Below are 56377 nucleotides of genomic sequence, written 5' to 3' on the forward strand. Positions count from 1 at the left end.
TCCACACCTACCATACCGAGGGGGCCGGCGGCGGCCACGCGCCGGACATCATCAAGGCCTGCGGCTTCGCCAACGTGCTGCCCAGCTCGACCAACCCGACGCGGCCCTTCACCCGCAACACCATCGACGAGCACCTGGACATGCTCATGGTCTGCCATCACCTGGACCCGAGCATCGCCGAGGACGTGGCCTTCGCCGAGTCGCGCATCCGCCGCGAAACCATCGCCGCCGAGGACATCCTCCACGACCTCGGCGCCTTCAGCATGATCAGCTCCGACAGCCAGGCCATGGGCCGCGTCGGCGAGGTGATCACGCGCACCTGGCAGACCGCCGACAAGATGAAGCAACAGCGCGGCGCACTGGCCGGCGACGGCACGCGCAACGACAACTTCCGCGCCAAGCGCTACATCGCCAAGTACACCATCAACCCGGCCATCACCCATGGCGTGGCCCATGAAGTGGGCAGCATCGAAGTGGGCAAGCTGGCCGACCTGGTGCTCTGGCGCCCGGCCTTCTTCGGCGTGAAGCCGAGCCTGATCCTCAAGGGCGGCGCCATCGCCGCAAGCCTGATGGGCGATGCCAACGCGTCGATCCCAACGCCGCAACCGGTGCACTACCGGCCGATGTTCGCCAGCTACGCCGGCAGCCGCCACGCCACCAGCCTGACCTTCATCAGCCAGGCCGCGTTCGACCTCGGCGTGCATCACGAACTGGGCCTGCGCAAGGCCATCGGCGTGGTGAGGGGCTGCCGCAGCGTGCAGAAGACCGACCTGATCCATAACGCCTACCTGCCGCACATCGAGGTCGATGCGCAGAACTACCAGGTGCGCGCGGACGGGCAACTGCTGTGGTGCGAGCCGGCCCAGGTGCTGCCGATGGCGCAGCGCTACTTCCTGTTCTGACATGCGAGGCGAACCTGACGAAGAACGGCGCCCGAAGGCGCCGTTCTCATATTTCTCCACAGCGCTTCAGCGCAGCTGACTGTCCTTGCTCCCCCGCCGGTTGTAGCCGGCGTAAGCCGCCTGCTCCTTGTCGTGCTCGGCCTGGCAGTTCACGCACAGGTGCACGCCGGGAATTGCCTTGCGCCGCGCCTCGGGGATGGGCGCATCGCATTCCTCGCAATGGGTCAGGCTCTCGCCCTTGGGCAGCTGGCTACGCGCCCGTGCGATGGCATCCTCGATGGTACTGTCGATCTGTTCCTGAACCGCGCCGTCGTTTGCCCAGCCACTGGCCATGGCGACCTCCGTCGTTCGTCTGTCATACCGCTAGGTATGCCGGCGACGGCCACGGATTGCAAGGGCGCGGCGATGCCGCGCGCCCGGCGGCTTACTCTTTTACTTCCATGTATTCCCGCGCCCAGATCTGATATTCCTCGGGCAGCGTGTACTTCTTCGCCAGCTCCGACGCGGTCAGGTCGGAGGCGTCCACGCCGCGCTGCTCGCGCAGGCAGTCGTAGGTGGCCTTGATCGCAGCGAAGTAGGCGGCGTGACCGTCCACCACGACGCGCACGCCCAGGCGCGCCAGGCGTTGGTCGTCGCGCAGCGCCGGGTTGCCGTAGGACACCAGCATCAGCGGCACGGAGAGGTGGCGGGCGATCGCCTCCAGGTGGTCGAAGTCGCGGATACCGACCATGCAGATGCCGTCGGCGCCGGCGGCCTGGTAGGCCAGGGTGCGGCGGATCACGTCGTCCACTTCCAGCACTTCGGCATTGGTGCGGGCGATGATCGCCATGTCTTCGTCGATGCGCGCCTCGATGGCCGCGCGGATCTTGCCCACCCCCTCTTCCACACTGATCAGGTCGGTGGACTTGCGGCCGAACTGCGCCGGCAGCAGGGTATCCTCGATGGTCAGCGCGGCCACGCCGGCGCGCTCCAGTTCAACCACGGTGCGCATGGTGTTCAGCGCGTTGCCATAGCCGTGGTCGGCGTCGGCGATCACCGGCAGGCGGGCGACACGGCCGATGCGGGTGGCCTGCTCGACGAACTCGCTAAGGGTGATCAGCGCGAAGTCCGGTGCTGCCAGAACTTGTAGTGAAGCTACAGAACCGCCCAGGATGCCGACCTCGAACCCCAGATCCGCGGCGATGCGCGCCGACATCGGATCGAACACCGAAGCGGTGTGGTAGCAGGAGGAAGAAGTCAGTAAGGCGCGGAATTCCTTGCGCAATTCGTGGAAGGAGGCTCTGTGCATGGTGGGGTCCAACTGCTTATACGGGGTGGGAAAGAAAAATCAGTGGGCAAAAACTCTTGTAGGAAAACTACAGGATCACAATGTAGCAAAACTACAAGCTACTCCCCAAGCCCCTTGGCCACCATTGTTTCCCGACAGATACCCCACGGTCGATTGAGATTTCGGCCCGTCCCTTCGGGTTGCGCGTCAAATCACGCCATGCGTCGTTGCGGGACTTGCCAAGGGAATGCCAATGCCTGCGTCCCGCGTCCAGCCTGGCGTGATTTGACGCGGCAACGCGGTTCGTCCGAAATCTCAGTCGATCCTGTTTTTCCGCCTGCGCTCGCGTAAACTGCGCGGCCGTTTTTTCTCCGGACACCCGCGCACCATGTTCCAGACCACTGCGGCCCGCGCCCTGGGCATCGACTTCGGCACCTCCAATTCCACCGTCGGCTGGTGGCGCCCGGACACCGAACCGCTGATCGCCCTGGAAGACGACAAGATCACCCTGCCCTCGGTGATCTTCTTCAATGTCGAGGAGCGCCGTCCGGTGTTCGGCCGCCTGGCCCTGCACGAATACCTGGAAGGCTACGAAGGCCGCCTGATGCGCTCGCTGAAAAGCCTGCTGGGCTCCTCGCTGCTGAAAAGCGAGACCACCGTGCTGGGCAGCGCCATGCCGTTCAAGGACCTGCTGGGCCTGTTCATCGGCGAACTGAAGAAGCGCGCCGAAAACGTGGCGGAGCGCGAGTTCGACTCCGTGGTGCTGGGCCGTCCGGTGTTCTTCGTCGATGACGATCCCAAGGCCGACCAGGAAGCCCAGGACACCCTGGTGGCGGTCGCCCGGAAGCTCGGCTTCAAGGACGTCTCCTTCCAGTACGAACCGCTGGCCGCGGCCTTCGACTACGAGCGCAGCATCCAGCGCGAGGAGCTGGTGCTGATCGTCGACATCGGCGGCGGTACCTCCGACTTCTCGCTGGTGCGCCTGGCGCCGGAGCGCCGCGAAGTGGCCGACCGCCACGGCGACATCCTCGCCACCGGCGGCGTGCACATCGGCGGTACCGATTTCGACAAGCAACTGAGCATCCAGGGCGTGATGCCGCTGTTCGGCTACGGCAGCCGGATGAAGAGCGACGCCTTCATGCCCACCAGCTACCACCTGAACCTCGCCACCTGGCACACCATCAACGCGGTGTACGCGCAGAAGTCTCAGCTGGCGCTGCAGAACATGCGCTACGACATCGTCGACGCCACCGGCATCGACCGCCTGTTCAAACTGATCGAGCAGCGCGCTGGCCACTGGCTGGCGATGCAGGTTGAGGCCAGCAAGATCGAACTCTCCGACAGCCAGCAGCGCGACATCGACCTCGCGCGCATCGAGCCGGGCCTGATCGCCGAGCTCAGCCGCGAGTTGTTCGAAGGCGCCATCGGCCCGCTGCTGGAGCGTGTGCGCGGCAGCATCACTGAGCTGCTCAACTCCGCCGATGTCGATCCGGCGCGGGTCGACACCGTGTTCTTCACCGGCGGCTCGTCCGGCGTGCCGGCGCTGCGCCAGAGCGTGGCGGCGATGCTGCCCAACGCCCGCCACGTCGACGGCGACCGCTTCGGCGGCATCGGCAGCGGCCTGGCCATCGAAGCGATGAAGCGTTACGGCTGAATTGCGCCCCTGCGGCCCCTCGTCCATCAGTGACAGGGGCCATCGACAAGCGCGGATTGCGCCAGGGCGCACTGACGCACGCGCCAGCTTGCGCTAGCGTTGAGGATTATCACCTCACGCTGGAAGCCACCATGTCACTCCTCCGCCTCGCCGCCCTCACCGGCCTGTCCTGCGCACTGACCGCCTGTGGCCTGGGCGAAACGGCCGCGACGGCCACCACCGCCGCCAGCCTTCAGGCCCAGCAGGCGCAACAGGCCCAGCAGCAGATGCAGCAGCTCAAACAGCAGATCGACCAGGCCAATGTGCAGAACCAGCAACGCCTGGACGATGCGCTGAAAGACGCGCAGTAGGGCAGTTGCCTCGAACGCCCGCTGGCGCTGCCACTCCAAGTCGTGCAAGTGCGATGCTCGATCCAAGCCGTTTCAAAACCAAGGAGAGCACCATGGATAAACGATCACTGCTGGCCCTGCTCGTATTGGCGTCGTTGGCGGGATGCGCCTCCAACACCAAGGTGCAGAACCCAGTCAACTTCATCACCTTCCGCAACGAGCCGCTGGTGCGTGACGTCGACAAGGGCATGACCAAGGAGCAAGTGCTGCGCATCGGCGGGCCGCCGTCGTCCACGCAGAGGCGCGCGAATGGCCTTGGCAACTGCAACAGCTACATTCTCGCCAAGGACGGCCAGCAGCAGGCCTTCTACGTCAGCTTCGACAGCAGCGGCAAGGTCGACGGCTCGGGCTTCATGACCTGCTCCGAGCTGGAGCGCCGCGAAAGCGACTGACCCCGCCGGCCCTCATCCCCGAAGGATGAGGGCCGATGGTTCAGCGCAGGGCCTCGATCAGCTCATCCTTGCGCATGCGCCAGCGCCCACTGATGCCCTTGCGCTTCGCGCGCTCGAGCAACTGCTCGCGGGTCAGCGCCTCCAGCGGAGCCAGGCTCCGCCCACCGGGTTTGGTTGACGCACCCTGTCGGCTCTTTGCCGCGCGCCGCGCCGAGGCACTGCGGGCCATCGCCTTGGCCCCTTCGCTCTTGCGCTGGCCGGCACCGCCCTTGCGCTCACCGCCGCCGGACTGGCGATTGACCGTGGCCCAGGCCAGCGCCTCGGCCTCCTCGCGGCTCATTCCCAGGTGCCGGTAGCTCTCTTCGATGTGCGCCGCCTTGCGTTTCTGGCTGGCGCTGTACAGGCTCTTGTCTCCACGCGACATGACGATCTCCTTGTTCGAAGGTCTACCGAGAGTGGACCGGCCCTGCGCGGAAATATTCACTGCGATGCGCCGCCGTCTATCATGCGAACACTCAGCAAGGAGCCGCACACCATGAAACACAGGATCATCGAGCTGCCCGCCTTCACCGTGGTGGGCATGGACTATCGGGGCAGCGCCCCCGGTGACAGCATCGGCCAGCTCTGGCAGCGCTTCCTGCCGCGCGAGCATGAGATCCGCGCCAACCCGCAGGACAGCAACGCCTATGGCGTCTGCACCCAGCTGCCGGGCGGCGAGTTCCACTACATCGCGGCGCTGCCGGTGGAAGCCGACGCGGCGGTGCCCGAGGGCATGCTGAAGTTCGAGGTGCCGGCGCAGAAGTACGCGGTGTTCACCCACATCGGCCCGGTGCAGGGGATCGCCGACAGCTTCCAGGCCATCTATTCCAGCCTGCTCGTCCAGCTGGGCCTCGAACCGCGCAAGGGCATCGACCTGGAACGCTACACCGAACGCTTCCTCGGCCCGGAGAACCCGGCCTCGGAAACCGACCTGTACATTCCGATCTACTGACGCTTGCCGGGCGCCGGTGCCTTCGCCGGCTGCTTCATCTGCTGCAGCAGCGGACCGCACTGGTTGTCGTCCTTCTGGCTGGGCGCCACCAGCGCCAGCAGCGCGGCCGCTGGCGTCAGCGCCACGCCCAGCGCGACCATGCCCGCGCCGCGCAGCACCAGCGGACCGCTATGCACCCCGGCGCGGGGATTCTTGAAGGTGCCCTGGACGTAGAGCGGTGAGCGCAACGAGAAGATGCGCAGGCCCTTGCTCTCGGGGATCACGTCCAGGTCCAGTTGCTCATTGGCGAAGTTGGCGGTGCCCTGCACGTTGATGATGGCGTTCTCGGTGTCGAACACGAACACCCGCGGCTCCGCCACGCCCTTGGTGATGCCGACGTCAGCGGCGGCGCAATTGATCTTCACCTCGTCGTCGCCGAACAGCTTGGCAACCACGTAGTTGCCGACGTTGAGGCCGGCGATCTCCATCAGCCCCTTGCTGATTCGCCCGTCATTCATCAGCAGCTTCATCTGCCCGTTGGCGCCGCCGAGGATGCTCGCCACGGAATTGCCGGTGCCGCTGAGCGCGGCGTCGCCATTGAGCTCGCCGAAGCTGGTCTGCATCGGCGCGAAACTGGGGAACAGTTGCTTGAGCTTGAAGCTGCGCGCCTTGAGTTCGACACGGCTCTGCATGGGCGTCTTGCCGCCGTCCAGGCGTATCTGCGAATCCAGCGTGCCGCCGGCTACGCCGAAGCGCAGCGGCTCCAGGGTGAGCAGGCCGTCGTTGAGCACCAGGTGGGTGTAGAGATCGCTGAGCGGCAGCTTGTCGCTGTGCGCGATGCGCTTGCCGGTGAACTCCACGTCGGCGTCCATCGCGCGCCAGCGCTCGGTACGGAACTCTTCCACCGGCAGCACCTTGTCCGCCGGCTGGCGGGTGGCCTGACCGCGCGCCTGCTTGTCCTTGTTCGAGTCGACGCCGATCAGCGGGCCCAGGTCGACCATCCGCAGTTGCTCGGAATGCAGCTTGCCGGAGAGCTTCGGGCGCGGCTGGCGATTGACGAACAGCAGACTGCCATGGAGATCGCTGCCGCCGACCTTGCCGTTGAAATCGTCATAGTGGAAGGTCGCGCCGTCGGGGTCCTTCAGTTGCGCCGTGAGGCGGCCGTCGGTTTCATAGGCCGGGGTGTCGGGCAGGGTCACGCCGGTGAGCGGGAACAGGTTGGCCATGCTAGTGCCGGCCAGCTTCAGGCGCAGGTCAAGCGCCCCCAGGTTCAGCGGATCGGTCAGCCGGCCGACCACGCTGGCGCGGGTGCTGCCGGCGGCGATGTCCGCCTGCACCGGGAAGGGCTTGGCGACGTCCTGCAGGGCCAGCATGCCGCCCACCTTGCCGGAGCCGCTCAGCGGCAGCCCCTTGTACTCGCCCTTGAGCTTCCAGCCGAACACGTAGTCCTGGGTCTGCGCCGCGTCCGTCCCGGCCAGCGCCTTGCCGGCCAACTGGCCGAAGGGCACCGGCTTGCCGAGCGGATCCACCAGCAGTTCCAGGCGAGTCTTGAGGCTCCGGTCATCGAGGGTGATGCGCCCCTTGTCGAAGCCTATCTCACCGATATCCAGCTTCCACGGCGACGGCTCGGGATTGGCCTCCTCGTCCTTCTTCGGCAGTTCGAAGGTCCAGGTGGCGCGGCCATCGGCCAGGCGCAACAGGTCGGCGCTGGGGCGGGTGAGGATGATCTGCGGGATGCTCACGGTCTGCCAGAGCAGCGGCAGCGGCGCCAGGCGGAACTCCACCTTCTCCAGGCGGGCGAATTGCGGAGTCTTGCCGGCGGCCCAGTCGGGATTGCCCAGGGTGATGTCGGCGGCACTGAAGTGCGGCCAGGGCACCAGGGCACGCCAGCCGCCCTCCTCCGGCTCGGTGCGCCAGAGCACCTGCAGGTCGCCGTTGATGGCGAAGGGGCGCCCCAGTTCGGCGGTCACCTTCTCGTTGATCATCGGCTTCACCCGATTCCAGTCGAAGGTGGCGATGAACACCAGCGCTGCCGCGAAGAGGGCGACGAAGCCGGTGAAGGTCCAAAGGCAGATTCGCTGGCCGCGCGTCATACATGAACTCCCTGGTTGCCGCGTCGGTGAAAGGCCTGACATCCCCGCGCCAGACCCGCTGCATCGATTGCAATGAAAGCACGACCGCCGGAGCTCGCCGCGCCGGCATTCTCCCTTGGTCCGTGAGTTTGGACCACCGGTGACGAGGGAAATCTCCCGCAATCGGCGACGCAATGGCCTGTATCAGGCGAATAGAACCGCCCTGCATGGGGACGGAAGCGTGAGCGTGCCGAGCTCTTCGCCAAACATCGCTGAGGCCACGAAAGTGGCGTTCCAGAGCGGTTCCCGGGAAATTCATCGCCAATTAATCCATTAATTAGATATTAATGATTACGCCAATAACCTCCATCAAGGCTATCGATAGAAGCCAAATAATCATACTAACTATTTGTTTTTTAACAGATAAATAAACAATCATCGGCATCGATACAGACTATCTCCCGGCATCGTTTTTAAATCGATAATCCAGAACGGATACTGAGCCCGTGTCCAAAGAACTCCCCCACTCTTTCTGGAGCCGAATCATGAAACGCACCCTCGTACTTGGCTTTGCCCTCTCCGTACTTGCTGCCAATGCCGCTTTCGCCGGCGCCCAGCAGGAATCCCCGGCCGTGAACGCCAGCCACGTTCAACTGCTGGTCCAGGACGGCGCCGAACGCACCCTGGATCAACAACAGAAGCAACTGGACGCGGCCAAGGCCCGCATCGCCGAGAACGGTTCGAGCCAGTCGGTTGACCGTCTGCACCAAGCGATGAGCGTTGCCGAAAACGGTTCCAGCCAGACTGTCGACCGCCTGCACAAGCAACTGGGTGTCGCCGAGAACGGTTCGAGCCAAACCGTTGACCGTCTGCACCAGGAGATGAGCGTTGCCGAAAACGGCTCCAGCCAGACCATCGACCGCCTGCACAAGCAACTGGGTGTCGCCGAGAACGGTTCGAGCCAATCGGTTGACCGTCTGCACCAGGAGATGAGCGTTGCCGAAAACGGCTCCAGCCAGACCATCGACCGCCTGCACAAGCAACTGGGTGTCGCCGAGAACGGTTCGAGCCAGACCGTTGACCGTCTGCACCAGGAGATGAGCGTTGCCGAAAACGGCTCCAGCCAGACCATCGACCGCCTGCACAGCAACATGGTCGCCGAGTCCGGTGGCGACATCGTCTTCGACGCCCACCTCAAGGCCTGATCCACGCCGTACGCCGCAAGGCGCCAGAAAAGCCCGGCACTGCCGGGCTTTCTCATGCCGTTCCGATCCCCGCAGCAGCTCCATCGATGCCAGGCCAGTACGGCTTTGTAACGGCATCCTACTCAAAACACCGCTCAAACCACCCGAAAGCGCCGACCTAGAGCGCTTTTCGTCGTTACATCATTTGCAGCGATAGTAGAAATTAGCCGCCTAAATAATCGACAACGTTGATCCACTCTATCAAGTGGCATCGTTTTTAAATCGATTAATCCGAAGGGAAAATGAACCCGTAGCCAAGAACTTCCTCCCCCTTTGGAGCCACCTAAAATGAAACGCCAGATCGCCCTCAGCCTTGCACTCACTTCCCTGATGACCGCCAGCGCCGCCTTCGCCGCACCGGCCATCCTGAACAACGGCCCGCGCGCCACCCACCAGCACGAGCACCAGCTTCAGCAGCAGAAAGTTGAAGATCACGTTGCCGCCAACGGCACCGAACGCACCATCGACCGTCTGCACAAGCAAATGGGAGATGAAGCCCGTGTGGCCGACAACGGGTCCGAGCGCACCATAGACCGCCTGCACCAGCAGATGGGTGATGAAGCCCGTGTGGCCGACAACGGGTCCGAGCGCACCATCGATCGCCTGCACAAGCAGATGGGTGATGAAGCCCGTGTGGCCGACAACGGTTCCGAGCGCACCATCGATCGCCTGCACAAGCAGATGGGTGATGAAGCTCGCGTAGCTGACAACGGTTCCGAGCACACCATCGACCGCCTGCACAAGCAGATGAGTGATGAAGCCCGCGTGGCCGAGAATGGCTCCGAGCGCACCATCGATCGCCTGCACAGCAACATGGTTGCCGAGTCCGGTGGCGATATCGTCTTCGACGCCCACCTGAAAGCCTGATCCCGCTGTACGCCGCAAGGCGCCAGAAAAGCCCGGCCTCCGCCGGGCTTTCTTATTTCCGCCGGTCGCCGAACGGGACGTCAGGCCCCGGTTTCGGGCTTGTCCGGCGCACCGTCTGAACGGCCGATGGTCGGCGGCGCTTCCACCACCAGTTCCTCCGGCACTTCCTCGACGCGCGGGTCGAGGGCCGCAGCCATAGGGCTGACGGTATCGGGCATCGGTACATGGTGCAGCGGCGCCTCGTCGACGCGGTGCATACCCGAAACGCGCTTGGGCTGGACCCAGAAGATCAGCAGCAGCGCATAGGCCGACACCAGCATGTAGAACATGCCCGGGCCGAAGTGCCGCATCATCGCGCCGGCGAACAACGGGCCGATGCAGGCGCCGACGCCGTAGGTGGTCAGCAGCATCGCCGAGAGCGCCACGCGGCGCGGCTGTTCGACGTGGTCGTTGGCCAGCGCCACCGCCAGCGGATAGAGGGTGAACAGCAGCATGCCGGTGACGAAACCGTTGGCCAGCAGCAGTTGATACGGCAGCTGGACCAGTCCCCACATCGGCACCGAAGCCACGCACAGCAACAGCGCATTGCCACGGATCAGCCAGCTGCGGTTCATCCGGTCCGACAACCAGCCCAGCGGCCATTGCGCGCAGAAGCCGGCGATGATGCAGATACCGACGAACAGGCTCGACTGCGCGGTATCCAGGCCATTGCGCGCCGCGTACACCGGCGCCAGGCCGTAGAAGGCACCGACCATCAGACCGGCGACGAAAATGGTGCCCAGCGACTGCGGCACGCGCTTCCAGAAGAAACCGATCTCCAGCGGCGCCGCCACCAGCTTGGCCGGGTGCACCCGGCGGGTCAGCGCCAGCGGGATCAGGCAGGAAGAGAAGCAGATGGCGACCAGCAGCAGCGGCTTGTAATCCAGCGCCGGGCTCAGCGCCAGCAGGCCCTGGCCGACCACCAGCCCGGCATCCACCGCCACCATGTAGCCGGCGAATACCTTGCCGCGCTGGCGCGATTCGGCCTGCTCGTTGAGCCAGCTTTCGATCACCATGTACTGGTTCATCATCACCGCGCCCATCACGAAGCGCAGCAGCACCCACACCTCCAGCTGCGAGACCAGCGCGTGGATCAGCACGATCACCGTCGCCAGGCCCGCGCAGGCCACGTAGGAACGGATGTGGCCGAAGCCGGCGATCAGCTTGTGGCCGAACTTGCCGCCGCAGACTAGGCCGAAGTAGTAGGCGGCCATCAGGCCACCGACCCACAGGTCGCTTACCCCTTCCTGGGTCAGGCGCAGGCCCATGTAGGTGGTGAACAGGCCGGAGCCGGCGAGCATCAGCAGCGTGGCGGTATAGAGCGCGGGAAAGGTGACGAGCGGGCTGAACATGGCGAGTCCGGCAGGCGATTCGAGGATGGGTGAAGGTTAGCAAGGCGCCGGCGGCGAAACCGGCCAGCGCCCGATATCGGACAGCCCCGGCGCGGCAAAGATCACATCGCGGACGCCCCGGGCATTATCACCGGCGCCCGGCGTCGCCGCCATCAGGGTGAAACCATTGGTCGCCCGACCTCTCCAAATGAGAAGGCTCCAAATGGGAAAGCGCCTGGAGATTCGCCATGACACCCGCCGACCTCAAGTCCTTCCTGCTCTACTGCACCCTGATCAACTACGCAGTCCTGCTGATCTGGTTCGCCGCCTTCAGCTTCGCCCACGACCCGCTGCATCGCCTGCACTCGCGCTGGTTCAGGATATCCGTCGAACGTTTCGATGCCCTGCACTATGGCGGCATGGCGGTCTACAAGATCGGCGTACTGTTGCTGAACCTGGTGCCGCTGATCGCCCTGTGCCTGCTGTACTGACACCGCGCCCTGCGACGAAGTGACCATCCATCCAATAGCTAAGTACTGAAATTTATTGGAAATATTCGTGTCGTAGGGTGCACGCAGTTTGAAGGAGATCCCCGTGCACCACTCTACTCGCAGCCTGCGAAAAACCCTCGACTCCGTTGCCGCCAACAACGAAGCCACGGCGCTGGAAATCATGCGGGCCGTCGATCAGGTCCAGGACGACCTGTTGCGGCAGAAGTTGCTCAAAGCCATTCATCAGCTCAACCAGGACGCCACCGACCTGCGCGCCCTGCGCGAGGAAATCAACGCGCCGCAGAGCCGGCGCGCCTGATCCGCGTCAGGCGCTGGCGACGGCATTGGGCAGGCGGTAGATCCAGATCCGCCTGATGACCGTGGCGAATTGCGCGGACAGCCTGCCGCTGTTGTAGGTCTGTCCGTAGCGCGCGGCGATCTCGCGCACCTGGCGCGACAGCTCGGCGTAACGGCGCGCCGGCAGGTCGGGGAACAGGTGATGCTCGATCTGGTGGCTGAGGTTGCCGGTTAGAATGTGGAACAGCCGCCCACCCTCCAGGTTGCTCGACCCGCGCAACTGGCGCAGGTACCAGTGGCCGCGCGTCTCGTTCTCCAGCACCTGCGGCGGGAACACCGCGGCCTTCTCGGTGAAATGACCGCAGAAGATCACCGTGAAGGTCCACAGGTTGCGCATCAGGTTGGCGATCACGTTGCCCAGCAGCACCGCGCCGAACGCCCCGGTGAACAGCCCCAGCAGCGGGAACACCGCGTAATCCTTGAGCCACTGGCGCAGCACCTTGGCGTTGAACTGGCGCAGCAGCGGGCGCAGCTCGTCCCGGCTCATGCGGCCTTTCAGGTACTTGTCCAGGCGCAGGTGCTGGATGGCCACGGCGTACTGGAACAGCAGCGCCTGGATCGCCACCCACAGCGGCTGCCAGCGGTAGAAGGGCTTCCACTTCTGCTCGGGGAACAGGCGCACCACGCCGTAGCCGACGTCGTCGTCCTTGCCCAGCACGTTGGTGTAGGTGTGGTGGATGTGGTTGTGCGTGTGCCGCCAGAAGTCCGCAGGCCCGACGATGTCCCACTCATAGGCGCGTCCGGCGAATTCCGGGTCGTTCATCCAGTCGTACTGGCCATGCATGACGTTATGGCCCAGCTCCATGTTCTCCAGGATCTTGCCCAGCCCGAGCAGGAACGTGCCGAGCAGCCAGGTGGGCGGGAACCAGCCGGCCATCAGCAATGCACGGCCGCTCCAGCAACAGAAGCGCACCGTCGCGCGGATGCGGCGGATATAGCGGGCGTCGCTCTCACCCAGGTCGTGCAGGGTGCGCTGGCGCAGGGCGTCCAGTTCGGCACCGAAGGCCGCCAGCTCAGCGGCGGACAGTTCGCGGTCGTCGCGCATGGGGATTTTCCGGAAGAAAGGCTGGATCAGAGGTCGACGGTCAGGTCGCCCTGGGGCGCGCTGACGCAGATACGAATGGGCTGGCCCGGTTCGCTGAACAGCTCGCCGCTGCGCAGGTCACGCACGCAGCCGCTGACCAGGGTGCAGGTGCAGCTGGCGCAGACGCCCTGCCGGCAGCCATGGGCCGGACGCAGACCGCTGGCCTCGGCCTGCTCCAGCAGGCTGCGGCGGCTGTCGCCGGTAACCTCCAGTGCGCTGCGGGCAAAATGCAGGTTCACCGACCGCGCCGGCTCGCCCTCGTCCCAGCTCGGCGGGCTGAAGCTTTCCACCTGAAGACTGCGGCTACTCGCGCCGAGCGCCTGGCGCACGCTGTCGACGAAGCCACCGGGGCCGCAGGCCAAAACGTGGCGGTCGCCCAACCCCTCGACATGCTCGGGATGGAAACGCCCGCGCAGCTCGCCATCAACCGGCGCATCGCCACTCAGGGCCCAGCGCAGTTCGAGATTCGGATGCTGCCGTGCCAGCGCCTCCAGGGCGACGACGAACGCACGCTGGCCACGCTCGCGGACGTAATGCAGCAGCGTCACCGGCCCGTTGTAGCCACGCGCCAGTGCCTCGCGCAGCAGGCCGAGCAAAGGCGTCAGCCCGCTGCCCGCCGCCAGCAACAACACGCCCTGCCCGTCCTGAGGCCAGCTCAGCTCGCCGTCCGGGCGGCCCAGCTCCAGCACCTCGCCCACCGCCAGTTGGTGCAGCAGGTAGGAGGACACGCGGCCACCGGGCTGCAGCTTCACCGCGAACTCCAGGCAGCCGTCCGCGGCGATGCGGGTCAGGCTGTAGCTGCGGCTGCAACGCACGCCGCCGCGCTCGATGTACAGCTGCACGTGCTGGCCAGGCCGCGCACCACGCCAGTGGGCGTTCGGACGCAGGCGCAGTTCGAGCATGTCTTCCGCCACCCACTGCCGCGCCTCGACCCGAGCGTACACCCGGTCCAGTGCCCAACCGGTGTTGAGCACACGCAGCACGGCATCGACATCCGACTCGCGCAGCCACCGGCCACGCACCAGGGCATGCAATGGCACAAGCAGCGGCCGGAGCAGGCGCAAACCGGCGAAAGGGAGGATCGACATGAATGGCACCGAACAGTAAACAGATGTTCACTAAAATCGCATGCACGGCAGATTTCAGTCAACAGGTGTTCACTGTCTTGCACAGGAACTCCCCCGGCGCTGATCGGCATTTGCTAGAGTGCCTGCGCCCTTGCACTCGCCATGGATCGCATCGCCGTATGTCCACTCCCCGCGCCGAACAGAAACAACAGACCCGCCAGGCCCTGATGGATGCGGCCCGAAGCCTGATGGATAGCGGTCGCGGCTTCGGCAGCCTGAGCCTGCGGGAAGTGGCGAAGACGGCGGGGATCGTACCGGCGGGTTTCTACCGGCATTTCACCGACATGGACCAGCTCGGCCTTGCGCTGGTGGCCGATGTCGACGAGACCTTCCGCCAGACCCTGCGCGTGGTGCGGCGCAACGAGTTCGAGCTGGGCGGCGTGATCGAAGCCTCGGTGCGCATCTTCCTCGACGCGGTCAGCGCCAACCGCACCCAGTTCCTCTTCCTCGCCCGCGAGCAATACGGCGGCTCGCTGCCGATCCGCCAGGCCGTAGGTGAACTGCGCCAGCGCATCACCGACGACCTCGCCGCCGACCTCGCGCTGCTGAACAAGCTGCCGCACCTGCAGGCGCAGGACATCGATGTGATCGCCGACCTGGTGGTGAAGACGGTGTTCGCCACCCTGCCCGAGCTGATCGACCCGCCGGCCGACTCGCTGCCGACGCACCTGTCGCCCGAGGCCAAGGTGACCCAGCAGCTGCGTTTCATCATGATCGGCGCCAAGCACTGGACGGGGATCGGCTCAAGGCCCTGAGCCAGCGCCCTTCACCCCCTGCTCGCTCCTACAAAGATCCGCATCGCCCCGCCTTGGTGCACACCGTTTTCGCGCGCACCATCGTCGGGCGCGCACGCCATTCCTGATCGTTCGGACAAGCGCTCCAGCCCGCGCCAAGCCTGACTGCTACCCACGCTGGCAAGCCCCTTGCTGTAGCACCGCCATTGCTACTGCCGGACGCCGCCATGCTGGTCATCCACCAACGTACCGAACCCCGCGAACACTGGGATGCCGAACTGCGCCTGAACTTTGATGCGCGCAGCAAGAGCCGTCTGCGCTGCTTCACCAGCGCCAGTGAAGACGTCGGCCTGTTCCTCGAACGCGGCCAGCCGCCGCTGGCCGATGGCGAGTACCTGCTGGCCAACGATGGCCGCGTGGTGCGCGTCTGCGCGGCGCCGGAAAAGCTCCTCCACGTGACCTGCGCCACTCCCCGCGAGCTGAACCGCGCGGCCTATCACCTGGGCAACCGCCACGTCGCGCTGCAGGTCGGCGAGGGCTGGCTGCGCCTGCTCGACGACTATGTGCTCAAGGCCATGCTCGATCAGCTCGGCGCCACGGTGGAGGCCATCGAGGCGCCCTTCCACCCCGAGCACGGCGCCTATGGCGGCGGGCATCACCACTCACACCATGGCGAGGAAGAGTTCAACTACGCGCCGAAGCTGCACCAGTTCGGTGTGCGCGTGTGACTTTGCGCCAGCGCATCCCCCTCACCCCAGCCCTATCCCTCAGGGAGAGGGCACCGTCCGTTGCGCTTGTGAAGTCCTGCCGTCATGCTTGAGCTTTCAAGACTCTGGTCGCTGCTGCGCCTGGCCAGCCCGCAGTTGCCCATCGGCGGCTACAGCTATTCCCAGGGCCTGGAAAGCGCCATCGAGCAGGGCCAGGTGAAGGACGCCGACGCCGCCCACACCTGGCTTGCCGATCAACTGCAGCTGAACCTCGCGCGCTTCGAAGGCCCGCTACTGGCCGAACTGCTGCGCGCCGCGCAAGCCGCCGACTGGGAAGCCCTGCGCGACGCCGCCGAGCGTCACCGCGCCAGCCGCGAGACCCGCGAGCTGGGCCTGGAGAACCGGCAGATGGGCTTCTCCCTCGGCCAGTTGCTCGAAGCCCTGCCCGAGCTGGACCAGCCCGCGCGCCAGTGGCTCGCGGCGCAAGTCGAGCCCTCCTTCGCAGCCGCCTGGGCGCTGGCCGCCCGCGCCTGGGGGCTGTCCCCGGAGCAAGCCCTGGGCGCCTGGCTGTGGAGCTGGCTGGAGAACCAGCTGGCGGTGCTGATGAAGACCCTGCCACTGGGCCAACTGGCCGCGCAGAAGCTCACCTCGCAATTGCTCCCCGACCTCGACCAGGCCTGCCGCAGCGCACTCGCCAACCCGCCGGCGGGCGGCGCGCCCTTCGGCCTGGCGCTGGCCAGCATGAACCACGAAACCCAATACAGCCGTCTGTTCCGCTCCTAGGAGAACTGCCATGAACTCTCAACCTCTTCGCGTCGGCATCGGCGGCCCGGTGGGCTCCGGCAAGACCGCCCTGACCCTGGCGCTGTGCCGCGCCCTGCGCCAGCGCTACAACATCGCCGTGGTCACCAACGACATCTACACCCAGGAGGATGCGCAGTTCCTGGTACGCAACGAGGCCCTGGAGCCGGAGCGGATCATCGGCGTGGAAACCGGCGGCTGCCCGCATACGGCAATCCGCGAGGACGCCTCGATCAACCTGGAAGCCGTGGACCAGCTCAACCGCCGCTTCCCCGGGCTGGACCTGATCCTAGTGGAGTCCGGCGGCGACAACCTGTCGGCGACCTTCAGCCCCGAGCTGTCGGACCTGACGCTGTACGTGATCGACGTGTCCGCCGGCGACAAGATCCCGCGCAAGGGCGGGCCGGGCATCTGCAAATCCGACCTGCTGGTGATCAACAAGATCGACCTGGCCCCGCTTGTGGGCGCCTCGCTGGAGGTGATGGACCAGGACGCCACGCGCATGCGCGGCGACAAGCCCTTCGTGTTCAGCAACCAGAAGACCGGCCAGGGCCTGGCCGAGATCATCGCCTTCATCGAGCGCCAGGGCCTGCTGATCGCCGCCTGATCGCGCTCCACGACCGACGACTAGAAGACCAAGGAGCTACACCATGAACCTGCGCAAAGCCCTCTACAGCATCGCGCTGTTCCTCACCCCGGCGGCGGCCTTCGCCCACCCCGGCCACGGCGACCACGGCCTGATCGCCGGCCTCGCCCACCCCGTCAGCGGTCTCGATCACTTGCTGGCGATGTTCGCCGTCGGCCTCTGGGCCGCCCAGCAGCAAGGTGCCGCACGACTGGCGCTGCCGTGCACCTTCGTCGCGGCCATGCTGGTCGGCGGGCTGCTCGGCTTCGAGGGGCTGCAGGTCCCGTTCATGGAGACCGGCATTGCCGCTTCGGTACTGGCGCTGGGGCTGTGCGTAGCGCTGGCGGTGCGTCCGCCGCTGTTCCTGGCGATGGGCGCGACTGCACTGTTTGCCCTCGCCCACGGCGTGGCCCATGGGTTGGAACTGCCGGAGCTGAGTAGTCCGTGGCTGTATGCGGCCGGCTTCGTCGGTGCGACTGCCGCGCTGCATGCTGCGGGTTACGGGATCGTTCGCCTGCTGCCGCAGGCCGCTGCGACGCTGGTGCGCTGCGCCGGGCTGGCTTCGGCGGGCGCAGGTGCCTGGCTGCTCGCCGGCTGACCTGCTCTTTGTAGGGGCGAGCTTGCTCGCGAATGGCCTCGCCGCGGAGTTGGTTCGCGAGCAAGCTCGCTCCTACAAGATCAAAAGCCTCTCACCCCAGCCCTCTCCCAGAGGGCTGGGGTGAGGGAAAGGCCCGGCACGAAAACACCGAAGAACAACCGCTGCCCACCCCCTGATCACCCCTTGCGATGCACCGCAAACCCCGCCCAGGCCTGGCTCACGGGCATGATTTCCAGCGTGTTGATATTGATGTGCGGCGGCTGGTTCATGATCCAGTGGATGGTCTCGGCGATGTCCTCGGACTGGATCGGCTCGGCGCCGGCGTAGGTCTTGTCGTACTTCGCCTGGTCGCCACCGAAGCGCACCAGGGAGAACTCGCTCTCGCACATGCCGGGTTCGAGATTAGTGACGCGTACGCCAGTGCCTTGCAGGTCGCAGCGCAGGTTCAGGGAGAACTGTTCGACGAAGGCCTTGGTGGCGCCGTAGACGTGGCCGCCCGGATAGGGCCAGTGACCGGCCACCGAGCCGAGGTTGAGGATGCTCGCGCCGCGGCCATAGGCGATCAGGCGCGGCAGCAGCAGGCGGGTGGCATACATCAGGCCTTTGACGTTGGTATCCACCATGGTGTCCCAGTCATCCAGGGAGCACTCCTGTGCCGGGTCGGCGCCCAGGGCGAGGCCGGCGTTGTTGATCAGGCCGCGCAGTTTGGCGAACTTCTCCGGCAGGCCGACCACCGCCGCGGTCATCGCCGCGCGGTCACGCACGTCGAGCACCAGCGGCAGCACCTCGGTCTGCGCCGAAAGCTCCTGCGCCAGCGCGTTCAGGCGCTCCTCGCGACGGCCGGTAATCACCAGCGACCAGCCATCGCGGGCGAAGCGGCGCGCACAGGCCTCGCCAAAGCCGGAGGTGGCGCCAGTAATGAACAGGGTGGAAGTCATCGGGGAATCCTCATGGTTGGCCCTCGTTCCGCCGGTCGGTGCCAGCGTGTCATGGTGGGCGCGTTCTTGTCGGTGTCTTGCAGGATAACAGTCCGGTCGCGCCCCGTTGCGCTACAGCGGCGCTGGATAAAACCCGCACAGCTGGCCGAAAGCCCCGTCACTGCGGGGCCGCTCGCACTTGCTCCCACCTTGTCCACAGGCTGCTCCACGGATTCTGTGGGCAAGCGTGAAGGCGCATTTTCTCTGGACGAAATTCGAACGCCGCGCCGTAACCAGCGCCAGCCCTGCGCCGGAGAAGTTCTTCCCAAGGTTATCCACAAGTCTTTCAACGGCAGCCGTGGACAACCGGGCGTCCTCGGGAACTTTTCCGGAAAGCCGCAACTGTCCATCCATACAGCGTTTCAAGGCGATCGAGCAGAAATCAGCCGGTCCTGGCGGAGCCCCTGGGAATGGGGCCTGCAAGGATTCGCCCAAACCTTATCCACAGGCCGGCCCACAGATTTTCTGGACAAACTCAATGCACCAGAAGCCGCGCCGCAATCAGGTCTTCCAGTGCATAACCCACGGATTTGAATAGGGTGATCTCGCTGTCGTCCCGGCGCGCGCCGCGCCCTTGCAGCAGGTCGGACAGCTGGCTGTGGATGGCGCTTTCGTCGATCACGCCTTCGCCCATGGGGATCAGCAGGTCGCCGGCCTCCTCCAGCGCGCCTTCGCGAGTGTCGACCACGATGCGCGCGCGACGCACGGCTTCGTTGTCGGTTTCGCGCATGGACGGCAGGAAGGCGCCGACCAGGTCGAGGTGGCAGCCCGAGCGCAGCCATTCGCCGAGCACGATGGGCTCGCGGGAGGTGGTGACGCAGCTGATGCAGTCCGCCGCCGCGACAGCGCCGCGCAGGTCGGCGCAGGCATGGACGGGATAGCCTTCGTCCTGCAGGCGTTTCACCAGGGCATCCACCTTGTCTTCGTGGCGGCCCCAGATGGCGACATCTTCGTACTCGCGCACAGAGCAGTGGGCGCGGACCATGTGCGGCGCCAGGGTGCCGCTGCCGACGATCAGCAGCCTGCGCGCATCACGGCGCACCAGGTAGTCGGCGGCCAGCGCAGAGGTACAGGCGGTGCGCCGGGCGGTCAGCTCGGAGGCTTCGAGCATCGCCAGCGGACGGCCGGTCTGGCCATCGAACAGGCAGAACAGCGCAGCCACCGCCGGCAGGTTCTTCGCGCCGTTGCCGGGGAACACGGTGACCAGCTTGACGCCGATGTCCTGCCCCGGCCGCCAGACGGGCATGGTCAGCAGCGAAGCGTTGTCTGGCAGCGCATGGCAGCCTCGCACGGGGGCTTCGCACTCGCCGGCAAGGCCGATGCGCAGGGCTTCGATCAGTTGGGGATAACTCAGTCGTTCGGCGACGTCGGCGTTGGTGAGGAAGCGGAGGTCTTGCATGAAAGCTCCTCTTCAGGAAGCAGGGGATAACCTGTAGGAGCGAGCTTGCTCGCGAACAAGCCCCGCTGCGGAGATGTTCGCGAGCAAGCTCGCTCCTACGAAGAGCAACAGGCGTCAGTGCCCGCCGAGGTAAGCGTTGCGAACGTCCTGGTTGCCCAGCAGCTCGGCGCCGGTGCCGCTCAGGCGGATCTCGCCGTTGACCATCACGTAGCCACGGTCCGACAGCTTCAGCGCATGGTTGGCGTTCTGCTCCACGAGGAACAGGGTCATGCCGCTCTTCGCCAGTTCGCGCAGGGTCTGGAAGATCTGCTTGACCACGATGGGCGCCAGGCCCAGCGAGGGCTCGTCGAGCAGCAGCAGCTTGGGCCGACTCATCAACGCACGGGCGATGGCGAGCATCTGCTGCTCACCGCCGGACATGGTCATGGCGCGCTGGTTGCGTCGCTCCTTCAGGCGCGGGAACAGGTCGAACATGCGCTCCATGTCCTCCTGGGCGTGGTCCATGCCGATGGGGATGGTGCCCATCAACAGGTTCTCCTCCACCGTCATGTCGGGGAACACCCGGCGCCCCTCCGGCGACTGCGCGATGCCGTTGGAGGCTACGTAGTGCGCCGACTTGTGGCGGATGTCCTGGCCCTTGTAGAAGATCCCCCCCGAAGCCGCGCGCGGCTGGCCGAAGATCGACATCAGCAGTGTGGACTTGCCTGCGCCGTTGGCGCCGATCAGCGCCACGGTTTCCCCTTCGTTGACGGTCAGCGAGACTTTCTTCAGCGCCTGGATCGGCCCGTAGAACACATCCACATCACGGAACTCCAACATCGGCGCCGTCATACCAGCTCCTCTTCGTCCGCGCCGAGATAGGCGGCGATTACCTTGTCGTTGTGGCGAATCTCGTCCGGCGCGCCACGGGCGATGACCACGCCGTGGTCGAGCACGATGATGTGGTCGGAGATGTTCATCACCATGCCCATGTCGTGCTCGATCAGCAGCACGGTGATCCCGTGGTGGTCGCGCAGGTAGCGGACGATGCGCGCCAGGGCCTGGGTCTCGGCGGGGTTCAAACCAGCGGCCGGTTCGTCCAGGCAGATCAGCTCAGGCCGCGTGCACATGGCGCGGGCGATCTCCAGGCGGCGCTGCTGCCCGTAGGACATCTCGCCGGCCAGGCGGTTGGCGCAGTCCACCAGGTCCACCACTTCCAGCCAGTAGAAGGCGTGGTCCAGCGCCTCGCTTTCCGCGCGGCGGTAGCCGGGGGTGTTGAGCACGCCGGCGATGAGGTTGCGGTTGACGAACATGTGCTGGGCCACCAGCAGGTTCTCCACCACCGACATCTCGCGGAACAGCCGGATGTTCTGGAAGGTGCGCGCCAACCCCGCGCGGTTCACCAGGTGGGTGCCGCCGAACATTTTGTAGTAGAGGCGGTTGCCGAACTGCGCCGGGTTGACGAAATCGCCGCCCTGGAACGGCTGGCCCAGCACCTTGATCACGTCGGTGGTGCCGCCCTGGGTGTTGAGCAGGATGTTGCCGCCGGTGGCCTTGTAGAAGCCGGTCAGGCAGTTGAACACCGTGGTCTTGCCCGCGCCGTTGGGGCCGATCAGCGCGGTGATGGAGCCGCGTTCCACGTCGAGGTTGACGTCGTTGAGCGCCTTGATGCCGCCGAAGTGCATCATCAGGTGCTCGACGCTGAGGATCTTGTCACCACTCATGGCGCCACCCCCTTGCGAACAGCGAAGCCGGTGCGGCTGATGCGGATCAGCCCGCGCGGTCGCCAGATCATCATCAGCACCATGAGGATGCCGAACAGCAGCACCCGGTAGTCGGCGAAGCTGCGCAGCAGCTCCGGCGCCACGGTGAGGACGAAGGCGGCGATCACCACGCCCACGGTGGAGCCCATGCCGCCGAGCACCACGATGGCGAGGATCAGCGCCGACTCGAAGAAGGTGAACGACGACGGGTTGACGAAGCCCTGGTAGCTGGCGAAGAACACGCCCGCCAGGCCCGCGGTGGAGGCGCCGAGCATGAACGCCGAGAGCTTCACCAGCACGTGGTTCAGGCCCATGGCGCGGCAGGCGATCTCGTCCTCGCGCAGCGCTTCCCAGGCGCGGCCGACCGGCATGCGGGTCAGCCGGTGCTTGATGTACAGCACCAGCAGCACCACCACGAACAGCACCGCGTAGATGAACACGAACTTGAGGTTCTGGTTGTAGTCGATGCCGAGGAATTCGTGGATCGGCGTGCCGCCCTCCTTCGCCCGGCGGCCGAACTCCAGACCGAAGATGGTCGGCGAGGGCACCGGCATGCCGTTCGGGCCGCCGGTGAAGGACAGCCAGTTGTTGAGGATCAGGCGGATGATCTCGCCGAAGCCCAGGGTCACGATGGCCAGGTAGTCACCGTGCATCCTCAGCACCGGGAAGCCCAGCAGCGCGCCCGCCATCGCGGCGGTGATGGCCGCCAGCGGCAGCACCGTCCAGAAGCCCAGGCCGAGGTAGTGGTAACCCAGCGCGAGGCCGTAGGCGCCGATGGCGTAGAAGGCCACATAGCCGAGGTCGAGCAGCCCGGCGAGGCCGACCACGATGTTCAACCCCAGGCCCAGCAGTACGTAGATCAAGCCGAGGATTATCACGGTGAGCAGGTACTTGCTGGCGAAGAACGGGAAGATCACCGCGGCGACGATCAGCAGCGGGACGATCCAGCGCAGACGGGTCTTGTAGCCCGGCTGCAGTACGGTGATGCCCGAGTCGGAGGTTTCGAAGCGCTCCATCACGCGCACGCCGGCCGGAGTCTGCAGGTACAGGCTGAGCAGCAGGCGGCCGATCATGACTGCACCGACCATCCAGGCCAGGCGAACCGGTTCGAGGTTGAAGCTGTAGCCATCGAGCACCACGCCGACGATGGGACCGAACACCACCAGGGCGATCAGCCCGGCGAGCACGGTGTCGACGAGGCTCTTCTTGATATCGATGCGCGCGGTCTTCGGCGCGGCGGTGGTCTGGGAAGCGGCCATCATGCTCACACCTTCGATACCTGGGGACGCCCCAGGAGCCCTTGCGGTCGGAAGATCAGGATGGTCACCAGCAGGCCGAAGGCGAACACATCCTTGAAGTCGGTGTTGATCATCCCGGAGAACTGCGCCTCGGCCACACCGAGGATCAGGCCGCCGAGCATGGCGCCGGGCAGCGAGCCGATGCCGCCGAGCACCGCGGCGGTGAACGCCTTGATGCCGATGATGAAGCCGGCATAGAAGTCGAAGGTGCCGTAGTTCATGGTGATCAGCACGCCGGCCAGCGCGGCCATGGCGGCGCCGATGACGAACACGTAGGAGATCACCCGGTCGGTGTTGATCCCCAGGATCGAGGCCATCTTGCGGTCCTGCTGGGTGGCACGGCACATGCGCCCGAGCTTGGTGTACTGGATCACATAGGTCAGCACGGCCATGCCGACGAAGGCGGCGATGAGGATGAACACCTTGGTGTAGGTCAGTTGCACGAAGCCTTCGCCGACGTGGAACTTCAGCGCGCCGTCGAGCAGGGTCGGCACGCCTTGCTGGCGCGGGCCCTGGGACAGCTGCACGTAGTTCTGCAGGATCAGCGACATGCCGATGGCCGAGATCAGCGGCGCCAGGCGCGTGGAGTTGCGCAGTGGCTTGTAGGCGATGCGCTCGATCACCCAGCCGTACAGGCCGGTGATGCAGATGGTGAAGACCAGGGTGCCGAGGATCAGCAGCGGGAAGGACTCGAGGCCGAAGAAGGTCAGCAGCGCCAGGGCGATGGCCGAAAGATAGGCGGAGATCATGTACACCTCGCCGTGGGCGAAGTTGATCATGCCGATGATGCCGTAAACCATCGTGTAGCCGATGGCGATCAGGCCGTAGACCGACCCGAGGGTCAGCCCGTTGATCATTTGCTGGAGAAAGATACCGTCCACGATTGGGTACTCACACAGACAGGGCAGGGAAGGCGGGCGGCAAGCGGGCTGAACGGCTCGTGACCGTCGCCGGGCGAGCGCCGACCTGCGGGGATGCCGGCACCGCTCGTGGCGGCGCCGGCAGGTCGGAGCGGGTGCATGGATGCTGTTCGGGCGCGCCCGTCACCGACCGGACCCCGCAGGGCCCGGCCGGTACGTGGTGGAGCCAGGGCAGCGTCCGGACGCTTACTTCTGTTTTTCCAACTGGTGGTATTTGCCCTTGTCGTCCCACTGGTAGACGACGTAGTCGGAGACCTTCAGGTCGCCCTTCTCGTCCCACTCCTTCTTGCCCATCACGGTTTGCACCGGGTTGGTGTGCAGCCATTTGCTGGCCGCCTGAGGATCGTTCTTGCCGGCGCCGTTGAAGGCGGCGGCAAGCGCCTGTACCGAGGCGTAGGCATACAGGGTGTAGCCTTCCGGCTCGAAGCCGCCGGCGCGGAACTTGTCCACCACGGCCTTGCCGTCCGGGATCAGGCGCGGGTCGGCACCGAAGGTCATCAGCACGCCCTTGGTGTACTGCGGGCCGCCGGCGGTGGTGACCAGCTCGTCGGTGACGATGCCGTCATCGGAGAAGAACACGGTAGTCAGGCCCTGCTCGCGCATCTGCCGTACCAGCGGGCCGGCTTCCGGGTGCAAGCCGCCGAAGAACACCACTTCCGCGCCCGAGGCACGGATCTTGGTGACCAGGGCGTTGAAGTCCTTCTCGCCGCGGGTCAGGCCCTCGTAGAGAACTTCCTTGACACCCAGCTTGTTCAGCTGCGCCTTGGTCGCATCCGCCAGACCCTGGCCGTAGGTGTCCTTGTCGTGGATCACCGCGACCTTCTTGGCCTTCAGCACGTTGACGATGTAGTTGCCGGCGACGATGCCCTGCTGGTCGTCACGACCGCACATGCGGAACATGCCGGTGAGGCCGCGCTCGGTCACCTTCGGGTTGGTCGAGCCGGGGGTGATGGCGATGATGCCGGCCTCGTCATACACCTCGGAAGCGGGGATGGTATTGGAGGAGCAGAAGTGACCGACCACGGCGATGGCCTTGTCCTGGTCGACCAGGCGGTTGGCGACTGCCACGGCCTGCTTGGGCTCGCAGGCGTCGTCGGCCTTCACCAGCTTGATCTTCTCCCCGTTCACGCCACCGGCGGCGTTGATCGCGTTGGCGGCCTCGGTAGCCCCCCGCCAGTACTGTTCGCCGAACGAGGCGTTCGCCCCGGTGTGCGGCCCTGCGACCCCGATAACGACATCAGCCTCTACAAAGGAAGACATGCCCAGCGCGGTGGTTACCGCCAGGGCCAGAAAGCCTTTTCTGAAAATCTTCTGCGACATGGAGTTTTGCTCCTGAGGGTTTTTGTAATGGCGCACGAACTAATGTTGGCGACTTATCGACAGCAAGCCGCGTGCCATTCGTTTTTGTTATTAACCAAGTCCTACAGCAAAAACAGCCAGAGCTGGCGGGCATCAGTGTTAGACACGTGCAACCCGCCGAAAACCGAAGGTGCAACCACTCAATCGAAAAGGCGCAACCCTCCTTCCCGTGGGCTGACACATCCAGCCACCACAGGCGCAACCCCATCCGTAACCATCGCTGTCACCGAACTGCACATCCGCGGTGCAGACCCGTCGGGGTAACGCACCAGTAAGAGGCTAGTCCAAAGTGCAGCGAACGTTGGGGCAGACGCGGCGGGAGGCCCCCGCCCACGCATCGCCGGGCTCAGATCACCACCCGCAGGCACTGCCCGGCGTGGTAGAGCGAGAAGCCCGCTTCGTAGAGACGACTACGCAGGCCAGCGGCGGAAATCTCCTCCATCGGCCGTAGCGGCATCGGCAGCACGCTGGCGTCACCGCCCAGCAGGAAGTCGGCGAAGGCCTTGCCCACCACCGTGCCGGTGGTGACGCCGCGGCCGTTGTAGCCGCTCATGGCGACCAGCCCCGGCGCCGGCTCGAACAGGCGCATGAGGTGGTCGGGGGTGAAGTCGATGCAGCCGGTCCAGGTGAACTCCCATTCCACCTTGCCCAGCTTGGGGAAGTAGTGCTGCTGGATGCGGTCGGCCCAGCTTTTCAGGAACCAGGCCGGCTTGCCGGTGCCCTTGCCGAGGCTGCCGAGCAGCAGGCGACCATCGGCATCGCGGCGGATGCTGCTGAGCACCTGGCGGGTATCCCAGGAGCCCTGCCCGCCCGGCAGGATGCGCGCGGCCTCGGCGCCCTCCAGCGGACGCGAGGCGACCTGGTAGTAGTAGCCGGGGAAGAAGGTGCGGCGCAGCTCGGTCCACTCGCCTTCGGTGTACGCGCTGGAGGCGATCACCACCTGTTCGGCGGTGACCACGCCGCCCTGGGTGATCACGTTCCAGGCGTTGCCCACGCGCACCAGCCCAACCACCGGGGAATGGTGGTACAGCTCGCCGCCGAGCCCCACCACCGCGCGGGCCAGGCCGCTGACGTAGGCCATCGGGTTGAGGGTGCCGGCGCGGCGGTCGAGCAGCGCGCCGGCGATCTTGTCGGTGCCGCAGGCCTGTTCGCACTCGGCGCCGGTCAGCAGCTCGACGGGCGCCCCGCGACGGCTCCACTGTTCGCAGCGGCTGCGCAGGTCCGCCAGGCCGCGGGCGTTGTGCGCCATGTGCAGGGTGCCTTCGCGGCGCGCCTGGCAGGCGATGCCGTACTTGTCGATCAGGGAGAACACCAGGGATGGCGCGTTGCCGAGCATGTGGTTGACCCGCCGGCCGACCTCCGCGCCCATGCCTGCCTCGATCTCGTCCGGAGGAATCCACAGGCCGGCGTTGACCAGGCCGACGTTGCGCCCCGACCCGCCATGCCCGGTGGCGTGGGCGTCGAGCACACAGACCGTCTGGTCCTTTTCCAGCAGATGAAGCGCGGCGGACAGGCCGGTGATCCCGGCGCCGACGACACACACGTCGACCTTGCGATCCCCCCGCAGCATCGGAGCTTCCGGACGTTCGGGGGTCAGGTATTCCCACAGGCACTCTTGGCGAAGCGACATCCAGCGATCCTTCTACGCGAACCTTTGTGAATGACTCTGTACTGCAAGCCCCTATTGCTGCGAGCCGAGGGCTTTGTGTAGGAGCGAGCTTGCTCGCGAACCGCATAACGCTGAAGCCCAACCGGACTCCGTTCGCGAGCAAGCTCGCTCCTACGAAGAGCAAACTCAGTCGAAGACTATGCCCTGGGCCAGCGGCAATTCCCGCGAATAGTTCACGGTGTTGGTCTGCCGGCGCATATAGCCCTTCCAGGCATCGGAGCCGGACTCACGGCCACCGCCGGTTTCCTTCTCGCCACCGAAGGCGCCGCCGATTTCCGCGCCGCTGGGGCCGATGTTGACGTTGGCGATGCCGCAGTCGCTGCCCACCGCCGAGAGGAAGGCCTCGGCCTCGCGCAGGTCGGTGGTGAAGATGCAGGACGACAGGCCCTGGGGCACGGCATTGTTCAGCGCCACCGCCTCTTCGAAGTGCTCGTAGGGCACCACATAGAGGATCGGCGCGAAGGTCTCGTGGCGCACCACGTCGCTCTGCTCCGGCATTTCGGCAATGGCCGGCGACACGTAGTAGGCGTTCGGGTAGCGGTCGGCCAGTTGACGCTCGCCGCCGAACACCACGCCGCCCTCCCCGCGCGCCTGCTCCAGCGCGCCCTGCATGGCCAGGAAGCTGCGCTCGTCGATCAGCGGGCCGACCAGGTTGCCTTCCAGCGGATGGCCGATACGCACCTTGGAATAGGCGGCCTTCAGGCGGCTGACGATCTCGTCCTTCACCGACTTGTGCGCGATCAGCCGGCGCAGGGTGGTGCAACGCTGGCCGGCGGTGCCGACGGCGCTGAACAGGATGGCGCGCACGGCCATGTCCAGATCGGCGCTGGGGGTCAGGATCATGGCGTTGTTGCCGCCCAGTTCGAGAATGCTGCGGCCGAAGCGCGCCGCCACGCGTGGGCCTACTTCGCGGCCCATGCGGGTGCTGCCGGTGGCGCTGACCAGGGCGACACGGACATCGTCCACCAGCGCCTCACCGGCGCTGCGGTCGCCGATCACCACCTGGCTCAGGTGCGCCGGTGCGTCGCCGAACTTCTTCAGCGCGCGCTCGAACAACGCCTGGCAGGCCAGCGCGGTGAGCGGGGTCTTCTCCGACGGCTTCCACACCACCGAGTTGCCGCAGACCAGCGCCAGCGCGGTATTCCACGACCACACGGCGACCGGGAAGTTGAAGGCGCTGATCACGCCGACCACGCCCAGCGGATGCCAGGTTTCGCGCATGTGGTGACCGGGGCGCTCGGAGGCGATGGTCAGGCCGTAAAGCTGCCGCGACAGGCCGACGGCGAAGTCGCAGATGTCGATCATCTCCTGCACTTCGCCCAGGCCCTCCTGAGTGATCTTGCCGGCCTCCCAGGAGACCAGTTCGCCCAGAGCCGCCTTGCTCGCCCGCAGCTCCTCGCCGAACAGCCGCACCAGCTCGCCGCGACGCGGCGCCGGCACCTTGCGCCAGGCCTCGAAGGCATGGGCGGCGCGGCCGATCTTCTGCTCCACTTCGGCGGCGCTTTCCAGACGCACTGCGCCCAGGCGGCTGCCGTCGATGGGGGTATGGATGACCTGATCGCCACCGGTGTAGAGGCGAGCGTCGACGCCGAGGGATTCGAGCAGTGCGGAAATCATGCGGACTCCTGTTTGTTTCGGATCAGGTGATTCAGATGACCTAATGGAATGCCAGCAGTAATAAACGGCTTGCCGAGGCACAACAAACGACGTTTCCTATGCACATCATTCCGTAAATTCATGAACTGCCCGCCATGCTGAGCAAACGCCACCTGCCGTCCATGACTGCCCTGCAATGCTTCGAGGCCGTCGCCCGGCACCTGAGCTTCACCCGCGCCTCGGAGGAGCTGAACCTGACCCAGAGCGCGGTCAGCAAACAGGTGGCGCAGCTGGAAGAGATGCTCCAGCACCTGCTGTTCCGCCGCGTGCGCCGGCGCCTGCAGTTGACCCCGGCGGGCGAGCTGTACCTGCAGGAGGTGCGCAAGATCCTCACCCAGGTGGAGATGTCCACCCACTACCTGCTGTCCTACGGCGGCGAAACTGAGGTCCTGCGAGTGGCGACACCGCCCACCTTCGGCGCACGCTGGCTGATCCCGCGCCTCAATGGCTGGCGCCACCGCCACCCGAACATCCACCTGGACCTGCGCCAGGAGCTGGAACCCAGCGACCTGCTGCAATCGCGCTGCGACATTGCCTTCTTCTTCGGCGCGGGCACCCTGCCCGGCGCGGAATGCCTGCATCTGTTCGGCGAGGAAATGGTGCCAGTGTGCTCGCCGGCCATCCTGCCGGAGCAGCCGCTGAAAGACCCGACCCAGTTGGCCAAACTGGTCCTGCTGCAGAACGCCACCCGCCCGGAGGCCTGGCACGAGTGGTTCCAGAGCCTGGGCAAGCGCAACGAGCACAGCTACCACGGTCCGCGCTTCGACACCTTCTACATGTGCATCCGCGCCGCGCAGGCCGGTTGCGGCGTGGCGCTGCTGCCGCGCTTCCTGGTGGCGGAGGAGCTGGACGAGGGCAAGCTGGTGATCGCCTGGGAGCACGGACTGGCCAGCCGCAGCGGGTATTACCTGGCGTACCCCGAGCACGCCGCGGCGGTGCCCAAGGTGCGGGCCTTCGTGGAATGGATCCAGACTCGCCTGGCGGCGTCCTGATTGGCGCAATTGACCATCGACCCAGCGCCGCAGTCGCTGGTATTTTTCCTGCATTCCAACAGGCATCGGCCTGTCACTGTCCGGATCGAGGTACATCCATGAAAGCCACCCAGCAAGCCATCGCGACCGAGCTGAATGTCCAGCCGCCTTTCAAGGGCCCGGACGACGTCCAGGCTGAAATCCAGCGCCGCGTGCGCTTCATCCAGGACTGCCTGAAAGGCTCGGGCATGAAGACCCTGGTGCTGGGCATCAGCGGCGGTGTCGACTCGCTCACCGCCGGCATGCTCTGCCAGCGCGCGGTGGAAGGCCTGCGCGCCGAGACCGGCGACCAGAGCTATCGCTTCCTCGCCGTGCGCCTGCCCTACAACGTGCAGGGCGACGAGCATGACGCCCAGGAATCGGTGGACGTCATCGCCCCGGACGAGCGCCACACCGTGAACATCGGCCCGTCGGTGCAGGCGCTGGCTGCCCAGACCCTGGCGCTGGAGGGCCTGCCCGCAGGCACCCGCGACTTCGCCCTGGGCAACACCAAGGCGCGCGTCCGCATGGTCGCCCAGTACACCATCGCCAATGCCCGCCAGGGTCTCGTCGTCGGCACCGATCATGCCGCCGAGGCGGTGATGGGCTTCTTCACCAAGTTCGGCGACGGCGCCTGCGACCTCGCCCCACTCACCGGCCTGGTGAAGAACCAGGTCCGCACCATTGCCCGCACCCTCGGCGCACCGGAAAACCTGGTGGAGAAAGTGCCCACCGCCGACCTCGAAGACCTCGCCCCCGGTAAGCCGGACGAACATTCCCACGGCGTGACCTACAAGGAAATCGACGCCTTCCTGCATGGCGAGGAGGTCAGCCAGGAAGCCTTCGACATCATCGTCCGCACCTTCGAGAAGACCCGCCACAAGCGCGCCCTGCCGACCACCCCATGATCCGCCGATGGCGCGGGAGCCCTCCCGCGCCAGCCGGGCTCACCGCGCCGGGATGACGTAGCGCCAGATGGCGATGAAGTGCAGCAGGCTGCCGGCGATCACGAACAGGTGCCAGATGCCATGCCAGTGGCGGAAGCGGCTGTCGTAGGCGAAGAAGATGATGCCGATGGTGTAGAAGGCGCCGCCCCCTACCAGCCAGGCGAGCCCGGCGCCGCCCAGCGCGCGATACAGCGGGCCTACGGCGATCAGCACGATCCAGCCCATCACCGCGTAGATGATGATCGACAGCACCCGCGCCTCGGAGCGCGGCTTGATCTCCTGGAGCATGCCGATCACCGCCATGCTCCAGACGATGCCGAACAGCGTCCAGCCCCAGGCGCCCTTGAGCGTCACCAGGCAGAACGGCGTGTAGCTGCCGGCGATCAGCAGATAGATGGACAGGTGGTCGAGCTTGCGCAGGATGACCTTCGCCCGTCCGCGCACGCTGTGGTACAGCGTGGAAATGCTGTAAAGCATCGTCAACGTAGTGCCGTACACCGCCACGCTGACGATGCGCAGCGGCTCGCCGAGCAGGCTGGTGGCGACCAGCAGGCTGATGCCGCCGACCAGCGCCGCCACGGCTCCGATCAGATGGGTCCAGGCATTGAAGCGTTCACCGTGATACATGGCATCCCCCGCTGCGGATTCGACCAGAGACACCCTATCGTCGTTGCATGAATTGAAAAGCCCGACCTTGAGTCGGGCTTTTCGTACCGGAACGAGGTCCGGATCACTTCAGGGTCAGGGTGCCCTTCATCATGGCCGAGTGGCCCGGGAAGGAGCAGAAGAAGGCGTACGCATCGCCCGCCTTGAGCTTGGACACATCGAAGGTCACCGAGTCCTTCTCGCCGGAACCGATGATCTTGGTGTGAGCGATCACGCGGGTGTCGCCATCCTTGATGTAGTTCTTGTCCAGGCCGGCGGCCATGCCGTCGGTCACCACGCCCTGCATGTCGGCGGCGGTGGTCAGCACCCAGTTATGGCCCATGACGTTCTTCGGCAGGCTGCCGGGGTGGGACAGGTTGACGGTGAAGGTCTTGCAGCTCTTGTCGACGCTGATGGCGTTGGTGCTGAACTGCATCTGGTCGTTGCCCTGGATGTCCACGGAGCATTCGGCGGCCAGCAGCGGAGCACTGAACAGGCCGAGCAGGGATACAGCAGCGAGTTTACGGAACATACAAGCCTCCTAGGCAGGTTGGGCGGAGAAACCTGAAGGGGAGACTGCCCGATGAGCGGTCGAGTTCCCCTGATCCAAGTCAATAACGCACGGGCGATTTGCCACGGCGCAAGCCTCGAAATGTCTATCAGCCTCATCCAGTTCTTCAACGAGGCAGATCAGCGCACCCCGTCTAGCATAGACCCCACACCCCGGCCCCACTGGAGTCCCCGCCATGAAACTTCATCCCCTGTTACAAACCCTGCTCGCCAGCTACGCACTGGCCGCCTCGGCCGGCGGCGGTCAACACGACTGAAATCCGTCACACAGGTCTTGGTCGCTCCCGCTCCAGCCGCTACCCTGACGCCCTTGATCAGTCCGGGAGCTCTCCATGTCCTTGCGTTCCATCTGCGTGTTCTGCGGCGCCAGCCCCGGCGCCACTCCGATCTACCAGGAAGCCGCCGAAGCCCTCGGCCGCCATCTGGCCGAACGTGGCATCCGCCTGGTCTACGGCGGCGGCGCGGTCGGCCTGATGGGGATGGTGGCTGACGCCGCACTGGCGGCAGGCGGAGAAGTCATCGGCATCATTCCGCAGAGCCTGAAAGAGGCGGAAATCGGCCACAAGGGCCTGACACGCCTGGAGGTGGTGGACGGCATGCATGCCCGCAAGGCACGCATGGCCGAACTGAGCGATGCCTTCATCGCGCTGCCGGGCGGCCTGGGCACGCTGGAGGAGCTGTTCGAGGTCTGGACCTGGGGCCAGCTCGGTTACCACGGCAAGCCGCTGGGTCTGCTGGAGGTCAACGGCTTCTATGAACCCCTGCTGACCTTCCTCGACCACCTGGTGCAGGAGCGCTTCGTCCGCCCGCAGCACCGCGAGATGCTCCAGCGCGCCAGCTCGCCGGCAGAACTGATCGACGCCCTGCAGGCCTGGACGCCTTCGGCCGCGCCCAAGTGGGTGGATCGCAGCCCTACCTGAGCCGTACTCAGCGCCAACAGTCGGCGGCATCCCCCGCCGCCGATTGTTGCTCCCCGATGGTATTCAGGCTGAGCGCGCCACAACGCAAGTCCTGCGCCTGGCTGTCTTGCGGCGTGGCGGTGAGTCGGTAGCCGCCGTCCGCATCCGTTCCGGACTCGACGGTCAGCAGATACCTGCCGCTGGTGGAGTCCGCCCCCTTCGCCGTCACGCGCGGCAGCCCCAGCTTGGCGAGGTCACCGGTGGCCACGACGTAGCTGTTGTTCTGGGCGAAGTAACGCTCCTCCCGTGCCGCCGCATCGAGTAACAGCGCCTGCCCTTCGCTGCGACTGGCGCGCAGGACATGCTGCCGATAACCGGGGTAGCTGATTGCCGCCAGAATGGCTGCGATGGCCACCACCAGCATGAGTTCGACAAGGGTGACGCCCGTTTCCGCAGGCCTGTTCATTTCACCGCCTCCGGCATCTGCGTCCAGGTCTGCCGGCCGCTGAGCTCACCGAAAGCAAGCCTGCGTTGCTTGCCACTGGCATCGAACAGCGAGTCACCGCTGAAGGTCACGCCTCCCGCGGCTATCGGAACGCTGCTGGGAACCGTGCCGGCAACCAGGTCCTGGTCATCCACCTTGCCATCGCCATTCAGGTCGAACACCGGGAACAGTGTCGCCCCTCCGAAAGCCGCGCCGAGCACCAGGGCACTGCCCTCGAGCCCGGGTGAACAGGGATCGGCATTGGGCGTCACCGTCAGGACCTGGAGCAGGGTTCCACGCACCTTGGGTGTGGCAATGACTCGCTCGCCTTGCAAACGGCCGCCGACTTGAAGGTCCAGCACCCAACCGGAGTCACGCGCCCAGTCGATGGACTTCTGGCTCACTCTGCGGCTGCCCACCAGGCTCTTGCTTTCGAAGGTCTGCGTAACCAGGTCGGCGCGGGTAAGGCGCGGAGTCGTCCTGGCCGCGCCGCCATCAGTCTGCCGGTCCCAGATGCCGTAGATCGATTGCAGCGCGCTGGAGGCCTTGTCGCTGGCAGTGAAGTAACGGCCCGTGCCGAAATAGACCATCAGTCCCTTGCCGGAGGGATGCTTCATGAAGGCCGGCGCGGCGGTGATCGCCTGGGCAGTCGGGTCCGCCGCGCTGGCGGTCGCGTGATAAAGCGGTTGGTTGCCGAAGGAAACGGCGAAGCGCGAGGCGCTCACCGACGACATCGAACCCAAGGCATCCCGGGTCCCCGCATCGATCAGGTCGAACCGCCACAGGTTGCCCCGCAGATCGCCCGCATAGGCATAGTCGGCAATGCCATCACCGTTCACGTCCGCTGCGCTGACCGCCGAAAGACCATTGGCCCCGCTTGCCGAGGTGGTGAGTTTGGCCAGCACGCGCCCATCGGCAATATCGAGCAGGAACAGGCCGGCCGTCCCATCACGCCCTCCGTAGCCATTGCCCAGCAGCACCGCCCACTGGCCGCTGTGCAGGCGAGCGATCACCGGCGCGGAGAGGGTGTAGCCCAGCTCGGGATCATCCTGCGCGGTGAACTCCCACAGCAGCGAGACGGCGCCGGGATCGGTAATGTCCAGGGCAAAGACTCCGCGCCCGCCCGCGCCCAGCACACCGACCAGCACCCGATGCCAGGCACCGTTGAAATATGCGTCGGACACGGCGGGCGAGCCATCCACGTAATAGCGATGGCGCCCCGCCTCGCTGGCGTATCGGCGATCGGCGAGCAGATGAAGGTTGGGGATGACCGGGGTCGGGACATACGCGAAGGTTTCCACCCCGGACTTCGCATTGAAGGCATGCAGCATGCCGTCATTGGCCCCGACATAGACCTGATCGTCGTGCCCATCTTGTGCCGCAACGAACGCCCGATAACTACCGCTGCCGCCATCCAGCCGCTCGGCAACGCCAACCAGCAGCGCAGCCTTATTGCCCAGGACAGGTATCGAATTGACGATGTCGCCAATCAGGCTCGTACGCTGGCGATAAACGTCCTCATGCGTGGTATCACCCTTGAGGAAATTCACGCTGGCGGCATCCAGATGGTCTTGCAAGTCGGCCCCGGCAAAGCGGCGACCGGCCAGATGCTCGAAGGTGAAATCCTGCAAACCGGTACCGCTGGCATTCGCCATCAGTATTCTTCGCTCGCTCCACCGGGGCAGGCGCTCGCTGGCCTTCCACTCCAGCCTGGGAGTGCCGGAACTGCCAGCCCTGGGTAGGACTCGCTTGATCAGATCACCACCCCAGGTGCCGACTTCCAGTTGCGTGCTGTACAGCTCGAAATCATTCCCACCGGACTCCTGTGGCGAAACGATGGGCGCCGTCATGGCAGCAGAGGCTTGCAGGCTCGGATTGAGCGTTCGGGACAGCTGCTCTTTCAGCCGAGGCACATCAGCCAGCGGGAAGTAGTTGTCCGGGGTACCGGGCTTGCGCGAATCCCACTCGCCATCCACCGGCAGGGGCGACCGCCGAGCATCGAACCCACCCCACTTGGCCGCGTACCACAGAGGGTTCTGCAGAGGGGTGACCTGCCTTGAACTGTCCGGAATGAAGATCCGGGCCGAGCCGTCGGCTTCCAGCGCTTGGCAAGCGCTACCGCGCGGCTCGCACTCGCCGGCCCAGTACCCGACAGGCGTGTCGCGCGGATCGTTGAGCGTATCGCCGCCCGACACTTCGAGATAGACGCCATCCCGCGTTGTCCCGGCCATCGTGTACCCCAGATGCAGCGCTCGGCCAGTGCCGCCACGCACCGTTTTCAAGGTGACGCTCAGCCTGTTGTCTGCATTGACCCTGGCGCTGTAGAGCACGACAGCCTCGTCTTCGAACGCCACGCGAAACACCACCTCCGGGCGCCCGCCATTCACCTGAGCGGACGGCTTCTGCCCCGGCAGGTTGTGCATCGACTGTACGAAGAAGGCGCTCACCTGCGCCGGCACAGAGGGCTTGCCCGGCGATACGAGCTTGCCGAACGGGATCAGGGTGGCCATACCGTCGCCCACCGGAATCCGGATACCGGGCATGGGGGAAGCAAGGGCAATGACCAAGGTGGTGACCGGCAGGCCGGTCGTGGTGATGGGGTGCAGGTTGCCGAAGTAGGCGACGCTGGCGGCGTTGTAGGTCCCTTCCCCGGCCGGTTCTTCCGGTAATCCGCGAAGGCTGCCGAAGCCGCTCGCCGACTTGGCGGTCGGGGCCGCGTCGGTAGCGCTGCTGCTGACTTCCCCGATGGCGACCCGCTGCATGCCGCCGCCCGTCTCATGATTCCAGAGGGTCATTCCCAACGCGGAAACATCCAGCTGCGCCAGGCTGCCACTGGCCTGGTCGAACGAGCCGAAGGGGCTGCCCGGCAGCTGCGAGTCGTGACTTGGACTCGTATCACTGAGGACCGTAATCAAGGGCGGCGAACAACGGTGAGCAAGATCCGCTCGGTAGGGATCGCCCCACTGCGCGGAGTGGTCGGTGGATGCGGGGCTCGCGGCGCCGCTGAAGTAGCGCAACGCATCGAGCATGATCCTACCCAACGGATTCGCCCCGCCCGAGCAGATCGCCGTGCCACACAATGCGCGCAAACCATCAAGACTGGAGATGATGGCCGGTTTGGTTCGAACCCCACCCTTGCCCTTCGCACCGAAGATCCCGGTTTCCGCGTCGACCTCGTCAGCGAAAGAGCCGATGGCCTTGCGCAATACACCACCCGGCAGATCACGCACGCCGGTGCCCATCATCAAACCGAAGTACATCTGGTCGTCTTCGCCGTATGCCTGCAGCAGTCCCGTCGGCTTGTAGTGCTTGCTCGGGTACTGCTTGCAGTTGCCTTCCAGCAGCCCCGGAACACACACCCTGACTCTCACGGCGAAGTCGCTCGGGGTGATGTTCTGCGCCTGCGCCGCCACCGCCCCATGCCCCATCCAGTCCCAGGCACTGAGATTGGCCACATCGGGCAGAACGCTCAGGTAGGTAGTCCCATTGACCAGTGCGCTGCCATTGGCGAACAACGTGCGATTCGCCCCCTGGGGTGCAGAGAAGGGCGTGTAGTCCGCCAGATCGAATCCGGCGTCCGTCGTACCGGCATATTCCCTACCCCAGGCAAGAGCCCCCTGGGGAATGAACGAACGCCCGAGCACCGTCTCGCCTTCGCTGTCCGTCGAGCGATAACCGCCATAGAGCACCTTGCGCAGTGCGTCCGCCCGCGAGGTGGTCAGGTAGTTGAGAAAGTCCCCGCTCCAACGACCTGCGCTGTTTCTGCAGACCTTGTCATCGGTGAACGCGACCGGCACGAACAGCTGCTCGCCTGTTGCATACCGATAGCACTTCCCGGAGTCGAAATAGCCGAAATGAGCGGTTGCCGGGTCGTAACCGTGGGTATCGCCGGCGTCGCCGTAGGCGGGAAGAAACAACTTCTGATCCAGCCCCACCACCAGGAGATTCAGTGGCGGCATGGAGGGGCTGACGAACAACGGTGTCTGGGCAGGCACAGTTCCGGTCGCCGGAATTGTCTCCTCTACTGCACAGGCCTCCACCACCACAAACCCGGCCAGCAGCAGGAGTCCATATCGATGTCTGCTCATCGGCAGCCTCCCTGCTCAATCATCATGGTGCTTGGCGTACACCGAGCGCAGCTTCTGGCTGCCACTGCCCGCACAGTCGCCGGCACAACTGTTGACCTCATAGAGGAAGGTGCCGCCCTTGCCTCCCGCCGTGCATTCCGTACTGACGCAGTCGGCCCCACCGCCGATCAGTGCCACATACCATTTGACGGGCAGCTCCTCCGCTCCAGAGGAGCCGCTGGAGGGCGCCATCTCCGTGGCAACCTCATCGCCCTGCGCAAAGCGCGGAGCGCTATAGCCGCCGCTGTGCGCGGCATCGGGGTAAGGCATGCACATCTGCGGGGTACAGCTCATGGCCAGTGCATTGAGCGATGCCCCGGAGTAGGCATCCACGCGCGCCTCGGCAATGCGCAACCCCGCTTCGGCGTCATTGAACCAGCGCTGTTGCGCGGCCGAGTGGCCGGCGATGCGTGATTCGACCACGGCGCTTCGGACGCCCGACAAGGCCAGCATCGTCATGATCAGCAGGAGGATCAGCGCTACGAACAACGTCGCTCCACGCTGGGAAAACCGCTCACCCTGCCGCCTCATGGCATGAGATTCCTCAGCATGACGGTCCCTTGGCTGACCTGGTACAACTGGCCGGAGTCGCCGGACACCGCACTGGCTTCCGTGCCGCTCAACAACTTCCAGTCGGCAACGGCCGTTGCCTTGCTCACGGCATCTCGAAGATTCCTGCCGCTGCTGCGCAGCAACACCTTGTAGCCCACCCCAACCACAGGCTGCCCGTCCTCGGGAACGCCACCGATATAGCGCGCCAGTTCCCTCGGTTGCACGGCGCTGGCGACCGCCACCTGGAACACCAGATCGACCAGCCCATCCACCAGCGCCTCATCACCCTGGGCACTGGCGCAGCGCAGGTCACCTGCGCTGCCCAGGTAGATCTTTTCGACGACGACGAGCTGGGTGCTGGCGTAGGGCTCGGCGAGCTCCGCAGCGTTGGAAGCCCGATTGCCCAGGCAGTCACGATCGGATTTGTCGCGTGGCTGATAGCGAATGCAGAGCGCCGACCGGCCCAGGTACTGCACAGCCCTCCCCGGCGCAAAACTGCAGCCCTTGACGATGCCGCCGGAAGCGCCGCTGAACGCCGCCTCCATGTCCTGCGTCAGCGGGTTCCTGCGATAACCGGCGCGGCTCAGCTCCTGTTGCAGGAACAACGACACGAAGCGCCGGTTCTCCTGGTTCTGCAACTGCCCTTGCTGGAAGAGATAGGTGCGCTGGTTGTCCAGATAGACCTGGGTGATTCCCAGGATCAGGAAGCTGCTCAGCGCGAGGGCGATCATCAACTCAACCAGGGACAATCCACCCTGATACCGCGGGCCTTCCATGGCTCACCTCCTAGATTCGAGTGCGTAATCGATAGCGGCAGATCGGCTCCGCCGCATTGGCGGCATTGGAGTCCAGGCACTCCCCCGGCCTGACCTTCCAGGCCAGTTGGATCTCCAGGACCTCCCCGGCCACCGTGCAGCGGTTTTCCCCATCTGATCGACAGACATGAAACTCATCGACCAGCAGCTCCCTGGCGCCCGGCAGCAATGCGCTCGCCCGCTGGGCCCAGCACGCCAGTTGCTGCTCAGCAGCATTGGGGGTGTTCGCGCAGGTAGTAGGAGCGCCGGGGAAGCTCACACCGGCCGTCTTGAGATAGCCCGCCGGAATCGGCTGACCGCCACTGCGCAGGCGAATCATCTCCACCAGGTCATTCGCCAAAGCAGCCGCCGTATTGCGCTGGGCCGAGTCCTGGACGTACTGCAACGCGCGGCCTTGCAGGGCAACCATTCCCAGCAGCCCGATGCAGGTCAGCACGACCGCCACCAGCACCTCGATCAGGCTGAAGCCGAGTGCGTACTTCATGGCAGTCCCTCGCACATGGGTGAAATCACCGGATGCACGTAGCCTGCGACGGCAAAGCTGAGCGGGTCAGTCAGACTGGGATGGCGTTCGAGCGCGATTCGTCCGTGCGGGATGAAAAACAAATCTCAACCAGCGGAAGAATCGGTACGGGAAACCCGCTCACATCGCTGAACGAAACGGCCGGAGAACATAAAAAAACCGCCCCAGAGGGGCGGCATAACAAGGGATAGGGTTGAAACGGGATTCGCGGCGCTTACGACGTCTGCTGCACGATCACCGTCTGCGCCGGCATCGGCGCCGGGAAGTCGGTGCCCAGGGCTTCCTTGATGGTGCGGTTGGTGTCGAAGTAGACCTGCCAGTAGTTGTCGTTGTGGCAGTACGGACGCACCGCCAGCACCGGGCCGACCAGGTTGAACTCGAGGATTTCCACATCCACCGCAGGCTCGCTCAGTACGTTGGGAACCGCCGCGATGCGCTGCTTGAGCACGGCGACGGCCGCCTGGTAATCGGCCGCGCCGGACAACTGGGCCTTGAGGTCCACCCGGCGGAAGGCGTTGTGACTGTAGTTCTGGATGGTGTCGCCGAAAATCTTGTTGTTGCCCACCAGGGTCAGCACGTTGTCCGGGGTGTTGATCGCGGTAACGAACAGGCCGATCTCCTTCACGGTGCCAGTCACGCCACCGGCGGTGATGAAGTCGCCCACCTTGAATGGCCGCAGCACGATGATGAAGCCGCCCGCGGCCAGGTTGGCCAGCAGGCCGGACCAGGCCATGCCGATGGCGACGCCCGCCGCTGCGATCAGCGCGGCGATGCTGGTGGTCTGCACGCCGAAGTAACCGAGGATGCCGATCACCAGGAGGATGTTCAGGGTGACCGTGATGAAGGAGCCGACGTAGCGCAGCACCGTGGGGTCCACGCTCTGCCTGGAAAGCGCCTTCTCCACCATGCTCACGGCCATGCCGATCAGCCATCGACCGACCACCCAGAAGGCGATGGCCGCGAGAATCTTGATACCAAAGGCGAACGCGTACTGCGAAACCGTCGCCCATAGCGCGTTGATCTTCTCCGTACCCACATTGATGATGTTCGTATCTTCCATGGAAGCGCACCTGCGAGAGAAAGGGACCTGATGAAAGCTAGCACGGCCCCGACAGTTTGCTCGGTGTAGTGCGCAGCCTAGAGCCCTGGCGGGCTCCGGGCCATTTCCGCCTCAGCAGTCGCCGGGCATTTCGCTGATCCAGCGATTGAGCATTTCCAGCCCCTCGCGATGCACGAGACCGCGCCCCAGCTCGGGCATCATGTCACCGGGCTTGTCGCTGCCGACGCGGTAGCTGAGCACGGATTTCTCCGGGCTACCGGGATGGATGTCCTCCAGCCGGCCGCCGGTGCCGCCGCCCGCCGCCACCGGTGGTTTGCAGACACCGTAGGCAATGGAGACCGGCGTGTGCGGATCGAGGTACAGCCCGGAGGTACGCGCCGCGCCTTTCGGGTTGTGGCAGTGCGAGCAGTTGGCATCGAGGTAGCTGCGTGCCTGTTTTTCCAGGGTTTCGCCCGCGCGCGGGTGGCCCCACAGCGCATTCTGCGGCACCTGCGCCAGCGCCGGCAGGCCCTTGAGGAAGCCGCGGGCCTGCCAGTGCTGCAGTTGGTTGTCGCTGCCTTCGGCATAGGCGAAGTCCTTGTTCAGGTGTCGCGCCTTGGGCCCCAGTGGCGCGATGCCGGCGCCCTTCTGCTCGGCGTGACATTCGGAGCACTGGTTGGCATCCGGGACCATGTAGCTGAAGGCGACCTTCCGGTTGCCTTCGCCGGTGAGCTCCAGCGATTGAGTGTCGCCCGCCAGCTCCAGGCGCGCCTCGTGCTGCTCCTTGTCCCAGACGTAGGGCAGCGCCGTCCAGCCGTCCTTCTGCCGCACCAGCACGCGGGTTTCCACCAGGCGGACCTTGTCCAGCTCCAGGCCGGCCTTGGGATCACGGTCGTCCTGGCTGTTCTGCAGCAGGTTGCCCTGGGCGTCCTTGGGGTAATAGAAGGTCTTGGTCAGCACGGTGCCGACGGGATAGTCGAAGCGGTCCTCGGCGTACTGCGCGGCCTGCCCGTCCGGCATCCAGATAGTGCGCAGCTTGTGCGCGTAGTCGGTGAACAGCGGCGTATTCAGGTCGTAGGGCAGTACCTCGGCGGCCGGCGTCAGATGACCGTCCGCCAGGTGCAGCATGCCCCAGCCACTGAGTTTCTCCGGGTAATCGTCGCCCTCGGGCTGATAGCGCGGCTTGCTCTCCTGCCCGCACCCGGCCAGTCCAACGGCCAGGGCGAGCGACAACAGGAACGAAGCGTGTCCGGTCATGCCTTGCCGCCCTTCTCGCCGAGGCCGGCCTGCTCGATCTTCGGCAGCGGCTTGAGCTTGCACTGGTGCACGCTCATGTCGGTGCTGATGTTCTTGTAGCCGTTAGGCCCGTCGACGTTGACGATGCCGGCGTTGCCGTTGTCGATGCAGATCGACAGCGCCTCGGGGAGCTTGCCATCGACCAGTTTCTGCTGGTTGAAGTAGCCGTCCCAGAGGATGTCCGGCAGGCGCCCGTTGAGGCCGAACTTGGCGACCTTCAGCGCCTTGAGCTCCATGTGGTCGGGGCTGTCGCCGCCGGGACCGAAGGTGTTGCCGTGGATGTAGATGCCTTCGGGATAGGGGTCGAAGTTCGGCTGAGTGGCCTTGTCCGAATAATTGGTGCTGAAGTAGCTGCTGATGATGACGTTGGCGGTTTTGTGGTTGCCGATCTTGTTGTCGAAGATCTCCACGTCGTCGTTGGAGTTCACCACCACGCCCGAGCCCGCCGGCACGCTGGCCACCGGAGTGCCCTTGTGGCCGAAGTTGTCGTGGTTGTTGCCCTGCACGTCGTTGTTGAAGACGCGGGTGCCGCGCCCCGGCTGCTGCAGGTTGGGCATGTTGAAGACGAGGATGCCGCCGGTGTTGTCGGTGGCGACGTTGTCGTAGACGTCGGCGCCGATGGTGTTCTCGATCTCGATGCCGGCGACGTTGCGCTCGGCGCGGTTGTTGCGCACCACCACGTTGCGCGACTGGCCGACGTAGATGCCGGAGTCGGAGGCGCCGATGGCGACGTTGCCTTCGAGCAGGGTGTTCTCGGTCTGCACCGGGTAGATGCCGTAGCCGCCGTTATCGGTGGACGCGCCGTTGGTCCACTCGGTGCGAATGTTGCGGATGACGATGTTCTTGCCGCCGATGACCTTCAGGCCGTCGCCCTTGGTGTCCTCGATGGCGAGGTTCTCCAGGGTGAAGTCGGAGGCGTCGACGAACAGACCTTCGGCGCCGGCCTTCTGGTTCTTGAAGCTCAGGATGGTCTTGTCCATGCCGGCGCCGCGGATGGTCACGCCGTCCACCTTCAGGCTGAGGCTGCGGTCGAGGTGGTAGGTCCCCGCCGGGATGTCGATGACGTCGCCGGCCTTGGCCTTGATCAAGCGCGCCTGCAGGTCCTTCTGGAAATCGGCGCTAACGGCGGCGGTGGGTTTGTCGCCTTCGCCGCAGGCAGCCAGGGCAACGGAGACGGCGATCAGGGACAAGCAGGCGAGACGCATGGCGGGCACTCCGGTCTTGTTCTTATGATTCTGGAACTATAGTGCCAAGTAATTTCCATGGATAGCCCCGGAGAACAGAAAACCCGCGCCATTCGCGGGCTGCAGAGCTCCAACCGGTTGGCCACCCCCGAAATAGACAGGCCCCGCAAATGCGGGGCCTGTCTGAATTACGCGCAGGGGTATCGATGCGTCAGCGCGGAATGTTCGGCTGGCGCTTGGTGCTACGCTTCTTGCCCTTGGCGTAGCCGGTGGCCTTGCCTTCCTCGGCCTTGTTCCACGGCTTGGAGCCGTCGCTGGCGCGCGGCGGCAGGCCGGTGTGCTGGGTCAGCAGTGGCTTGCCGGTCTTCTTGCTGCCCACCGGGGTGGAGTTCTTGCGGCGCGCGCTCTGGTAGCTGCCGTCACCGGTGGGCTGGTGCGTCGGGATCAGCTGGTGCTTGCCATTGCCGATCAGGTCGGCACGACCCATTTCCTTCAGGGCCTCGCGCAACATCGGCCAGTTGTTCGGATCGTGATAGCGCAGGAAGGCCTTGTGCAGGCGGCGACGACGCTCGCCCTTGACGATCTCTACACCATCGCTCTTGTAAGTGACCTTGCGCAGCGGGTTCTTGCCCGAGTGGTACATAGCCGTGGCGGTGGCCATGGGCGACGGGTAGAAGGCCTGCACCTGGTCGGCGCGGAAGCCGTTGCGCTTGAGCCACAGGGCGAGGTTCATCATGTCCTCGTCGCTGGTGCCCGGGTGCGCGGCGATGAAGTACGGGATCAGGTATTGCTCCTTGCCCGCCTCCTTGGAGAACTTCTCGAACATCCGCTTGAAGGCGTCGTAGGTGCCGATGCCCGGCTTCATCATCTTCGACAGCGGGCCTTCCTCGGTGTGCTCCGGGGCGATCTTCAGGTAGCCGCCGACGTGGTGCGTCACCAGCTCCTTGACGTACTCCGGGGACTCCACGGCCAGGTCGTAGCGCAGGCCCGAGGCGATGAGGATCTTCTTCACCCCCGGCAGGTCGCGGGCGCGGCGGTACAGCTGGATCAGCGAGGAATGGTCGGTGTTGAGGTTCTCGCAGATGCCCGGCCAGACGCAGGACGGCTTGCGGCAGTGACGCTCGATCTCCGGGTCCTTGCAGGCGATGCGATACATATTCGCGGTCGGTCCGCCGAGATCGGAGATGACGCCGGTGAAGCCCGGTACGCGGTCACGGATTTCCTCGATCTCGCGGATGATCGAGTCTTCCGAACGGCTCTGGATGATGCGGCCTTCGTGCTCGGTGATGGAGCAGAAGGTGCAGCCGCCGAAGCAACCACGCATGATGTTCACCGAGAAGCGGATCATCTCGTAGGCCGGGATCTTCGCGCCGCCGTACTCGGGGTGAGGCACGCGGGCATACTGCAGGCCGAAGACGTAGTCCATCTCCTCGGTGGTCAGCGGGATGGGCGGCGGGTTGAACCACACGTCGGTCTCGCCGTGCCGCTGGACCATGGCGCGGGCGTTGCCCGGGTTGGTCTCCAGGTGCAGCACACGGTTGGCGTGGGCGTAGAGCACCGGGTCGCTCTTGACCTTCTCGTAGGACGGCAGGCGGATCACCGTGCGCTCGCGTTCCAGGCGCGGGTGCGGCAGCAACTCGACGACCTTGGCTTCGTTGGGGTCGTCCTGCTCGCCCTTTTCCTGCTCGATGGCGCAGGCGGCGGTGTCCTGGGTGTTCACGTAGGGGTTGATGATCTTGTCGATCTTGCCGGGACGGTCGATGCGGGTGGAGTCCAGCTCGAACCAGCCCTCGGGGGTGTCGCGGCGCACGAAGGCGGTGCCGCGCACGTCGGTGATCGACTCGATGGACTCGCCGGCGGCGAGGCGCTGGGCCACTTCCACCACGGCGCGTTCGGCGTTGCCGAACAGCAGGATGTCGGCCTTGGCGTCCATCAGGATCGAGTGGCGGACCTTGTCCTGCCAGTAGTCGTAGTGCGCGATGCGGCGCAGCGAAGCCTCGATGCCGCCGAGGACGATCGGCACGCCCTTGTACGCCTCGCGGCAGCGCTGGCTGTAGACCATGCTGGCGCGGTCCGGGCGCTTGCCGGCGTTGCCGCCGGGGGTGTAGGCGTCGTCGGAACGGATCTTCCGGTCGGCGGTGTAGCGGTTGATCATCGAGTCCATGTTGCCGGCGGCGACGCCGAAGAACAGGTTCGGCTTGCCCAGCTTCATGAAGTCGTCTTTGGACTGCCAGTCAGGCTGGGCAATGATGCCGACGCGGAAGCCCTGGGCTTCCAGCAAGCGGCCGATGATGGCCATGCCGAACGACGGGTGATCAACGTAGGCATCCCCGGTGACGATGATGATGTCGCAGGAATCCCAGCCCAGCTGATCCATCTCTTCCTTGCTCATGGGCAGGAATGGCGCCGGGCCGAAACACTCGGCCCAGAACTTGGGATAGTCGAACAGCGGTTTGGCGGCTTGCATCACGGGCACCGGGGTATCTCGAAATAGGTATCGCGGAAAAACGCGGGCGCGGAATATAGCACAAAAAGTGTACAAATCCGACCGGTGAACTCAGATTTAACCGGTGTTCGGTCGCCTGCCAGTGCCATCATCTGGCTATACTCCAGCCACTATCCGCAGTAGGTGCCGGGATACCCCGAGGCACAGGGAGTGCGCGTCGTGCGTCATGTTTTCATGCTGGTGCTCGCATTGCTGGTCGGCCAGGCCGCTGCAGTCGAGCTGGATTCAAAGGCCAGTGGCACCTGGCTCAACGGCAGCCTGGAACTCCTCGAGGATCGCAGCGGCGGGATGCCGTTCGACGAGGTGCAGCGCAGCCATGACTTCATCCCGGCCAACGGCCGCACCAGCGTTGGCCAGAGCTCCAGCGTCTGGTGGCTGCGCCTGGACCTCGACCGCCGGCAGACGCCGCCCGGCGGCTGGTGGCTGGAAGTGGACGCGGTCAACCTCAAGGACCTGCGCCTGTACCTGCCCGACGAGCAGGGGCGCTACGTCGAACGCCTCTCCGGCGAAGCGGTGCCCTTCTCCGCCGGCCGCGACCGTGGTTATCGCCGCCCGGTGTTCCAGTTGCCCGAAGGCGCCGGACCGCTGCGGCTCTACCTGCGCACCTATGACCCCGCCGGCAACTCCTTCCCGCTGCGCGTCTGGTCACTGGACGACCTGCAGGACCACCGCGCCGACACCAACCTGTTCCTCGGCGTGGTCTACGGCCTGATCGCCGCCCTGCTGCTCTACAACCTGTTCATCCTGCTGACCCTGCACGACCGCGCCTATCTCTGGTACGTGCTGACCACCGCCGCGGCTCTACTGTTCAGCCTCGGCATGACCGGCCACGGCTTCAAGTACCTCTGGCCCGAACATGCAGTGCCCTGGTGGCTGGACCGCATCACCCTGCCGTCGCTGTGGGGGCTGTGCGTGCACCGATTCACCATCACCCTGCTGCAGACCCGCCGGCACGTGCGCTGGGCGCACTATCTGTTGAACCTGAACTGCGGGCTGTACCTGCTCGCCATCCTCCTCGGTGCGCTGCAGTTGCGCGGCGTCGCCAGCTGGATGCTGGTGGTGATCACCCTCATCGGCGTGCCGGCAGCTCTGGGCGCAGCGCTGACCCGCTGGCGTCAGGGCTCCCTGCCCGCCTTCCTGTACCTGCTCGGTTTCGGCCTGGTGCTCGGCAGCGTGAGCATCTCGGTGATGCGCGCCCTGGCGGTGGTACAGCCACAGCCGATCACCACCTACATCTTCCCGATCGCCGTCGCCATGGAGTCGGTGCTCTTCTCCTTCGCCCTCACCTCGCGCATTCGCAGCCTCAAGCGCGAGCGTGCGCAGGCCGTGGAGCAGGCCAACCGGGAAAAGAACGCGCGCCTCTCCATGGTGCAGAGCGCACAGCAGGACCTGGCAAAGGCCGTCGCCGAACGCACCGCCGAGCTGACCCAGAGCAACCAGTTGCTGCGTGAGCGCGAGGCCCAGCTACAGCACGCGGCGCACTACGATCCACTGACCGGCCTGCCCAACCGCCGCTTCCTGGTCGAGCACGCCGAGCAGGCGCTGGCGCGCGCCCAGCAGAACGGCGAAACCCTGGCGCTGATGCTGATCGACCTCGACCACTTCAAGCCGATCAACGACACCCATGGCCACGATGCCGGCGACTTCATGCTGCAGAACGTCGGGCACCGCCTGCGTCAGTGCGTACGCGCCAGCGATTGTGTGGCGCGGCTGGGCGGCGATGAATTCGCCGCGCTGATCACCGGCCCGGATGCCGAAGGCCATGCCCGCGAGATCGCCACCCGCCTGCTCAACGAGTTGTCGCGCCCGGTGCATTTCGACGCCCTCGAACTGCGCGTCACCCCCAGCATCGGCGTGGCCATCTACCCCAGCCACGCGATGCAGTTCAGCAAGCTGTACAAGGCCGCCGACCAGGCGCTGTATGACGTGAAGGGCAACGGCCGGGCGAGCTACGCCATCGCCAACGACAGCACTAGCGAAGGCAGCGAACTCTGGCAGGACGGCAGCAAGACCCCGGAAAGCAGTACCTGATCAGTTCCTGTAGCGACGCGGGACGCGGGCGGTGACCTTGGTCAGCAGCTCGTAACCGATGGTCCCGGCGTGGCTCGCCACCTCGTCCACCGGAAGGTTCGCGCCCCACAGTTCGACCGGGTCGCCGACCGCGGCATGGGGCAGATCGGTGAGGTCAACGGCCAGCATGTCCATCGACACCCGCCCTGCCAGCGGCACCCGCCGCCCACCCACCAGCACCGGTGTTCCGCTCGGCGCATGGCGCGGATAGCCGTCGGCGTAACCACAGCTCACTGTACCGATACGCGACGGCCGCTGCGCCACCCAGGCGGCGCCATAACCGACACTTTCCCCAACCGGCACCTCGCGCACCGCGATCAACTGCGCTTCCAGGCTCATCACCGGGCGCAGGCCCAGCTCGGCCGCGCCGATGTCGGCGAACGGCGTGGCGCCGTAGAGCATGATGCCGGGGCGAATCCAGTCCATGTGGGCGGCGGGAATGGTCAGCACGGCTGCCGAGTTGGCCAATGAACGCTGATCGAAATCCAGGTCGAGCACGCTGAGGAAGCAGGCCACCTGGTCTTCGGTCAGCTCATCACCGCGCAGGTCGGCGTTGGCGAAGTGGCTCATCAGGTTCAGTTCGGCCACCTGCGTGGCTTGGCGCAAGCGCGGATGCCAGTCGCGCAGCGCCTCGGGTGAGAAGCCCAGGCGGTGCATGCCCGAATCCAGCTTCATCCAGACGTTCAGCACGCTCGGCAATTGCGCGGCGAGCAGCGCCTGGGCCTGCTCCGGCCCCTGTACGGCCACATCCAGGCGCAGTTGCGCGGCGATCAGATACTCGTTCGGCTCGAAGCAGCCTTCCAGCAGCAGGATGCGGGCATCGGCGTGCAGCGCGCGCACCTCCGCGGCCTCCTCCAGGCAGGCCACGGCAAAGCCGTCGGCCTCGTCGTGCAGGCTGCTGACCACCTCCCGCGCGCCATGCCCGTAGGCATTCGCCTTGACCACCGCGAACGCCTGACGGCCCGGCGCGCAGCGCTTGGCCACGGCATAGTTGTGGCGGATGGCGGAAAGATCGACGGTGGCGACGAGCGGACGCATGGCTGCGGGTCCTGAAACGAAACGGGCGCCCATTTTAAGGCGCCCGTCGGTCACGCGAAATGCGGCTGTATCACTCGTCTTCGAAGTTGTACATGCCGGGCGCGAGGTTCTCGAAGCGGCTGTAGCGGCCGAGGAAGGCCACTCGTACGGTGCCGATGGGGCCGTTACGCTGCTTGCCGATGATGATTTCGGCCACGCCCTTGAACTCGGTCTCCGGGTGATACACCTCGTCGCGGTAGACGAACATGATCACGTCGGCGTCCTGCTCGATCGCTCCGGATTCACGCAGGTCGGAGTTCACCGGGCGCTTATTGGGGCGCTGTTCCAGCGAGCGGTTGAGCTGGGAGAGCGCCACCACCGGGCAGTTGAATTCCTTCGCCAGCGCCTTGAGCGAGCGGGAAATCTCGGAAATCTCGTTGGTCCGGTTGTCGCCGGCGGAGCCGGGAATCTGCATCAGCTGCAGGTAGTCGACCATGATCAGACCGATCTCACCGTGTTCGCGGGCCAGGCGGCGGGTACGCGCGCGCATTTCCGAGGGCGAGATACCGGCGGTGTCGTCGATGAACAGCTTGCGATCGTTGAGCAGGTTCACCGCCGAAGTCAGGCGCGGCCAATCCTCGTCGTCCAGCTTGCCGGAACGGACCTTGGTCTGGTCGATGCGGCCGAGCGAGGCGAGCATACGCATCACGATGGAGTCGGAGGGCATTTCCAGGGAGTACACCAGGATCGCCTTGTCGCTGCGCATCAGGGCGTTCTCCACCAGGTTCATGGCGAAGGTGGTCTTGCCCATGGACGGACGGCCGGCGACGATCACCAGGTCCGCCGGCTGCAGGCCGCTGGTCTTCTCGTCGAGGTCGGTGAAGCCGGTGGAAATCCCGGTCAGCGCCTCGGTGGTGTTGAACAGGTGGTCGATGCGGTCGATGGTCTTGACCAGGATGTCGCTGATCCCCACCGGGCCGCCGGTCTTGGGCCGCGCTTCGGCGATCTCGAAGATCCTGCGTTCGGCTTCGTCGAGCACCTCGTTGGCGCTGCGCCCCTCCGGGTTGAAGGCGCTGTCGGCGATGTCGCTGCTGATGCCGATCAGCTGCCGCAGGGTGGCGCGCTCGCGAATGATGTTCGCGTAGGCCTTGATGTTCGCCACCGAGGGCGTGTTCTTCGCCAGCTCTGCGAGGTAGGCAAGGCCGCCCACCTGGGACAGCTGCCCCTCGCGTTCGAGCATCTCGGAGAGGGTCACCACGTCGATCGGCTGGTTGCCTTCGGCGAGCTTGTAGACGGCACGGAAGATCAGGCGATGGTCATGGCGATAGAAGTCGCCATCGGACACCGCGTCGGAGACGCGCTCCCATGCGTTGTTGTCGAGCATCAGGCCGCCCAGCACCGCCTGTTCGGCTTCGATCGAGTGCGGCGGCACCTTGAGGGAAGCGGTCTGCAGGTCGTATTGCTCGGGGACGGTAATGTCGTTCATGGGCTCTTCGTGTTGGCTCTTCGTAGGAGAGAATCAAACGGCGGAAAAAACAAAGGGCACGGACCGAGGATCGGCACCGTGCCCATTGTTAGCGGACAGCTTCACACAGGCAAGCCGTGCGAATCGTCCTAGCGACGGATCGCTTACTCGGCGACTACAACCACGTGCAGGGTTGCATCAACGTCGGTGTGCAGTTGCACTTCGATGTTGTATTCGCCAACAGCGCGCAGGGCGCCGTCGGGCAGGCGAACTTCGCTCTTTTCCAGCGGGTAGCCGGCAGCCGAAACGGCTTCGGCGATGTCGCGGGTGCCGATCGAACCGAACAGCTTGCCTTCGTCGCCAGCGTGGGCGCCGATGGTCACGATCAGTTCGGCCAGTTGGGCAGCACGGGCTTCAGCAGCGGCTTTCTTATCAGCAGCGGCTTTTTCCAGCTCTGCGCGGCGCTCTTCGAAAGCAGCGACGTTGGCAGCGGTGGCAGCGGTGGCTTTGCCCTGCGGCAGCAGGTAGTTACGGGCGTAACCGCCCTTTACGTTCAGCTTGTCGCCCAGGTTGCCCAGTTTGGCGATCTTTTCCAGCAGGATGACTTCCATTTGAGTCTTACCTCTTAACTTTTAACCTTCACCGTTCGCAGCTTTCTGGCGCTTCGCCAGACGACCGCGAAAATCAAACAGACTGTCGACCACGGCGACAAGACAGATCACATTGCCCAGTACGAATACCAGCAGGTACAGCGGTGCCAGCCAGAAGCCCGGAAGCTTCTTCAGCGCGACCAACCCGTGGCCCAGTGCGATTCCGGCAAACAGCAGCGGAATCATGCACAGCGGCGCCAGCATGGTGGCCGCGGGACCTGCGAAGGGCAGTGCCACAACGCCGACCAGCAGCGCGATAGCCGTGCCCGGCGACAGGCGCAGTGCGCGGAACTCGCGGCCAAACCCTTCCGGGTTGTACAGCACTGCCTGCCAATAACGCGCCAGCATCAGGCACATCAGGCTGATCGTCTGCAGCGAGGCTGCCATCAGGCCGGTGATGGTCGGAACCATCTCCGCCTGCAGGGCGGCCAACTGTTCCGGCGAAAGCTTGGCTTCGGCCAGAATCTGCGGCAGTGCCTTGCCGAACGCATCGGCAAGAGCAGCGACCAACCCGGCCGACACCGTGCTGAGCAGCAGCACGAACACCGCACCGAGCACAACGCTCGCCAGCATCACCTGGTTCCAGGACACCTTGCTGCGCAGAACCTGCGCCAGCACGGCACTACCCACCAGAACCAGACTCACACTGGGGTCACCCAGGTACCACCAGGCCAGTGCCGGAAGCAGCGCCCAGCCCAGGATGCCAAAGGCATCGCCGGCGCCACGGCGCAACAGCACCAGACTGCCTGCTGCGGCACCGAGCCAGAACAACGGCTGCAGTACCGCGGCTGCGACGACCACCAGGGTCGCCTGCATGCGGCCTCGCATGACAAATTCAGCCAATGCGCGCATGCGATCTATCCATCAATCCCTGTCGACTGCCCGATCAACGGCCGTGGCTGTCGGTGTAGGGAAGCAGGGCCAGGTAGCGGGCGCGCTTGATAGCGGTGGCCAGCTGACGCTGGTACTTGGCCTTGGTGCCGGTGATGCGGCTCGGAACGATCTTGCCGGTTTCGGAAACGTAGGCCTTCAGGGTGTTGAGATCCTTGTAATCGATCTCTTTCACGCCTTCAGCGGTGAAACGGCAGAACTTACGACGACGGAAGAAACGTGCCATGTGTGTGGCTCCTCAATACTGGTCCGGGATTACTCGTCAGCGCTGTCGCGGCTATCTTCGCCGTCAGCGGACTCGCCCTCGTTCGATTCGGGACGCTCACGGCGCTCGCGGCGCTCGTTGCGGCTCTCTTCGGCCTTCAGCATTTCGGACTGGCCGGTAACGGCTTCGTCGCGACGGATGACCATGTTACGGATCACGGCGTCGTTGTAGCGGAAGTTGTCTTCCAGCTCTGCCAGGGCCTTGGCGGTGCACTCGACGTTCATCAGAACGTAGTGAGCCTTGTGCACGTTGTTGATGGCGTAAGCCAGCTGACGACGGCCCCAGTCTTCCAGACGGTGGACTTTGCCGCCGTCTTCTTCGATGGCCTTGGTGTAACGCTCGACCATGCCACCGACTTGTTCGCTCTGGTCCGGGTGAACCAGGAACACGATTTCGTAATGACGCATAAATGCTCCTTACGGATTGCAGCCTGCCGACAAAGCGGTCAGGCAAGGAGTGAATGATTTTTACCTTGCCGCTCGGAAGGACGCGCAAACGCCTGCCCGGACGACAAGGGCCGACATTCTAGAGAAGGGGGGAAGGCGGCGCAAGGCAATTGACGATTATTTGTACAGCTGCCGCGCCCAAGGGTTCTTAGCTTGCTCGCGAACCGGGCAAGCACGGAACCGCCACTGTTCGCGAGCAAGCTCGCTCCTACAAAAAAGAACTTAGGCGCCGGCCTTGAGCTGGCGTTGGCGGACGATCTCGAACAGGCACACGCCGGTGGCCACCGAGACGTTTAGGCTGCTGACGCTGCCCTGCATCGGCAGTTTGGCCAGGTAGTCGCAGTGCTCGCGGGTCAGGCGGCGCATGCCCTTGCCCTCGGCGCCCATCACCAGCACGGTCGGCCCGGTGAGGTCGAGTTCATAGAGCATCTGGGTCGCCTCGCCCGCCGTGCCGACAATCCACAGGCCGCGCTGCTGGAGCTTCTCCAGGGTCCGCGCGAGGTTGGTCACCGCTACCAGCGGGATCACCTCGGCGGCGCCGCAGGCAACCTTGCGCACGGTGGCATTGAGGGTGGCGGACTTGTCCTTCGGCACGATGACCGCCAACGCGCCCGCCGCATCGGCGGTGCGCAGGCACGCGCCGAGGTTGTGCGGGTCGGTCACGCCGTCCAGCGCGAGCAGCAGAGCCGGACCTGGCGTGCGCTCGAGCAGCTCCTCGAGCATGTTCTCGCCCCACACCTGGCTCGGGCTGACCTCGGCGACCACGCCCTGGTGCACACCCTCAGCCCACTCGTCGAGCTCCTTGCGGTCGCGCGTGCCCACCGGCACGCGCACCTGACCGGCCAGTTCGACCAACGCCTGGACGCGCGGATCATGCCGGCCTTCGGCCAGCCACAGCTGCTTGACCCGCTTGGGGTGATGACGCAGCAACGCTTCTACGGCATGGACCCCGTAGACCTTTTCCCACTGACTCATTTCTTCGCCTTACGCTTGCTGGCCGGAGCGCCACCGGACGCACCGCCCTTGGGCGCGGACGAGCCCTTGCGGTGCTTGGTCGGCTTGGCGGACCGGGCTTTCTGTTTCGAAGGATTGCGCGGCTTGCCCGCAGCGGGCGCGGACTTGCCCTTGCCGGCAGCCGGCTTCTTGCCGCCAACCTTGGCTTCTTCGAGCAACGCCTTCTTCACTTCGCGGCTCTTGCGTACGTCGGTATTGCCGAGCAGTTCCTCGGCCTTCGCGAGCATTTCCGGAGCCACCGACGGCAGCGCCTGGACCACGCCGACCTTGCGCTTGCGCGGCTGGCTCGACGGCACCACGGCCACGTCGGGGGCGAAGAACGGATCGTCCGCCACCTGGCGACTAGCCTTGGCCGGCTTCTCTCTGGCTGCAGCGCCCTTGGGAGCCTTGCCCTTCGCCACTTTGCCTTTGGCGACCGGCTCGGCCTTCTCGCCACGCTTCTTGCGGCCGATGGGCGCGCTCAGCACATTGTCGGAGAGTTCGAAGTCGATCTTGCGCTCGTCCAGGTCGACGCGCGCCACCACCACTTCCACGGTATCGCCGAGGCGGAAGCTGCGACCGGTGCGCTCGCCGCTCAGGCGATGGTGCACGGCATCGAAGTGGTAGTAGTCGCCCGGCAGCGCGGTAACGTGGACCAGGCCCTCGACATAGATGTCGGTCAGCTCGACGAAGATGCCGAAACCGGTCACCGCGGTGATCACACCGGGGAAGGTCTCGCCCACGCGCTCGCGCATGAACTCGCACTTCAGCCAGTTGGTGACGTCGCGGGTCGCCTCGTCAGCACGGCGCTCGGTCATCGAGCACTGCTCGCCCAGTTGTGCCAGGCGCGGCTCATCGTACGGATAGATGCGCGCCTTGGGCATGCTGGCGGCGCCGACGCGCTGTACGTGCTCCGAAGCCGCCTTGGAGCGGATCAGGCCACGGATGGCGCGGTGGGTCAGCAGGTCCGGGTAACGACGAATCGGCGAGGTGAAGTGGGTGTAGGCCTCGTAGTTCAGGCCGAAGTGACCGTTGTTCTCCGGGCTGTACACGGCCTGGCTCAGGGAGCGCAGCATCACCGTCTGGATCAGTTGCAGGTCCGGGCGACCCTGGATGGATTCCAGCAGCTTCTGGTAATCCGCCGGTGTCGGCTCGCCCTTGCCGCGATACAGGGTCAGGCCCAGTTCGCCGAGGAACTGGCGCAGGTTGTTCAGCTTTTCCTGCGGCGGACCGTCGTGGACGCGGTACAGCGCCGGGATGGCGTGCTTTTCCAGGAACTTGGCGGTGGCGACGTTGGCCGCCAGCATGCATTCCTCGATCAGCTTGTGCGCATCGTTACGCTGGGTCGGGCGGATTTCCGAGATCTTGCGGTCCGCGCCAAAGACGATGCGGGTTTCCTGGGTCTCGAAATCGATCGCCCCGCGCACGTGGCGCGCGCCGACCAGCACCTTGTACAGGTCATAAAGCGTGTTCAGGTGCGGCACCACCGCCGGGAGCTGCTCCTTCAGGCGCTGGCCTTCGGGGCTGTCCGGGGTTTCCAGGTACTGGCTGACCTTGGTGTAGGTCAGGCGCGCATGGGAATGGATGACCGCCTCGTAGAACTGGTAGTCGGTCATCTTGCCGGCCTTGGAGAGGCTCATCTCGCAGACCATGGCCAGGCGATCGACCAGCGGATTCAGGGAGCACAGGCCGTTGGAGAGAATCTCCGGCAGCATCGGGATCACCCGCTCGGGGAAGTACACCGAGTTGCCGCGCTTGGCCGCCTCTTCATCCAGGGCAGAGCCGACCTTCACATAATGAGAGACGTCGGCGATGGCGACGAACAGTTTCCAGCCGCCACCCTTGCGCTTCTCCGCGTAGACCGCGTCGTCGAAGTCACGGGCATCCTCGCCGTCGATGGTGACGAAAGGCAGGGCACGCAGGTCGACGCGTTTCTCCTTGTCCTTCTCCGCCACTTCGGGCTTGAGCTTGGCCGCTTCCTTTTCCACGGCTTCGGGCCAGGTGTGAGGAATGTCGTAGCTGCGCAGGGCGACTTCGATCTCCATGCCCGGCGCCATGTAGTCGCCGAGCACTTCCACCACCTCGCCCTGGGCCTGGCGGTGCACGCTCGGCCAGACATCGATACGCACCTGGACGAACTGGTTGTGCTTGGCCTTGCCGGCCTTGCCCGGCGGGATCAGCACTTCCTGCTGGATCTTCGGGTTGTCGGCCACCACCGTGCCGATGCCACTCTCGTCGAAGTAGCGGCCGACGATGGTCTCGTGGGCGCGTTCGACCACTTCCACCACGGCACCCTCACGGCGGCCACGGCGGTCGAAGCCGGACACGCGCGCCAGGGCGCGGTCGCCATCGAACACCAGGCGCATCTGCGTCGGGCTGAGGAACAGGTCGTCGCTGCCGTCATCGGGAATCAGGAAGCCGAAGCCGTCGCGGTGGCCGGAGATGCGGCCGAGGATCAGGTCAAGCTTGTCCACAGGCGCGTAGGCGCCACGGCGGGTATAGATGAGCTGGCCGTCGCGCTCCATGGCGCGCAGTCGGCGGCGTAGTGCTTCTTCCGGCTCCTCGCCGGAGAGCCCGAATTCATCGAGCAACTGGGCCCGCGTGGCGGGCGCGCCGCGTTCGGCGAGATGCGCCAGAATGAGTTCGCGGCTGGGAATGGGGTTGTCGTATTTTTCCGCCTCGCGGGCGGCCTCGGGATCGAGGTTTTGCCAATCGGCCATTAAAGTGAGGTCACCTTATCTATATAGGGATGGTTCGCCATCTGCTTATTGAAGCGCGAAATCCGCTCGTCGGTCAGCTTTGGGCACGAATAAATTTTTTATCGCATCAGGGGTTTACAAGCGAAACCTAGCTCCGTATAGTTCGCGCCCACAGCGTCAGACAGACGTTGTAACACGGAAGCGATGAGCGATCATCACATCCAGTGCCCAGGTGGCGGAATTGGTAGACGCACTAGGTTCAGGTCCTAGCGGTGGCAACACCGTGGAAGTTCGAGTCTTCTCCTGGGCACCACTTATTCAAGGATAGAGCCAGTCAGTGACAGGCTTTATCCCGGCGGGTTCGGAACCCTGATAACCGAACGATAGACCGCCCGATGCAACCAAGGGTTGCATCACCGCAAGACGATGAGCGATCATCGCACCCCATGCTGAAAAGCATGCCCAGGTGGCGGAATTGGTAGACGCACTAGGTTCAGGTCCTAGCGGTGGCAACACCGTGGAAGTTCGAGTCTTCTCCTGGGCACCATCTTCAAACGAAAAAGCCGAGCACTGCTCGGCTTTTTTGTTTTCGGCTTTCCGCAATTCAGAAACG

General features: G+C 65.2%; 53 protein-coding genes and 2 tRNA genes (1 of these 55 running past the window's edge). 20 read left to right on the top strand and 35 right to left on the bottom strand.

Features of this window, described 5'->3' with window-relative positions:
* Positions 1-902 carry the 3' portion of an urease subunit alpha gene (gene ureC, locus SD196_RS24145; protein ID WP_343576918.1) on the top strand. The gene continues 799 nt to the left of window position 1, outside the view, so only the last 902 of its 1701 coding nucleotides appear in the window; the start codon falls outside the window, past its left edge; its stop codon occupies positions 900-902.
* 66 nt (positions 903-968) lie between these two features.
* Here ureC and SD196_RS24150 read toward each other — a convergent pair whose 3' ends face one another.
* Together SD196_RS24150 and SD196_RS24155 are read right to left on the bottom strand one after the other, a co-directional pair.
* The gene (locus tag SD196_RS24150) at positions 969-1235 is read right to left on the bottom strand and encodes a DksA/TraR family C4-type zinc finger protein (protein WP_343576915.1); all 267 of its coding nucleotides are present in this window, start codon (positions 1233-1235) and stop codon (positions 969-971) included.
* A 91-nt stretch (positions 1236-1326) separates the two neighbouring features.
* Positions 1327-2190, bottom strand: a complete 864-nt coding sequence (locus SD196_RS24155; RefSeq protein WP_343576912.1) for an oxaloacetate decarboxylase — start codon at positions 2188-2190, stop codon at positions 1327-1329.
* 367 nt (positions 2191-2557) lie between these two features.
* Between SD196_RS24155 and SD196_RS24160 the strand changes: the two genes are divergently transcribed.
* The 3 genes from SD196_RS24160 (at position 2558) to osmE (ending at position 4604) form a co-directional block, all read left to right on the top strand.
* Complete coding sequence (locus SD196_RS24160; protein WP_343576909.1) at positions 2558-3823, top strand: Hsp70 family protein; 1266 nt, start codon at positions 2558-2560, stop codon at positions 3821-3823.
* Positions 3824-3954: 131 nt separating this feature from the next.
* Positions 3955-4173, top strand: a complete 219-nt coding sequence (locus tag SD196_RS24165; protein ID WP_275608852.1) for a hypothetical protein — start codon at positions 3955-3957, stop codon at positions 4171-4173.
* A gap of 92 nt (positions 4174-4265) precedes the next feature.
* Positions 4266-4604 carry an osmotically-inducible lipoprotein OsmE gene (osmE, locus tag SD196_RS24170; protein ID WP_275608853.1) on the top strand — a complete coding sequence of 113 codons (339 nt, stop codon included), beginning with the start codon at positions 4266-4268 and terminating at the stop codon, positions 4602-4604.
* 40 nt (positions 4605-4644) lie between these two features.
* Here osmE and SD196_RS24175 read toward each other — a convergent pair whose 3' ends face one another.
* Positions 4645-5028 (bottom strand): Rho termination factor N-terminal domain-containing protein, encoded by a 384-nt coding sequence (locus SD196_RS24175; protein ID WP_275608854.1) that lies wholly within the window; start codon positions 5026-5028, stop codon positions 4645-4647.
* 111 nt (positions 5029-5139) lie between these two features.
* Between SD196_RS24175 and SD196_RS24180 the strand changes: the two genes are divergently transcribed.
* Positions 5140-5595 (top strand): GyrI-like domain-containing protein, encoded by a 456-nt coding sequence (locus SD196_RS24180; RefSeq protein WP_275608855.1) that lies wholly within the window; start codon positions 5140-5142, stop codon positions 5593-5595.
* On the opposite strand, the gene SD196_RS24185 is transcribed toward SD196_RS24180, so the two are convergent.
* Positions 5589-7667, bottom strand: a complete 2079-nt coding sequence (locus SD196_RS24185; protein WP_331317631.1) for an AsmA family protein — start codon at positions 7665-7667, stop codon at positions 5589-5591. The two genes, SD196_RS24180 and SD196_RS24185, sit on opposite strands and share 7 nt — an antisense overlap.
* A gap of 524 nt (positions 7668-8191) precedes the next feature.
* Here SD196_RS24185 and SD196_RS24190 point away from each other — a divergent pair.
* Entirely contained in the window at positions 8192-8851 is a 660-nt protein-coding gene (locus SD196_RS24190; protein WP_416310769.1) for a hypothetical protein, read from the top strand.
* Between the two features lie 327 nt (positions 8852-9178).
* Positions 9179-9757 carry a phage infection protein gene (locus SD196_RS24195; protein ID WP_416310770.1) on the top strand — a complete coding sequence of 193 codons (579 nt, stop codon included), beginning with the start codon at positions 9179-9181 and terminating at the stop codon, positions 9755-9757.
* A gap of 80 nt (positions 9758-9837) precedes the next feature.
* Here the strand turns inward: SD196_RS24195 and SD196_RS24200 are convergent, their stop codons facing one another.
* Positions 9838-11148 (bottom strand): MFS transporter, encoded by a 1311-nt coding sequence (locus tag SD196_RS24200; RefSeq protein WP_331317635.1) that lies wholly within the window; start codon positions 11146-11148, stop codon positions 9838-9840.
* Positions 11149-11375: 227 nt separating this feature from the next.
* On the opposite strand from SD196_RS24200, the gene SD196_RS24205 reads away from it, so the two are divergent.
* On the top strand, positions 11376-11618 hold the full coding sequence (locus SD196_RS24205) for a DUF6868 family protein (protein WP_275608860.1): 243 nt from the start codon (positions 11376-11378) through the stop codon (positions 11616-11618).
* A gap of 103 nt (positions 11619-11721) precedes the next feature.
* On the top strand, positions 11722-11937 hold the full coding sequence (locus SD196_RS24210; RefSeq protein ID WP_275608861.1) for a hypothetical protein: 216 nt from the start codon (positions 11722-11724) through the stop codon (positions 11935-11937).
* A gap of 6 nt (positions 11938-11943) precedes the next feature.
* Here SD196_RS24210 and SD196_RS24215 read toward each other — a convergent pair whose 3' ends face one another.
* Both SD196_RS24215 and SD196_RS24220 read right to left on the bottom strand, forming a co-directional pair.
* Entirely contained in the window at positions 11944-13020 is a 1077-nt protein-coding gene (locus SD196_RS24215; RefSeq protein ID WP_343576897.1) for a fatty acid desaturase, read from the bottom strand.
* A gap of 26 nt (positions 13021-13046) precedes the next feature.
* Positions 13047-14147 (bottom strand): ferredoxin reductase, encoded by a 1101-nt coding sequence (locus SD196_RS24220; protein ID WP_343576894.1) that lies wholly within the window; start codon positions 14145-14147, stop codon positions 13047-13049.
* Positions 14148-14305: 158 nt separating this feature from the next.
* Between SD196_RS24220 and SD196_RS24225 the strand changes: the two genes are divergently transcribed.
* The 5 genes from SD196_RS24225 (at position 14306) to SD196_RS24245 (ending at position 17651) form a co-directional block, all read left to right on the top strand.
* Complete coding sequence (locus SD196_RS24225) at positions 14306-14941, top strand: TetR family transcriptional regulator (RefSeq protein WP_275608864.1); 636 nt, start codon at positions 14306-14308, stop codon at positions 14939-14941.
* 206 nt (positions 14942-15147) lie between these two features.
* The gene (gene ureE, locus SD196_RS24230; protein ID WP_416310771.1) at positions 15148-15648 is read left to right on the top strand and encodes an urease accessory protein UreE; all 501 of its coding nucleotides are present in this window, start codon (positions 15148-15150) and stop codon (positions 15646-15648) included.
* Between the two features lie 84 nt (positions 15649-15732).
* A complete protein-coding gene (locus SD196_RS24235; protein ID WP_343576887.1) occupies positions 15733-16410 on the top strand; it encodes an urease accessory protein UreF in 678 nt (225 codons plus the stop codon).
* Between the two features lie 10 nt (positions 16411-16420).
* Positions 16421-17035, top strand: a complete 615-nt coding sequence (ureG, locus tag SD196_RS24240; RefSeq protein ID WP_243804465.1) for an urease accessory protein UreG — start codon at positions 16421-16423, stop codon at positions 17033-17035.
* A 43-nt stretch (positions 17036-17078) separates the two neighbouring features.
* Positions 17079-17651, top strand: coding sequence for a HupE/UreJ family protein (locus SD196_RS24245; protein WP_343576883.1), 573 nt, complete (start codon positions 17079-17081; stop codon positions 17649-17651).
* Between the two features lie 176 nt (positions 17652-17827).
* Here the strand turns inward: SD196_RS24245 and SD196_RS24250 are convergent, their stop codons facing one another.
* From SD196_RS24250 to SD196_RS24290, 9 genes are all read right to left on the bottom strand, one after another.
* The gene (locus tag SD196_RS24250; protein WP_343576880.1) at positions 17828-18589 is read right to left on the bottom strand and encodes an SDR family oxidoreductase; all 762 of its coding nucleotides are present in this window, start codon (positions 18587-18589) and stop codon (positions 17828-17830) included.
* A 514-nt stretch (positions 18590-19103) separates the two neighbouring features.
* Positions 19104-20027: an ornithine cyclodeaminase family protein gene (locus tag SD196_RS24255; RefSeq protein ID WP_343576877.1), complete on the bottom strand. Its 924-nt coding sequence runs from the start codon at positions 20025-20027 to the stop codon at positions 19104-19106.
* A gap of 114 nt (positions 20028-20141) precedes the next feature.
* The gene (locus SD196_RS24260; protein WP_343576875.1) at positions 20142-20858 is read right to left on the bottom strand and encodes an ABC transporter ATP-binding protein; all 717 of its coding nucleotides are present in this window, start codon (positions 20856-20858) and stop codon (positions 20142-20144) included.
* Positions 20855-21730: an ABC transporter ATP-binding protein gene (locus SD196_RS24265; protein ID WP_316861609.1), complete on the bottom strand. Its 876-nt coding sequence runs from the start codon at positions 21728-21730 to the stop codon at positions 20855-20857. The genes SD196_RS24260 and SD196_RS24265 overlap by 4 nt, the downstream gene beginning before the upstream one ends.
* The gene (gene livM / locus SD196_RS24270; RefSeq protein ID WP_331317966.1) at positions 21727-23028 is read right to left on the bottom strand and encodes a high-affinity branched-chain amino acid ABC transporter permease LivM; all 1302 of its coding nucleotides are present in this window, start codon (positions 23026-23028) and stop codon (positions 21727-21729) included. The genes SD196_RS24265 and livM overlap by 4 nt, the downstream gene beginning before the upstream one ends.
* 5 nt (positions 23029-23033) lie before the next feature.
* Complete coding sequence (locus tag SD196_RS24275; protein WP_275608872.1) at positions 23034-23948, bottom strand: ABC transporter permease subunit; 915 nt, start codon at positions 23946-23948, stop codon at positions 23034-23036.
* A 225-nt stretch (positions 23949-24173) separates the two neighbouring features.
* Positions 24174-25307 carry a branched-chain amino acid ABC transporter substrate-binding protein gene (locus SD196_RS24280; protein WP_275608873.1) on the bottom strand — a complete coding sequence of 378 codons (1134 nt, stop codon included), beginning with the start codon at positions 25305-25307 and terminating at the stop codon, positions 24174-24176.
* Between the two features lie 385 nt (positions 25308-25692).
* The gene (locus SD196_RS24285; protein WP_343576870.1) at positions 25693-26976 is read right to left on the bottom strand and encodes an FAD-binding oxidoreductase; all 1284 of its coding nucleotides are present in this window, start codon (positions 26974-26976) and stop codon (positions 25693-25695) included.
* Positions 26977-27141: 165 nt separating this feature from the next.
* Complete coding sequence (locus SD196_RS24290; RefSeq protein WP_275608875.1) at positions 27142-28632, bottom strand: aldehyde dehydrogenase family protein; 1491 nt, start codon at positions 28630-28632, stop codon at positions 27142-27144.
* A gap of 134 nt (positions 28633-28766) precedes the next feature.
* Between SD196_RS24290 and SD196_RS24295 the strand changes: the two genes are divergently transcribed.
* On the top strand, positions 28767-29663 hold the full coding sequence (locus SD196_RS24295; RefSeq protein WP_416310772.1) for a LysR family transcriptional regulator: 897 nt from the start codon (positions 28767-28769) through the stop codon (positions 29661-29663).
* A gap of 98 nt (positions 29664-29761) precedes the next feature.
* A complete protein-coding gene (gene nadE / locus SD196_RS24300) occupies positions 29762-30589 on the top strand; it encodes an ammonia-dependent NAD(+) synthetase (RefSeq protein WP_416310773.1) in 828 nt (275 codons plus the stop codon).
* Between the two features lie 39 nt (positions 30590-30628).
* On the opposite strand, the gene trhA is transcribed toward nadE, so the two are convergent.
* Positions 30629-31255: a PAQR family membrane homeostasis protein TrhA gene (gene trhA / locus SD196_RS24305; protein WP_416310774.1), complete on the bottom strand. Its 627-nt coding sequence runs from the start codon at positions 31253-31255 to the stop codon at positions 30629-30631.
* 103 nt (positions 31256-31358) lie between these two features.
* Entirely contained in the window at positions 31359-31805 is a 447-nt protein-coding gene (gene azu / locus SD196_RS24310) for an azurin (protein WP_243804453.1), read from the bottom strand.
* Positions 31806-32175: 370 nt separating this feature from the next.
* Between azu and SD196_RS24315 the strand changes: the two genes are divergently transcribed.
* On the top strand, positions 32176-32763 hold the full coding sequence (locus SD196_RS24315; RefSeq protein WP_275608878.1) for a TIGR00730 family Rossman fold protein: 588 nt from the start codon (positions 32176-32178) through the stop codon (positions 32761-32763).
* 7 nt (positions 32764-32770) lie between these two features.
* Here SD196_RS24315 and SD196_RS24320 read toward each other — a convergent pair whose 3' ends face one another.
* The 9 genes from SD196_RS24320 to SD196_RS24360 form a co-directional block, all read right to left on the bottom strand.
* Positions 32771-33208 (bottom strand): type IV pilin protein, encoded by a 438-nt coding sequence (locus SD196_RS24320; protein ID WP_416310775.1) that lies wholly within the window; start codon positions 33206-33208, stop codon positions 32771-32773.
* Positions 33205-37314, bottom strand: coding sequence for a pilus assembly protein (locus SD196_RS24325; RefSeq protein WP_416310776.1), 4110 nt, complete (start codon positions 37312-37314; stop codon positions 33205-33207). The genes SD196_RS24320 and SD196_RS24325 overlap by 4 nt, the downstream gene beginning before the upstream one ends.
* 15 nt (positions 37315-37329) lie before the next feature.
* Complete coding sequence (locus tag SD196_RS24330; RefSeq protein ID WP_416310777.1) at positions 37330-37842, bottom strand: PilX N-terminal domain-containing pilus assembly protein; 513 nt, start codon at positions 37840-37842, stop codon at positions 37330-37332.
* A gap of 38 nt (positions 37843-37880) precedes the next feature.
* Positions 37881-38681, bottom strand: coding sequence for a PilW family protein (locus tag SD196_RS24335; RefSeq protein ID WP_275608882.1), 801 nt, complete (start codon positions 38679-38681; stop codon positions 37881-37883).
* Positions 38682-38691: 10 nt separating this feature from the next.
* Positions 38692-39204 (bottom strand): type IV pilus modification protein PilV, encoded by a 513-nt coding sequence (gene pilV, locus SD196_RS24340; RefSeq protein ID WP_370600145.1) that lies wholly within the window; start codon positions 39202-39204, stop codon positions 38692-38694.
* Between the two features lie 253 nt (positions 39205-39457).
* The gene (locus SD196_RS24345; protein ID WP_275608884.1) at positions 39458-40303 is read right to left on the bottom strand and encodes a mechanosensitive ion channel family protein; all 846 of its coding nucleotides are present in this window, start codon (positions 40301-40303) and stop codon (positions 39458-39460) included.
* A gap of 111 nt (positions 40304-40414) precedes the next feature.
* Positions 40415-41539 carry an SO2930 family diheme c-type cytochrome gene (locus SD196_RS24350; protein ID WP_416310778.1) on the bottom strand — a complete coding sequence of 375 codons (1125 nt, stop codon included), beginning with the start codon at positions 41537-41539 and terminating at the stop codon, positions 40415-40417.
* Positions 41536-42783 carry a parallel beta-helix domain-containing protein gene (locus SD196_RS24355; protein ID WP_275608886.1) on the bottom strand — a complete coding sequence of 416 codons (1248 nt, stop codon included), beginning with the start codon at positions 42781-42783 and terminating at the stop codon, positions 41536-41538. Before SD196_RS24355 ends, SD196_RS24350 begins: the two co-directional genes overlap by 4 nt.
* A 190-nt stretch (positions 42784-42973) precedes the next feature.
* Complete coding sequence (locus tag SD196_RS24360) at positions 42974-45229, bottom strand: YgiQ family radical SAM protein (RefSeq protein ID WP_343576842.1); 2256 nt, start codon at positions 45227-45229, stop codon at positions 42974-42976.
* A gap of 198 nt (positions 45230-45427) precedes the next feature.
* Between SD196_RS24360 and SD196_RS24365 the strand changes: the two genes are divergently transcribed.
* The gene (locus SD196_RS24365) at positions 45428-47299 is read left to right on the top strand and encodes a diguanylate cyclase domain-containing protein (RefSeq protein WP_416310779.1); all 1872 of its coding nucleotides are present in this window, start codon (positions 45428-45430) and stop codon (positions 47297-47299) included.
* On the opposite strand, the gene alr is transcribed toward SD196_RS24365, so the two are convergent.
* The 8 genes from alr to rnr all read right to left on the bottom strand — a co-directional run bounded on the left by alr (position 47300) and on the right by rnr (position 55785).
* On the bottom strand, positions 47300-48376 hold the full coding sequence (gene alr / locus SD196_RS24370) for an alanine racemase (RefSeq protein ID WP_370600147.1): 1077 nt from the start codon (positions 48374-48376) through the stop codon (positions 47300-47302). It lies immediately after the preceding gene.
* Between the two features lie 70 nt (positions 48377-48446).
* Positions 48447-49841: a replicative DNA helicase gene (gene dnaB, locus SD196_RS24375; RefSeq protein ID WP_275608889.1), complete on the bottom strand. Its 1395-nt coding sequence runs from the start codon at positions 49839-49841 to the stop codon at positions 48447-48449.
* 143 nt (positions 49842-49984) lie between these two features.
* On the bottom strand, positions 49985-50431 hold the full coding sequence (rplI, locus tag SD196_RS24380) for a 50S ribosomal protein L9 (RefSeq protein ID WP_254472291.1): 447 nt from the start codon (positions 50429-50431) through the stop codon (positions 49985-49987).
* Positions 50432-50452: 21 nt separating this feature from the next.
* Positions 50453-51322 carry a hypothetical protein gene (locus SD196_RS24385; RefSeq protein WP_275608891.1) on the bottom strand — a complete coding sequence of 290 codons (870 nt, stop codon included), beginning with the start codon at positions 51320-51322 and terminating at the stop codon, positions 50453-50455.
* Positions 51323-51356: 34 nt separating this feature from the next.
* Complete coding sequence (gene rpsR / locus SD196_RS24390; protein ID WP_003095634.1) at positions 51357-51587, bottom strand: 30S ribosomal protein S18; 231 nt, start codon at positions 51585-51587, stop codon at positions 51357-51359.
* 29 nt (positions 51588-51616) lie between these two features.
* Complete coding sequence (gene rpsF, locus SD196_RS24395) at positions 51617-52033, bottom strand: 30S ribosomal protein S6 (protein ID WP_054906367.1); 417 nt, start codon at positions 52031-52033, stop codon at positions 51617-51619.
* A 261-nt stretch (positions 52034-52294) separates the two neighbouring features.
* Positions 52295-53047 carry a 23S rRNA (guanosine(2251)-2'-O)-methyltransferase RlmB gene (gene rlmB / locus SD196_RS24400; RefSeq protein ID WP_275608892.1) on the bottom strand — a complete coding sequence of 251 codons (753 nt, stop codon included), beginning with the start codon at positions 53045-53047 and terminating at the stop codon, positions 52295-52297.
* Positions 53044-55785, bottom strand: coding sequence for a ribonuclease R (gene rnr / locus SD196_RS24405; RefSeq protein WP_416310780.1), 2742 nt, complete (start codon positions 55783-55785; stop codon positions 53044-53046). Before rnr ends, rlmB begins: the two co-directional genes overlap by 4 nt.
* 205 nt (positions 55786-55990) lie before the next feature.
* Between rnr and SD196_RS24410 the strand changes: the two genes are divergently transcribed.
* Both SD196_RS24410 and SD196_RS24415 read left to right on the top strand, forming a co-directional pair.
* Positions 55991-56077: transfer RNA gene (locus SD196_RS24410), tRNA-Leu, on the top strand.
* A gap of 147 nt (positions 56078-56224) precedes the next feature.
* A tRNA-Leu gene (locus tag SD196_RS24415) sits at positions 56225-56311 on the top strand.
* The last annotated feature ends 66 nt before the right edge of the window (positions 56312-56377 follow it).

Origin of the sequence: Pseudomonas macauensis (assembly GCF_047902425.1) — a bacterium.
In the GTDB taxonomy this organism is placed as follows: Bacteria; Pseudomonadota; Gammaproteobacteria; order Pseudomonadales; family Pseudomonadaceae; genus Pseudomonas.

Excerpts from the sequence above, each read along its gene's own strand:
- SD196_RS24150 (WP_343576915.1), bottom strand. The coding sequence starts at position 1,235 with ATGGCCAGTGGCTGGGCAAACGACGGCGCGGTTCAGGAACAGATCGAC.
- SD196_RS24155 (WP_343576912.1), bottom strand. The coding sequence starts at position 2,190 with ATGCACAGAGCCTCCTTCCACGAATTGCGCAAGGAATTCCGCGCCTTA.
- SD196_RS24160 (WP_343576909.1), top strand. The coding sequence starts at position 2,558 with ATGTTCCAGACCACTGCGGCCCGCGCCCTGGGCATCGACTTCGGCACC.
- SD196_RS24165 (WP_275608852.1), top strand. The coding sequence starts at position 3,955 with ATGTCACTCCTCCGCCTCGCCGCCCTCACCGGCCTGTCCTGCGCACTG.
- osmE (WP_275608853.1), top strand. The coding sequence starts at position 4,266 with ATGGATAAACGATCACTGCTGGCCCTGCTCGTATTGGCGTCGTTGGCG.
- SD196_RS24175 (WP_275608854.1), bottom strand. The coding sequence starts at position 5,028 with ATGTCGCGTGGAGACAAGAGCCTGTACAGCGCCAGCCAGAAACGCAAG.
- SD196_RS24180 (WP_275608855.1), top strand. The coding sequence starts at position 5,140 with ATGAAACACAGGATCATCGAGCTGCCCGCCTTCACCGTGGTGGGCATG.
- SD196_RS24185 (WP_331317631.1), bottom strand. The coding sequence starts at position 7,667 with ATGACGCGCGGCCAGCGAATCTGCCTTTGGACCTTCACCGGCTTCGTC.
- SD196_RS24190 (WP_416310769.1), top strand. The coding sequence starts at position 8,192 with ATGAAACGCACCCTCGTACTTGGCTTTGCCCTCTCCGTACTTGCTGCC.
- SD196_RS24195 (WP_416310770.1), top strand. The coding sequence starts at position 9,179 with ATGAAACGCCAGATCGCCCTCAGCCTTGCACTCACTTCCCTGATGACC.
- SD196_RS24200 (WP_331317635.1), bottom strand. The coding sequence starts at position 11,148 with ATGTTCAGCCCGCTCGTCACCTTTCCCGCGCTCTATACCGCCACGCTG.
- SD196_RS24205 (WP_275608860.1), top strand. The coding sequence starts at position 11,376 with ATGACACCCGCCGACCTCAAGTCCTTCCTGCTCTACTGCACCCTGATC.
- SD196_RS24215 (WP_343576897.1), bottom strand. The coding sequence starts at position 13,020 with ATGCGCGACGACCGCGAACTGTCCGCCGCTGAGCTGGCGGCCTTCGGT.
- SD196_RS24220 (WP_343576894.1), bottom strand. The coding sequence starts at position 14,147 with ATGTCGATCCTCCCTTTCGCCGGTTTGCGCCTGCTCCGGCCGCTGCTT.
- SD196_RS24225 (WP_275608864.1), top strand. The coding sequence starts at position 14,306 with ATGTCCACTCCCCGCGCCGAACAGAAACAACAGACCCGCCAGGCCCTG.
- ureE (WP_416310771.1), top strand. The coding sequence starts at position 15,148 with ATGCTGGTCATCCACCAACGTACCGAACCCCGCGAACACTGGGATGCC.
- SD196_RS24235 (WP_343576887.1), top strand. The coding sequence starts at position 15,733 with ATGCTTGAGCTTTCAAGACTCTGGTCGCTGCTGCGCCTGGCCAGCCCG.
- ureG (WP_243804465.1), top strand. The coding sequence starts at position 16,421 with ATGAACTCTCAACCTCTTCGCGTCGGCATCGGCGGCCCGGTGGGCTCC.
- SD196_RS24245 (WP_343576883.1), top strand. The coding sequence starts at position 17,079 with ATGAACCTGCGCAAAGCCCTCTACAGCATCGCGCTGTTCCTCACCCCG.
- SD196_RS24250 (WP_343576880.1), bottom strand. The coding sequence starts at position 18,589 with ATGACTTCCACCCTGTTCATTACTGGCGCCACCTCCGGCTTTGGCGAG.
- SD196_RS24255 (WP_343576877.1), bottom strand. The coding sequence starts at position 20,027 with ATGCAAGACCTCCGCTTCCTCACCAACGCCGACGTCGCCGAACGACTG.
- SD196_RS24260 (WP_343576875.1), bottom strand. The coding sequence starts at position 20,858 with ATGACGGCGCCGATGTTGGAGTTCCGTGATGTGGATGTGTTCTACGGG.
- SD196_RS24265 (WP_316861609.1), bottom strand. The coding sequence starts at position 21,730 with ATGAGTGGTGACAAGATCCTCAGCGTCGAGCACCTGATGATGCACTTC.
- livM (WP_331317966.1), bottom strand. The coding sequence starts at position 23,028 with ATGGCCGCTTCCCAGACCACCGCCGCGCCGAAGACCGCGCGCATCGAT.
- SD196_RS24280 (WP_275608873.1), bottom strand. The coding sequence starts at position 25,307 with ATGTCGCAGAAGATTTTCAGAAAAGGCTTTCTGGCCCTGGCGGTAACC.
- SD196_RS24285 (WP_343576870.1), bottom strand. The coding sequence starts at position 26,976 with ATGTCGCTTCGCCAAGAGTGCCTGTGGGAATACCTGACCCCCGAACGT.
- SD196_RS24290 (WP_275608875.1), bottom strand. The coding sequence starts at position 28,632 with ATGATTTCCGCACTGCTCGAATCCCTCGGCGTCGACGCTCGCCTCTAC.
- SD196_RS24295 (WP_416310772.1), top strand. The coding sequence starts at position 28,767 with ATGCTGAGCAAACGCCACCTGCCGTCCATGACTGCCCTGCAATGCTTC.
- nadE (WP_416310773.1), top strand. The coding sequence starts at position 29,762 with ATGAAAGCCACCCAGCAAGCCATCGCGACCGAGCTGAATGTCCAGCCG.
- trhA (WP_416310774.1), bottom strand. The coding sequence starts at position 31,255 with ATGTATCACGGTGAACGCTTCAATGCCTGGACCCATCTGATCGGAGCC.
- azu (WP_243804453.1), bottom strand. The coding sequence starts at position 31,805 with ATGTTCCGTAAACTCGCTGCTGTATCCCTGCTCGGCCTGTTCAGTGCT.
- SD196_RS24315 (WP_275608878.1), top strand. The coding sequence starts at position 32,176 with ATGTCCTTGCGTTCCATCTGCGTGTTCTGCGGCGCCAGCCCCGGCGCC.
- SD196_RS24320 (WP_416310775.1), bottom strand. The coding sequence starts at position 33,208 with ATGAACAGGCCTGCGGAAACGGGCGTCACCCTTGTCGAACTCATGCTG.
- SD196_RS24325 (WP_416310776.1), bottom strand. The coding sequence starts at position 37,314 with ATGAGCAGACATCGATATGGACTCCTGCTGCTGGCCGGGTTTGTGGTG.
- SD196_RS24335 (WP_275608882.1), bottom strand. The coding sequence starts at position 38,681 with ATGGAAGGCCCGCGGTATCAGGGTGGATTGTCCCTGGTTGAGTTGATG.
- pilV (WP_370600145.1), bottom strand. The coding sequence starts at position 39,204 with ATGAAGTACGCACTCGGCTTCAGCCTGATCGAGGTGCTGGTGGCGGTC.
- SD196_RS24345 (WP_275608884.1), bottom strand. The coding sequence starts at position 40,303 with ATGGAAGATACGAACATCATCAATGTGGGTACGGAGAAGATCAACGCG.
- SD196_RS24350 (WP_416310778.1), bottom strand. The coding sequence starts at position 41,539 with ATGACCGGACACGCTTCGTTCCTGTTGTCGCTCGCCCTGGCCGTTGGA.
- SD196_RS24355 (WP_275608886.1), bottom strand. The coding sequence starts at position 42,783 with ATGCGTCTCGCCTGCTTGTCCCTGATCGCCGTCTCCGTTGCCCTGGCT.
- SD196_RS24360 (WP_343576842.1), bottom strand. The coding sequence starts at position 45,229 with ATGCAAGCCGCCAAACCGCTGTTCGACTATCCCAAGTTCTGGGCCGAG.
- alr (WP_370600147.1), bottom strand. The coding sequence starts at position 48,376 with ATGCGTCCGCTCGTCGCCACCGTCGATCTTTCCGCCATCCGCCACAAC.
- dnaB (WP_275608889.1), bottom strand. The coding sequence starts at position 49,841 with ATGAACGACATTACCGTCCCCGAGCAATACGACCTGCAGACCGCTTCC.
- rplI (WP_254472291.1), bottom strand. The coding sequence starts at position 50,431 with ATGGAAGTCATCCTGCTGGAAAAGATCGCCAAACTGGGCAACCTGGGC.
- SD196_RS24385 (WP_275608891.1), bottom strand. The coding sequence starts at position 51,322 with ATGCGCGCATTGGCTGAATTTGTCATGCGAGGCCGCATGCAGGCGACC.
- rpsR (WP_003095634.1), bottom strand. The coding sequence starts at position 51,587 with ATGGCACGTTTCTTCCGTCGTCGTAAGTTCTGCCGTTTCACCGCTGAA.
- rpsF (WP_054906367.1), bottom strand. The coding sequence starts at position 52,033 with ATGCGTCATTACGAAATCGTGTTCCTGGTTCACCCGGACCAGAGCGAA.
- rlmB (WP_275608892.1), bottom strand. The coding sequence starts at position 53,047 with ATGAGTCAGTGGGAAAAGGTCTACGGGGTCCATGCCGTAGAAGCGTTG.
- rnr (WP_416310780.1), bottom strand. The coding sequence starts at position 55,785 with ATGGCCGATTGGCAAAACCTCGATCCCGAGGCCGCCCGCGAGGCGGAA.